Source organism: uncultured Dokdonia sp. (genome assembly GCF_947492815.1).
Classification (GTDB): Bacteria; Bacteroidota; Bacteroidia; order Flavobacteriales; family Flavobacteriaceae; genus Dokdonia.
This window is the reverse complement of the sequence record NZ_CANLOB010000009.1, coordinates 1-57,671: the sequence shown is the minus strand read 5'-3', so window position 1 is coordinate 57,671 and position 57,671 is coordinate 1. Positions and strand designations below refer to the sequence as shown.

Below are 57,671 nucleotides of genomic sequence, written 5' to 3'. Positions count from 1 at the left end.
TTTAAAAATGGGATGAAAAATGCAGGTTTTGACATCATTGATGGTGATTCGGCTATTGTTCCTGTGATGTTATACGATGCAAAGCTTTCACAACAAATGGCAGATGCTTTATTAGATGAAGGGATTTATGTCATAGGCTTCTTCTTCCCTGTTGTACCTAAAGATAAAGCCCGTATACGCGTGCAATTAAGCGCGGCTCACGAAGTTGAACATCTAGACAAGGCTATAGAAGCATTTACAAAAGTAGGAAAAGAATTAGGCGTTATTAATTAGCAAACTTTACACTAAAGTCAGTGCATTTTCTAAAATTTTAGTACTTTTATCTTTGTTGATTAGTTTTAACAACTTACTTTTGCTTTTAATTAACACTTAAAATTAAGAATAAACAAATGAAACATCTTAGCAGATTTTTAGTTGCTTCGCTTCTGATCATGGTAATCGGATCGGTGAATGCACAAGACAAAAATAACCCTTGGGCAATTAGTGTCGGTGCCAATGCTATTGACACTTATCCTGTTGGTGACCGTGCTCGTCAAGCTGGAACAAATCTTGAACTTAGAGGAGGCGTATTTGAAGAATTTTATAATGTAAATGATCACTGGAACATCCTTCCTTCTGTTTCTTATATTAACATTTCTAGATATGTTGGAGACGGATTTGTAGTTGGAGTAACTGGAACATTAAATAGAATTGACAAATTAGGTGACGCTAGCCCTGTAAACGAATTACAACATTATGCTGTAGATGGAGCTGTTTCATATAGTCTTAAAGAAGTTGTAGGAAGTACTTGGTTTGATCCATATGTATCTGTTGGAGCTGGTTATACTTGGTTAGATAGTCAAGTAACAGGAGGAACTCCTGGATTTGGAACTGCTAACGGAGGTGCTGGAGTACGTTTCTGGTTATCTGAAAACTTTAATGTAGGTCTTCAGTCTTTATACAAGCATGTATTTGAAGAAGAATCAGGACCTAAGCACTTTCAACATTCTGCTTCTTTAGGATTCTCTTTTGGAGGTAAAGATACAGATGGTGATGGTATATATGACAAAGATGATGCTTGTCCAGAAGTTGCTGGTATTCCTGAATTTGACGGATGTCCTGACTCTGACGGAGATGGTATCCAAGATTCTAAAGATGCTTGTCCTACTGTAGCTGGTTCAGCTGAATTTGAAGGATGTCCTGATACTGACGGTGACGGAATTCCTGATCCTAAGGATGCTTGTCCTACTGTAGCAGGAGTTGCTGCTTTAGGTGGATGTCCAGATGCTGATAGCGATGGAATTAAAGATGCTGACGATGGTTGTCCAAACGAAGCTGGTCCACGTGCTAACAACGGATGTCCTTACCAAGATAAAGATGGTGATAGCGTATTAGATAAAGATGATGAGTGTCCAGACGTTGCAGGTACTGTAGCAAACAATGGATGTCCTGAAGTATCTGTAGAAGTTCTTAACGAGCTTAACGTACAGTTCAAATCAGTTCTTTTTGATTACAACGCTGCTAGTATTCGTGCAGAATCTAATGCTACTTTAGATAACGTTGCTAAAATCATGAATGAATATCCTAAGACTCGTTTCTTAATTGAAGGACATACTGACGATAGAGGACGTGATGCTTATAACCTAAATCTTTCTAACGAAAGAGCTGCTTCAGTAAGAAATTACTTAACTAGCCATGGAATTGCTGCTTCTCGTTTAGAGTCTAAAGGTTTTGGTGAAGCTAGACCAATCGCTTCTAACAAAACTGCTGCAGGTCGTCAAGAAAACAGACGTGTAGAGCTTTCTATTATCAAATAATTAGAAAACAAAATATACATATTGAAAAAGCCTTGCTCACGCAAGGCTTTTTTATTTTCTATAAATTGCTTCAAAGTTCTTAAAGAAGTACCTATTTTAGATATATGCAATCATTTATAGAAGATATCATTACTAAATGTATAGAAGAGTTAGATGACATCTCTTCTGTAGCTTTTATTGTTCCTAGTAGACGAGCTGGAAGCTTTCTTCGTAATCGCATTGCACTACACCTAGAAAAATCTATTTTCTCTCCTGAAATATATAGTATTGAAGAGTTTATAGAATACCTCTCTGGCTTAAAACAAGCCTCTCAAACTGATCAAGTATTTGCATTATATCAAGCCTATTTAAAAATAACACCTCCAGAAGAAAAAGAATCTTTTTCAGTATTTTATGGTTGGGCACAAACTATTTTAAGTGACTTTAATGAGATAGATCGTTATCTTGTAGATCACACTTCATTTTTCGATTATTTAAGTGCTATACAAGATCTAAATCATTGGTCTAAAGAAAAAGACACCACTACTCTTATAAAAAACTATTTAAAATTTTGGAAACTCCTTCCTGAATACTATACTCATTTCACCTCCATACTCCTTGATGCTAATACAGCACATCAGGGACTTATCTACAGAAAAGCAGCAGAAGATATTGAGTATTATATTAATAACAACGAACATAAAAGACATGTATTCTTAGGCTTTAATGCATTAAACACTTCGGAACAACATCTTATCCAAGCTTTATTAGCGACTGGAAATAGTAAGATATACTGGGATGCAGAAGCTCATTTTATGAACAACAAAGCTCATGAAGCTTCTCTTTTTATGAGAGAACATATAAAAAACTGGCCTTATTTTAAATCAAATCCTTTTGAGACAATTCACACCCATTATAATGAACAAAAGGAAATTACTATTACCGAAGTTACACAAGGCTTACAACTCGCAAAATATATTGGGAATCACCTTGCCACATATTCAAAAGAAAAATTAAATGAAACAGTATTAGTATTAGGAGATGAGTCTCTTTTACTTCCTATCATTAATGCACTTCCTAAAAATATCAAGAATATTAATGTCACCATGGGTATTCCATTAAGGCAAACTCCTTTGGCTTCTCTAGTTGAACATTTTTTTACGCTTAAAAAAGAATACAATAAAAAAGGTTTTTACTATAAAAATGTAATTACACTATTACAACAACCTATTATACATAAACTCCTTTTAGATCAGTCAGAACTAATTATTACAGCTATTCAGCAATCGAATATTATTTATGTAAATACTAGTGATCTTGAAGAAATGCTACATACAGAAAAACTTCCAGAAGCTATTTTAATACTATTCGATCTTTGGGAAGACACTCCTGCAAAGGCAATTAAAAACTGTCTTGAGCTTATACAAATACTTAAAAACACTTTAGACCCAGCTGAAGACGCACTTAATTTAGAGTACTTATTTGGTTTTTATAAAACGTTCAATAAGCTATCTACACTTAACAACACACATACATACATAGAAGATATCCCTACGTTTATACGATTTTATAGGGATACCATTTCTTCTGAAACGATAGATCTTCAAGGAGATCCACATCAAGGACTTCAAATCATGGGAATGCTAGAATCTAGATTATTAGATTTTAAAAATGTCATTATTACTTCTATAAACGAAGGGATTTTACCTGCTGGAAAAAGTAGTAATTCTTACATTCCATACGATCTAAAATACGCACATAAACTACCTACATATCAAGAAAAAGATGCTGTTTATGCATATCATTTTTATCGCTTACTACATAGATCTGAAGCTATTCATTTAGTCTATACTTCGGCGACTGAAGGTGTTGGTACTACAGAAAAAAGTCGCTTTATACTCCAATTAGAACTAGAAGGAATTCATCCTATACAGCATGAAGTAGCTACTCCTCCAGTAACAATGACTACTGTACCCACACAAAGCATTACAAAAACAGATGCTGTTATTGAAAGGCTTAGGGGATTATTTGCGTCTGGTTTATCTCCATCGGCATTAGGGACTTATTTACGTAATCCTCTAGACTTCTATTACAAATATGTATTAGGCATCAAAGAATTGGAGGAAGTAGAAGAGATTGTGGCTGCTAATACGATGGGAACCATCATTCATAATGCTCTCGAATTTTTATATAAACCTTATGTAAATGCCTTACTCACTGTAGCGCATATTGATACCATGCTTTCTAAAATAACTCCTGTTATTAAGGCTCAATTTGACCTTATTTTTAAAAGCATGAACCTGTCTAAAGGAAAGAACTTAATTATATATGAGGTCATACAGCGCTATCTAGTAAACTTTCTAGCCTTTGAAAAGCAGTCTATTCAAAAAGGAGATGAGATACGTATTATTCAATTAGAACAACAATTACAGACTCCTTTACAACAATCTCAGCTACCTTTTACTACTGTCTTAAAAGGAACTGCAGATCGTATTGAAATACGAAATGGTGAAGTTCGTATTATAGATTATAAATCTGGTAGTGTCGAACCCAAAGATCTTACTATAAAAGAATGGCAAGATCTGCTAGCTCCAGAAGGTAAATATGAAAAAGCATTTCAGATATTATTATATACCTATATGCTTTATAAATCTGGCAATATTTCCTTTCCTGCAAAGGCAGGAATTATCTCTTTTAAAAGGCTTAAAAACGGTTTTATGCCGTTTAAATTCGGAAAAGACAATCTTATTACAGAAGAGACTTTACTAGAATTTGAAAAAGTATTGACACAATTGATTACTGAGATTGGAAGTGAAGAGTGTGTTTTTGAGGAGTATACAGTTAAATGATACGTATTTAAAGTTACTCATCTTAAAAATCATATTATTCTTAATCATTTGTAAAGAAGATGGGATTAACTTCGTTAGGTCCATAAACACCGCTCCTGCAAACAGGGGATTTTAGCCTTTGGCTTTTATTTTCTCTAAACACCAAATCTTAGATTCGTTTTTCGTGAAAACAAAAATTCAAACTTCCGTGTGGATTTCCTAAGTGATGTGGAGAAGATGGGACTCGAACCCACGACCTCTTGACTGCCAGTCAAGCGCTCTAGCCAGCTGAGCTACATCCCCAAAATACAAAAAGGTGATTGAGTGATTTCTGAAAGAAATTGTATCGAAATTACCTTTATGCTATTAATCTTCCTGTACGCGTAAAATAAGTAGTGGTTTTGTCGTATAAAAATCTTTCTTTAACACAACATTTGCTTCCCATAGTTTCTTAAAGAATCCACGCTTTCTACGTACCACACAGATCATATCTGGTTCAATAGATTGGTAATGCTCTAACACCCCTTGATAGGTTGTTGCATTTTTTGTTTGTAAATAAGAAGCACTTATTTTCTTAAGCTTTCCACTTATTTCTAGCATCTCTGGAGTACTCTCAGCAGTTTCAACATGCAGAAGATGTACTGTACTTTCAAAATGCTTTTGCATCTTATAAAGAGGTTCCAATAATTTTTTCTTAGAAAATCTTCCGTTTTTAAATGCCATCAATATTTTTTCTGGTGTTTTAAAAACTTCATTTTCTGGAATAACAAGCACAGGAATATTGGTCTCCTTTACCAGTTTTCCAGAAGTTTTACCAAGATATACCTCATCTCTTTGAGAGTTACTACGCGGAGAAAGCACCATTAAATCTACAGGCACGTGTTTATTAAAACGTGTTACCCCTTCTAAGATGTCGCCTTTGATGGGGTGTGCAATAACAGATACGTCTTTTTTATCTACCGTACTAAGCACTTGAGTAATTCGATTTTCAGATTCTTCTTTAAGTAAGGTATTTACTTTAGACATACCACCTACTCTAGAAAATTCCTGAAATACAGAAATCACATATACATTGGCATCAATCTTTTGTGCTAGATCAATCGCATATTGTAAGGTAGTAATGGCACCATTTGACGAACCTATAGGAACTAGTATATTTTTCATAGAATAAGGCTTATTTTAGCTATATATAAAGCAAAAATACTTCATATCTGTGATTGAACACGCAAAAATTTCGGAAATCACTGAAATTCTATCGCTTACTAAGGCTTGTGCTGCCTTTATGATCTCTAAAGGAATTTATCAATGGAACGAGCATTACCCTTCAAAAGAAGCTTTTGAAAAGGATATAGAACGCAATGAACTCTATGTTTTAAAATTAGAAAATAAGATTGTGGGTACCATTGTGATCTCTACCTATATGGACGATGAATACACAGAAGTTGATTGGCTTTCACCAAATAAAAACAATATATATATTCATAGGCTAGCTGTACATCCATCATTTCAAAAGCAAGGATATGCTGTTCAATTAATGGAGTATGCAGAAGCTTTCGCGAAAGCTAATAAATTCACCTCCGTACGCTTAGACACCTTTAGCCAGAACGCTAGAAATCAAAAGTTTTATGAACAAAGAGGATATAAACGTCTTGGGAATATTTATTTTCCGAAACAAAGTAAATATCCCTTTTATTGTTATGAACTCCTTTTAAAATAGACTTACTAAAAAATCTAAACTCTTTAAAACGAAACCTATCAGCATAACTACTAAAATAGATATTTCATTTAAACGTATTCAGCAACTAGCAATTCCTGCTATTATTGCTGGGATTGCAGAGCCTGTACTATCAAGTACTGATGCTGCGGTGGTTGGAAACATGGAATTGTATAGTACAGAGTCGCTTGCTGCTGTAGGTATTGTAGGAGCGTTTTTATCTGCACTTATCTGGGTTTTAGGACAAACTCGAAGTGCCATCTCTGCGGTTATTTCTCAAAATCTAGGAGCTGGAAAGTTAGACGACATTAAAGTCTTACCCGCACAGGCTGTGTATTTTAATATCATCTTAAGCTTTGTTGTTTTAGGAGCAACTTATTTTCTTGCTGAAGAAATATTTATCCTATTTAAAGCCAAAGGAATGATATTGGATTTGAGCTTAGAATACTACACAATCAGAGTATGGGGGTTCCCACTCACCTTATTTACTTTTGCTCTTTTTGGAATTTTTAGAGGTTTGCAAAATACATTTTGGCCTATGATTGTAGCCATGTCTGGAGCAGGTATTAATATAGGACTCGACTTTGCACTTGTATATGGTATTGAAGATATTATAATGCCTATGGGTATTAAAGGTGCCGCCTGGGCAAGTCTTATATCGCAGCTATTTATGGCAATTATGGCACTTATTTTTGTACTCATAAAAACAGATGTTTCGTTGCGTTTACGTTTTCCGCTGCATAAAGAGATTGATAGACTTGTTGGAATGAGTCTTAATTTATTTGTGCGTTCATTATCTTTAAATATCGCCATTATAATTGCAGTAAAAGAAGCCACTGAATTAGGAAAAGAAACGATTGCTGCACATACTATTGCTGCTAATATCTGGTTATTCACCGCATTTTTTATTGATGGTTATGGTGCCGCTGGCAATGTATTAGGAGGAAGGCTACTAGGCGCAAAAAGCTATAAAGATCTTTGGACATTAACAAAACGACTCAATCTATACAATCTAGTGGTTGCAGGCTTATTAATGATTGCAGCATTTATATTTTATGAATCCTCAGGTCTTTTATTTAGTAAAGACGAAAGTGTACTTCAAATTTTTTATACAGTCTTTTTTATTGTAATTCTCATGCAACCTCTTAATTCTATTACATTTACACTAGACGCCATCTTTAAAGGTTTAGGAGAAACTGCTTATTTACGCAACACCCTACTTGGTGCTACTTTTTTAGGATTTGTTCCTATGATATACCTTAGTAAATATATGGAATGGGGTCTTACAGGAATCTGGATTGCTTTTGGAGTATGGATGTTTATTAGAACTGGCGCTCTAATCATTAAATATCATAACACATATTATAAACTAGCCAAAAGAAGCTAAATAACTATTCGTTTGCAGCTTTATCAAGTTCGTTAATCATTGGTTTTCCTAGATATACAACATTACATCCTTCAAAAGATTTTGATTCTGTATCTTCTATACGAGAACTTATAATATCAATATACCCATCTTTCTCTTTAATAAATAGAGGTATCATTTCCTTTTCCTGTAATAATACTTCCGTTACAGATGTAAACTCTTCTTGAGAATTTACAGGCACTTCCTGAATAGTTGGATATTTTCTAGCGACTTCTATAAGATTAATATAATCGTCTGTTGTAGAAAAAAGACCTTCTTTAGGAATATTATTTGGATCGTCCATTTCTCTTTTTGAGATAAGTCTAAAAGCCCCATTCTCACCAAACTGTTTTCTAAATCGGTTTATTGCGTAGTTATTAACTTCACTACTCCCTGTAAGTGACATTAAATATCCTATGTGACTAAGCTCTACATTATCTGTAACATCATCAGAATATATGTTAGCTTCAATAGCATCTAATTCTGCTTCTTTTGCCATACGAACGTTTGCACCATTACTATCTAAAAGTACTACATGTCTATCATTTTTTTGTAAGTATTTAGCAATTAATCGCGATACTTCTGAAGCTCCTACAATCAGGATTCCATCAGATTTTTTAAGAAAAACACCTATTAATTTGGCAAAGATCCGTGCGGTAGTTGCATTTAACAATACCGTTCCTAATACAATCATAAAAACCAAAGGTGTAATAAACTTTGCATCTGGCACTTCATCTACTCCTTCTAACAATAAAAGCTTGGAACCAAACAGAGAAGCAATACCAGCAGCTACGATCCCTCGCGGGCCTACCCAACTTATAAAAACACGCTCATTCATTTTGAGATCTGACCCATGCGTACTTAAAAATACTCCTAATGGTCTTACAACAAAAACTACTACAAGAAATAGCGCTACAGTTTCCCACCTATATAATAATTCTAAATCCTCAATATTAATATTTGCAGATAGAAGTATAAAAAGAATAGAAATCAACAATACACTCAACGACTCTTTAAAGTACAGCAATTCTTTAAGATTCGGAAGGTTAATATTTCCTAATACCATTCCCATTACTACCACAGCAAGTAACCCTGACTCGTGAGCAAAAGTATCAGACATTACAAAAACACCTAATACGGCAGAGAGTGTAGCAACATTCAGTAGATAATGCGGTATCAAATGTTTTTTTGTTGCAAATGCTAGTGCGTGTGCAAAAGAAAATCCAAAGGTGGTTCCAAAAAGTACAATACTACCAAACTCTTTAAATGCGGTAATCGTAAATTCTCCACCACCTCCTGCAGAAATAAATTCATATACTAATACAGCAACTAATGCACCTATAGGGTCAATTAATATTCCTTCCCATTTTAATACAGAAGACACATCTTTTTTAAGTGGAATATTTCTAAGAATAGGTGAAATCACTGTAGGTCCTGTTACGATAATAAGTCCAGAAAACAAGAATGAAACCTTGAGGCTTAAGCCAAAAATAAAATAGGCAGCAACGCCTGCTCCTATAAAAGTAACAAGACTCCCTATTGTAATTAATTTTGTGATTACAGGGCCTATATTACGAAGCTCAGACCGTTTAAGCGTAAGTCCGCCTTCAAAGAGAATAATACTTATGGCTAATGACACAAAATAATAAAGACTTTCTCCAGGGAAAAACCCTTCTACTCCATTCCATACGGGTTCTATCCATTTTGTACCATCATCAGAAAATAATGTAGAAAAAGGCCCGACTAAAAGACCTATCAATATAAGTGGAAGAATTGCAGGTAGTTTTAATCTCCAAGCTACCCACTGCGCAATAATTCCTAGAATAATGATTCCTGCTAACTCTAACATATATCCTTTTTATTTTAATTTAAAACTACTTCACAAATAAGGAATATACAATTCTTTGTTAAAAAGGCATTGAGAAATCTTTGTAAAAATGCCTTTTTCGTTATTTTGCAAAGATTTTAGATATAAGAAGGGGGGTGATTTTATACGCTTTCGCGAAAGCGTATACATCAAAATACCCGTTATAACTACTTTCTTCCAAAATATACGAATAGATCTTATGAAAATATATCCCATAGAAGCTGGTAATTTTAAACTAGATGGTGGCGCTATGTTTGGCGTAGTTCCTAAAACATTATGGACACGCACCAATCCAGCCGATGCCCATAATATGATTGATATTGCTGCCCGCTGTATGCTTATAGAGGATGGAGATCGCCTTATTCTGATAGATACAGGAATGGGAGATAAACAGTCTGAAAAGTTTTATAGTTATTATCACTTATGGGGAGATTATACTATAGATGCTTCTTTAGCCAAATATGGTTTTCATCGAGATGACATCACTGATGTGTTTATGACACATCTTCACTTTGACCATTGTGGAGGCTCCGTACAATGGAATAAAGATAGAACAGGATATGAGCCAGCTTTTAAAAATGCTACATTCTGGAGTAATGAAGATCACTGGAAATGGGCAACACAACCCAACCGAAGAGAGCGTGCTTCTTTCTTAAAAGAAAATATTCTTCCGATGGAAGAAAGCGGTCAATTAAAATTCATTTCAAGATCAGGAAATACATTTCAGGAATCTTCCGAGCTTGGGTTTGGTATCTTTTTTGCAGATGGCCATACAGACAAACAAATGATCCCTCATATTACCTATCAAGATAAAACCATAGTGTTTATGGCAGATTTGTTGCCTACAGCTGGTCATTTACCATTGCCCTTTGTGATGGGATATGATACACGACCATTAATAACACTAGATGAAAAAGAGCTATTTTTAAGCACTGCTGCAGATAAAGGATATTATTTGTGGTTAGAACATGATGCTCATAATCCAATCATTACCGTACAGCATACAGAAAAAGGTATACGCCTTAAAGATACCTTCTCTCTAAACGAAATTCTTTAAATTTATTACCTATTAAAATGCATACTATTTATAAAAAAATCACACTTATTATTACGATTGCTTCTTTTACAATAGGATGTGATACCCCAGCTCCATTGGTGCGTGTTGTAGAAGCAAATATAGATAGCAACCCTTTAAAAATCACTCCCCTTTCAGAAGCTCAAGAAAAGTCATGGGGTGCTAAAGACCTGATACATGACACCATACCCGGTATGAGTGTTGAAAAGACATATGCAGAAGTGCTTCCTGGAAAATCAGGTGTACAAACCATTGTTGCTGTTATTGATAGTGGGATAGATATTAATCACGAAGATCTTAAAAATGCCATTTGGACAAACCCTAAAGAAATTGCAGGTAATGGTAAAGATGATGACAATAATGGATATGTAGATGATATTCACGGATGGAATTTTTTAGGCAATACTGAAACAGAGCAATTAGAACTTGCTAGGATTATAGATCGTTATGACGATGAATTTCAAGGAAAAACAATCTCTCAAGTCCCAGCAAATAAGAGAACTGCTTTTAATACTTATCAAAAAGCAAGAGCTGAGCGCAATAAGAAGTATTCAGAATTACAGTACTTTAAACAAGATCGTACTCAAATACTTAAGGATCTAAAAACACCACATGAGGTGATCTCAAAAAAATTAGGAAAAGAAGATTATAGTCTTAAAGAGTTACGTGCTATACAGAGCCCTAATGAACAAACACAAAATTATATTGCATTTTTATCACAGATTTTTCAGTATGAAGATACCGTTGCAGCTTTTATAAAAAATATAGAGGGTGACTTAGAACAGATAGAAGGTCAATTAAACAATTATGGATTAGGGGTTAATTACAGAAGTGTCGTAGGTGATAATCCTTATGATATTACTGATACTTCATATGGTGATAATAATGTAACTGGGCCCAAAGTTGAAGGTGCATCTCATGGTACACACGTAGGTGGTATTATTGCAGCACAGCGAAATAATGGTATTGGTATGAATGGTGTTGCAAACAATAATATCAAACTAATGGTATTGCGTGCTGTTCCCGATGGAGATGAGTATGATAAAGATATTGCATTGGCAATACGTTATGCAGTAGATAATGGCGCCAAAGTAATTAATACTTCTTTTGGAAAGTATTATGCACAATATCCTGAATGGGTATACGAAGCGATAGAGTATGCAGCAAAAAAAGATGTTCTTATTGTAAATGCAGCAGGAAATGAAGGTCTTAATCTTGACGATGCTTCTAATAGAGTGTATCCTAATGATCAGTTAGACAATACTACAGAAATGAGTGACACTTTTATGACTATTGGTGCTTTAGATGACACTTATGGTAGTCAAATGGTTGCTTCTTTTTCTAATTATGGGAAATCTAATGTTGATATATTTGCTCCTGGCGAACATATCTGGTCAACCACTCCAAATAACAACTATGAGTTTAAAGGAGGGACTTCTATGGCCGCACCCAATGTTGCAGGTATCGCAGCGATGTTACGTAGTTATTATCCTAAACTCAAAGCAAGTAGAATAAAACAAATTATTATAAATAGTGGTTTAGCCGCAACTACATCTGTTATTGTAGCTGGCGACCCTACAAAGAGAGCTCGATTTAATGAACTTTCTAAATCAGGCAAAATAGCTAATATGTACAACGCCTTTAAATTAGCAGAACTAAATAAATAATTACTGATGATCAAACCTATCCTAAAATGCATTCTTTTTGTGGGCATATGTGCCTTTTTTATATCAAATAGTACTGCACAAAATACATCGTATTGGCAACAGCATGTTGATTACAAAATGGAAATTGACATGAATGTAAACAACTATCAGTATGATGGTAAACAAGAACTTACATATACCAACAATTCTCCTGATACGTTAACACAGGTATTTTACCACTTATACTTCAATGCGTTTCAACCTGGAAGTGAGATGGATATACGATCACGTACTATCGCCGATCCAGATTCTCGCGTAGGAGATAGGATAAGCAAATTAGCTCCTGATGAAATAGGATTTATGAAAGTAAATAGCCTTCGTCAAGATGGAAAAAATATATCTTATACAGTAGCAGGAACCATACTAGAAGTAACCTTAGCTAAACCTATTCTACCAGGTGAAAAAACTACGTTTGATATGGATTTTACAGGACAAGTCCCTGTTCAAATACGTCGTAGTGGTCGTAATAATAAAGAAGGTGTTGCCTTATCTATGACACAATGGTATCCAAAACTTGCCGAGTATGATTTTGAAGGATGGCATGCAGATCCGTACATTGGACGTGAATTTCATGGAGTATGGGGAGATTTTGATGTAAAGATTACTATAGATGCAGATTTTACATTAGGAGGTACTGGTTATGTTCAAAATGGAAATAAAGTAGGACATGGCTATCAAGATAAAGGAGCCTCTGCTACTCCTAAATCAAAAAAAGGAAAATATACGTGGCACTTTGTAGCACCTAACGTACACGATTTCACATGGGCTGCAGATCCAAATTATAGACATGATACTATTATTGGTGAAAATGGAGTAGAATTACATTTCTTATACAAGAATAATCCTGAAATCATAGAAAACTGGAAAAAACTACAGTCTAAAACCGCTGCTATTCTTTCATATCTTAATAAGCATGTAGGTAAGTATCCATACAAACAATACTCTGTAATACAAGGAGGCGATGGCGGTATGGAGTATGCGATGTGTACACTAATTACTGGAGAACGTAGTTTTGGAAGCCTTGTAGGGGTAACGGCACATGAATTTGCACACACATGGTTTCAATTTTTGTTAGCTACCAACGAGGCAAAACACGAATGGATGGATGAAGGATTTACCTCTTATATTTCTGCAAAAGCAATGAATGAAGTGATGGAGCAAAATAAAGAAAACCCCGTTTCTGGATCTTATGGTGGATATTATAGATTGGTAGAAAGTGGATATGAACAACCACAATCAACTCATGCAGATCGTTATAATAGAAACTTTGCTTATGGAGTTGCAGCCTATAGCAAAGGCGCTATTTTTCTATCACAACTAGGCTACATTATTGGAGAAGAAAATCTGGCAAAAACTTTAAAAAGATATTTTAATGACTTTGCATTTAAACACCCTACTCCAAATGATATTAAGCGTACCGCAGAAAAAGTATCTGGCATACAATTAGATTGGTATCTTACTGACTGGACGCAGACTACAAACACCATAGATTACGCAATTACAGAGGTTGTTGAAGAGGGTAATAAAACAAAGATTACGCTTTCGCGAAAAGGTGAGATGCCTATGCCTATAGATCTACAGGTAACCACGAATAAAGGAGAAACAACATATTATGTCCCTTTACGAATGATGCGTGGAGAAAAGCCAAATACTACTAATTATACACAATTAGAAGACTGGCCTTGGACAAACCCTACCTATACATTTACTATTGATATTCCTATGTCAAAAATAAAGTCTATGATCATTGACCCAAGTACATTAATGGCAGATGTAAATAGAGAAAATAATGATTGGAAAAAATAACTTCCTTCTATTTAAAACAAAAAACCCGCTTAAAAGCGGGTTTTTTGTTGTGTTTCCTTTTTTTTTTATCTCTTAATAAATCGTGTAGTAACACGTTCATTATTCTGAGTTATTGCACGTATAAAATAAACTCCATTCGTATACTCGCTTACATTTATTGTACCTTGAGAAAGATTATCTATAGCACCTTTGTCAAGAATTCTCCCTGTGTAATCTATAATTTCATATCCAGCAATACTATTGGTTCCTGAAGTTCTGAAGTTTAACACATCGGTTGTGGGGTTAGGAAATACACGTAGTATATTCTCCGTACTGTTTTCAGTAAAATCATCTATAGAAAGTACCGTAGCTTCTGTGTCAAACATACCATTACCATGTGTCCCTATAAGCAATCTATTATCTGATGGACGATATACAAGACCACTTACAATTGCCATTCCTATTTGATCACTAGCCTCCAAAGACCAATCTGTATTTGTAGGATCTGGACTGCTAAATAATCCTCTCGCAGTACCTACATAATAACCTGGCTGACCATTTACTTCTGTAATCGCAGCAGAACGAATAGAATGCGCTGATAAGTTACGTTCAACTACTTCCCATGTTGGATTATCACTCGTCGCATTTGTAGTTAAGAAAATATTTGTAATATTATAATTTCCATAAACAGCTAGTGCGATATCTGGATTTGTAGGATGAATTGCAAAACCCGTTACCACAGTTCCGTTTGTGGTAGAAGCTCCTGGAGGTGTTATATCAATTGCTTCAGATAAATCTGCTGCATTTTGAGGGTCATTAAGCTTAAAAACACCACCACTTTGTCCTCCAATTAACAAATAACTCGTAGCAGGGTTATACGCTCCTCTAGTCGTAGCAAATTGCCTTAAATTTTGATTAATTGCTAGATTCCCCATGTCTTCCCATGTAGTAGGGATTACACCTGCAGCATTAGTCGTTCTAAACATTCTTGTTCCATCTGCATAATACAATGCATCTGTATTATCAGGATCCAAATAAAAATAGGTTACAAAAATACTACTATCTGCACCTGTTGGAGTAATATCTCTAGGATTAGGAAGGTTTGTAATAATTTGTCCACCTTGTGATCCTAAATATAGTTGTACATCATTATCTGCTCCTCTTCTTGCAATGCCTACCGACACTCCGTCACCACCAAAAAGACTAAACATATCTGAATTATTAGGAGGCGTAGGTACGGTTGGAACAAATATCCCTGCAACACCAGCGGCATCTGTACCTCCTATTGTAGTTGCATTATCTTGAGCACCTCCTAATACAATATTCGAACCTTCTACTTGATCAAGTGCCACGTGATAGTATTGATACGTTTGATAATCATTATTAAGGTTCTCCCATCCGATGACAGTAGCATTTATATTATCAGTTCTATGCACACCTCCATCTGTACCTGTAAAAAATACATCTGTATTATTTGGATCAAAAACAAGGCTATGAACATCAGGGTGATGCGTATCTCCTCCTCCTTGATTATATAAATTTGTACTAGCTCCATTGTAACCTCCTATAATTCCAAACTCATCATCGGTTTCAATATTTTCAATACGATATGCACTTGTTCCAGCAATAATGACAAAGTTTTCATCATCTGGTTTTACAGTTACATCTAGGTCGTATCCTCCTTGAACAGCAAAAGGATCTACACCTCGAATAGGTCCTCCTGGTAAATCTGGTAATTTAGAAGAAAAATCTGTCCACGTATCACTACTTGCATCATAACGCCATAAATCTGCTTCTATATTTCCTACGCCACTATCTGCACCGTTTGTATATAAAGCATATAATAAGTTTTCATTAGAAGGCACTGTACTTAAAACAATACGTCCAGAAGAAGCGTTTGCATTCCAACCTGTAGGCGTTCCATTTTCAGCGATACGTACCCAAGTTCCATTTCCAGTTTCAGAAGTATATACTCCGTTATTATTCGATCCTGATGTTCCTCGTAAAGTGGCATAAACCCTACCGCTACTATCTATGACTACATCTGTAAATCCTCCATTATTTCCTGGCTCTTGTAATTCTATAGTAAGTGTTGCTCCATCATATCTATATATTCTTCCAAAGTTTGCTATAAATAAATCTCCATTCAACGGACTTACTGCTAATGCATGATTAAAGTCAAAGAAAGAATCAAAATTTTCGAAACTAGAATCTGTTTCTGGTATTTGCTCCCAGTTTAAACCTCCATCTTCAGACCTCCAAATTCCTTGTCCTAAAAACTGACCTGCTCCAATTGCTGCTGAATTTCCGAAAAATTCTCCTGTTGCATAATACCAGATATTTTGAAAACCATCTCTGGGATCTTGAGCAATCGCAGTTACATTATGTATTTCACTATTTGGCGACACTTTAGACCAACTCTGCCCTCCATCTGTAGTTCTAAAAACACCACCACTTACAGCACCTGCAAGCATTGTATTACTTGTAGGGTCACTTAAATCTATAGCTAATGTTCTTGTACGACCTCCGAGATTTGAAGGTCCTCTATTGGTATATACGTTTTGAGAAGTTCTAGAAATATCCTGATTACGCAACTGCGTTATAGACGTTTGAAACTCTAATTCCTTTTGATCTCTCGGAATGATTCCTGTTTGCGGATCTCTTTGAAACTGTAATTCATATTCTAAACGCTCCTGAGCAAATTGATGTTTTTTTGCTATGGGTGTTTTTCCCTTTTTAGAAAGTTCAGAAGTAATTTGTGAAGTTGTTTCAGATACTGCTTCATTTGTGCCTTTATTTACTAGGAAATAAGATAGTACTCCTGCAGAAAGAAGCGCCAAAGCATAGGTAATTTTTTTCATTTTCAATAACAATTTTAAAATTCTTAGTATGTAGGGATTGACTAGGAAATCCTTCAGTCGTTATTTACTAGGATTCATTTCATGCATTCTCCGTTTTAGGAAATACTTTTTTATTAAAAACAAGAAGCATTCCAACACCTGTACTTATTGCCATATCTGCTATATTAAAAATGGCATTAAAAAAAGTAAATGTTTTTCCTCCTAAAAATGGAATCCATGAAGGAAATGTAGCATCTTTTATAAATGGGAAGTAGAGCATATCTACTACTTTTCCATATAAAGGAGATTCGTACCCTCCTCCGCCAGGAAGAAAACTTGCTATATTCCCATTATCACTAGACTCAAAAAACACTCCGTACAATAACGAGTCTATAATATTACCTACAGCGCCAGCAAATATTAAAGACACTGATATTATGAGGAGTTTTGGCGCGTTTTCTTTTACAGATTTATACAACCAATATCCTATTAATGGTGCAATGATTAAGCGAAACAATGAAAGTGCAATTTTACCATATTCCCCAGGTAATTTTGTACCCCAAGCAGCTCCTTCATTTTCAACAAAATAAATTTGAAACCAGTCCAGCCCAAAGACCTGAATGGATTCATTTAAGTGAAAATGTGTTTTTATATAAATCTTGGTGCATTGATCTACAAGAAGTATTAAAAACACTATAAGCCCTGCTTTTTTAAGTGACATACAATTTATTTAGGATGGTAAAAATACATCTTTTTACTGTGAATTTATAACTGTTATATCACCATCAATACTCTGTAAGCGCACTATTTTGATTCCAGTCATCCCTTTAGGTATAACGATAGTTCCGTTGCGAGATTGTGCTTGTATCGTTGCTTTTTTTGTTTCTAGCTCAATATTTCCAGATATTGTGTTAATATATACGCTTTCGCGAAAGCGTATACCAGATAAATAGCAGCCTCCACTGCCTAAATTAGCACGTATCTTATTGTAATTTCCTTGCGCCTCTACACTTGCCAATGTGGAGTAAATGTCAATGGTGAATCCTTCAGGAAGGGTAATTTCTAACACAATAGATAAAATTTTATGTGCCGATAACTTGTCATTAAAAGGAATAAAATCAGGTGTACGACCTGTTGTGACTTTTAAAACACCATCTACAATTTCGGTATGAAGTAAAGTGCTTTCATAGGTTTCTCCATCTATCTGAGTATAAATAGCTATTTTATCTGTCTGAGAAGTAGTAAGTTTAATTTTAAAGATAGCATCACTCTCAATATATAATGAGTGCGTATCGCTTACATCATATTCTTTAAATAGCTTTTTTTGCGCACATAGACTTTTCGGAAATGTGACAAGTAGTAGACAAAAGAAGAAGAAAAAATAGTTCATAAAAAAGCGCCCCTAAGGGCGCTATTATAGTGTTAACTCTGCATATTTTTTGCTTCAATACTAAGCGTTGCATGCGGTACTAGCTTTAATCTTTCTGGATTAATAAGTTTCTTTGTTACACGACAAATACCATATGTTTTGTTATTAATACGGGTTATCGCATTTTTAAGATCCCTAATAAATTTTTCTTGTCTAATAGCCAATGCGCTATTTGCTTCTTTACTCATGGTAGCACTTCCTTCTTCAAAAGATTTAAACTGTGGAGAAGTATCATCTGTACCATTAGTCCCATCATTTAGATATGCGCTTTTAATAAGATCTAAATCACGTTGCGCCTTATCTATTTTTTCTTGAATAATTACGCGAAACTCTTCTAATTCAGCATCGCTATACCTTTGTCCTTTTGTTGTATCTGCCATACGTACTTATTTTGATATGGTTAAATATGTTGTTATATTATCAAAGCTTATTTCAAGCCCATCTGTTACTTTTTCTACTATTTCAAGAGAATCTGCTAGTGTTTCTGTTTTTATATACGCCGCATTATCTTTTACAGTTTGCTCAATAAGCGATTCTTTCTGTAATACGATATGAATACGATCTGTCACTTCATAGCCAGAATCTTTACGTAAATTCTGAATACGATTCACCAATTCTCGTGCCACACCTTCTTTACGAAGCTCTTCTGTGATAGTAATATCTAGTGCTACAGTCATTCCATTCTGACTTGCCACTAACCAACCATCTATATCTTGAGAAGAAATTTCTACATCACCCGATTCTAATGTAGTCATTTTTCCATTAATTTCTATCTCTATTTTGCCGTCACGCTCAACTTTTGCAATTTCATCAGCTCCAAAATCTCGTATAGCACTAGCTATCAGTTTCATATCTTTTCCAAATCGAGGGCCTAAAACTTTAAAATTAGGCTTAATTTGTTTAACTAAAATACCAGAATCATCACTTATAAGCTCAATTTCTTTAACATTTACCTCCGATTTTATAAGATCTGCAACTGCTAAAATTTCTTCTTTATCAGTTTCAGATAATACAGGAATCATAATACGCTGTAATGGTTGACGTACTTTAATTTTCTCTTTAGCACGAAGTGATAACACTAATGAACTGGCTGTTTGAGCCTTTTCCATCTTGTGCTCTAACGCGCTATCTACGTAATTAGTATCACTTTTTGGAAAATGTGACAGATGTATACTATCAAATTTTTCTTTTCCTGTGATTGCATTCAAATCTTTATACAGTCTTTCCATAAAAAATGGCGCTACAGGTGCTGCAAGTTTTGCTACTTCAATAAGACATGTATACAGTGTTTGATAAGCACTTATTTTATCTGTACCATAAGATCCCTTCCAAAATCTTCTACGACTTAGTCGTACAAACCAATTAGATAAATTTTCTTGTACAAACGTATCTATAGCCCTTGTGGCTTTTGTAGGTTCATACTCTGCATAAAATACATCTACTTTTGCAATAAGCGTATGTAATTCTGAAAGTACCCAACGGTCTATTTCTGGGCGATCAGTGAGTGGTATTTCTGCTTCTGCGTAGGTAAAGTTATCAAGGTTTGCATACAATGCAAAGAAGCCATAGGTATTATATAATGTTCCAAAGAACTTACGCTTTACTTCCTCTATTCCCGGAGAAAATTCTTCAAAATCTTCACCTTTATCTACATCAGGTTTTTCCCAAGAAAATTTTAAATTATCCCAAGGGTTTGCATTACTTATCATGTACCAACGCGTTGCATCGGGACCATATTTTGAAAGTGTTGTAAATGGGTCTACAGCATTTCCAAGACGTTTAGACATCTTTTGTCCATTCTTATCAAGAACAAGGCCATTTGATACTACATTTTTATAAGCTACATCGTCAAAAATCATGGTAGATATAGCTAATAGTGTATAAAACCATCCTCTGGTTTGATCAACACCTTCTGCTATAAAATCTGCTTTACGCCATGTTTCTTCTACCAATTCTTTATTTTCAAATGGATAATGCCATTGCGCATATGGCATAGATCCTGAATCAAACCAAACATCAATAAGATCGCTCTCACGATTCATTGCTTGTCCAGAAGGAGATACTAATACAATACGATCTACAACATTCTTATGAAGATCAACCAACTCATAATTGGCCTCACTCATATCGTCGACAACAAATCCTTCAAAAGGATCGTTTTGCATCACTCCAGCATCAATCGCTTTTTTGATTTCCTCCTTAAGTTCTTTTACGGAACCTATGATCATCTCTTCTTTCCCATCTTCAGTACGCCAAATAGGAAGTGGTATTCCCCAAAAACGACTACGAGATAAGTTCCAGTCATTGGCATTGGCTAGCCAATTTCCAAAACGCCCTTCTCCCGTAGATTTTGGTTTCCAGTTGATACCGAGATTAAGCTCGTGCATTCGATCTTTAAAATCATTTACTCTAATAAACCAGGAATCTAATGGGTAATATAAAACAGGTTTGTCTGTACGCCAACAGTGTGGGTAACTGTGAACATATTTTTCTACCTTAAAGGCTTTATTCTCTTCTTTCAAACGGATAGCCAGTTCTACATCCATAGATTTTTCTGGAGCTTCACCGTCTGTATAATATTCATTTTTGATATACTTATTTCCAAATTCCTTCATTTCAGGACGGAATCTTCCTTGTAAATCTACAAGTGGAACTAAATTATCATTTTCATCTTTGATTAATAACGGCGGAACTTCTGGAGATGCTTGTTTTGCAACCATAGCATCATCGGCTCCAAAAGTAGGTGCTGTATGTACAATACCAGTACCGTCTTCGGTTGTTACAAAGTCTCCTGCAATGACTCTAAAAGCATCTTGAGGATTGTCATGTGGTTGTACAAAATCAAATAATTGCTCGTATCGTAATTCTAAAAGATCTGTTCCTTTAAATTCGCGAGTTACGGCATAAGGTATCTTTTTATCGCCTGCTTTATAGGTTTCTAAATCCGCTTTCGCGAAAGCGGTATCACCTCCCACTTCATAGAATTTACCAGAAAACTGCTTCCCAACGAGTGCTTTTGCTAAAATAACTTTAACAGGCTCAAACGTATATTGATTATACGTCTCAACAAGTACATACGCTATCTTCTTCCCTACAGTCAATGCTGTATTTGAAGGAAGGGTCCAAGGAGTAGTCGTCCAAGCCAAGAAATAGGTTTGTCCATCGGCTAATTCTTTTGCCAGTGAATTGTCTCCTTCGTAAGTTATTTTAAATTGCGCAACAACAGTGGTGTCAGTAACATCTCTATAACAGCCTGGTTGATTCAGTTCATTGGCACTCAAACCTGTTCCTGCTTTAGGAGAATAAGGTTGAATAGAGTACCCCTTGTATAATAGGTTTTTATTATAGACTTGTTTAAGTAACCACCAAACAGTCTCCATATATTTAGACTTATAGGTGATATAAGGGTCTTCTGTGTCTACCCAGTATCCCATTTTTTCGGTAAGGTCATTCCAGATGTCTGTGTAACGCATCACCGCTTTTTTACAAGCTTCGTTATACTCCTCTACAGTAATTTTCTTACCGATATCTTCTTTGGTAATCCCAAGTTCTTTCTCTACACCGAGCTCTACGGGAAGACCATGTGTATCCCATCCTGCTTTACGTTTTACTTGAAAACCTTTCATGGTTTTATACCTTGGAAAGATATCTTTGATAGCACGTGCTAGTACGTGGTGTACTCCCGGCAATCCATTGGCAGATGGTGGTCCTTCAAAAAAGACATAAGGGGTTGCTCCTTCACGCGTAGTGACACTCTTTTCAAACACGTTATTTTCTTTCCAAAAAGCAAGAACCTCATCGGCTACTTTTGGAAGGTTTAATCCTTTATATTCAGTGAACTTAGCGCTCATGGTAATTTCTTTTTAATAAGGGTGCGAAATTACGGAATTTGAAGGAGAAATAATATACCGAATGAAGTTAAGAATACTAATAGTAAATAGTGACATATTCTTTTAAAAAACAAATCCTCTTTGAATTGAAATTCAAAGAGGATTTGTAGCGCCCAAGAGATGCTATTTTAGAATAGAAAGATTTATTACTTATAACCTTGTAAAGCCTTTTTAAAGCCTTGTATTGTTTCTATTGATCTTGTGGGTGGTACCATAAATGCATCATCATCAAATGCAATCGTTCCTGAACGACCGTTCCATTCCCAGACGCCTTGTACTCCAAAAGAAACATAACAACCAATTGCTGGATTTGCGCCCGTAAGATCAACATTAAAAAGACCTACTGTTTCTCCGTTAGCATCACTTACCATGGTGCTTACACCTATAGAGTAAGAAGCATTTGTATCTCCAATAGCAAGTGTTTGGCCTTGAGCCCAAAATTCATTTCCAGATAGCGGATTATTTGGGTCTCCAAATCTGGCAAAGATGGGCGTAAATGTCTGAACAGAACCTACAAAACAACTCCAATCAAAAGGTTCCATCGTCATATCTGTAAACATAGCTCCCGTAGGTCCTACTGTACACGTTTGCGTTAGGATAGGTAATCCAATAATAGGATCTAAGGTACCGTCAGTCATTAAATCCCATGTACCAGCAAATGTAGCATCATCAGTATCTACATAAGTCCCTAGAGCAACATCGGCTCTTTGATCACTGCGGTCTTTAACTGTTTCAATGTATCCCTCTTTTCCGTCTATTACAACAGCTGTAGCAATTGGGTTGTTATAGTCAGATACATCATAGACAAAAGAACCTCTTTCGCCAACAAATGTTATTTCAGAAAATGAATTTTTAGATAATGCTCTTCCCATATTGCCAAAAAAGGATAATTTATCATCGGTATTTGTAACGACAATTGCATTATACTTCCCATCATTTTCAAGGTTTATCCAAATTTTACCATGTATTTCAGTATCTGAAGAGACAATAATACCATGATACATTCCTTTAGCATTCGTGTTAAATCGAGATTGAGGCGTAAGGGTTACTGGATTAATAGCTCCTTTATATTCACCATTTATAGCTGTAGATGCTTGTTGGGCAATGATAGCTTCTGTAGTAATATCAACATTTGTAATTATAGTTTCTGAATCTATTTCATCATTACTACAAGAAAAGCATATTGCCAACACAAAAATTCCTAAAATTAATTTTTTCATATTCAATGGTTATGTTTAGAGTTATGTATAAATGTAACCATTGAGTATTAGTTTAACACTTATCTAGCATCTTTTCGCTATCACCCAAAACAAATACGACTACCGTAAGTAAACCTTCATTAGGTTGAAAGTTTTTTCTTACCAATATTAGTATATTATATAAAAAAACCTCCATAACAGTACTGTTATGGAGGTGTTATATTTTAGAACGTTTTATTTCTAGTTGTTTGCTCTAAGCATTTGCTTAAATGCCTCGTAATTAGCATTTTCTGAATGTCTCATTTCAACATCAAACGGATCATCAAACGTAGAAATTCCTGTACGCCCATTCCAAGTCCAGATTCCTTTTTGTCCGTCTACAGATGTACACACAGATGCAGGTGGATCTGCAAAATCATTATTATGGAATCCATGATCTGCAAATGTTGGTCCATTAATATCTACTAATCCACTACTTTGTCCTAACCAATAGTTTAAGGTTGCATTCCCTAACAGGAATGATTGATCTTGTGCCCAAAATTCGTTACGCCCATTTGGTGTTGTCATTGGGTCTTCGTGTAAGAATATAGGTGCTATACCATTAGTATCGAAAAAACAATTATAATCAAATGTTTCAAAATCTGTATCTGAATACACATTACCATTATTTGTAACTGTAATCACTACTTCTGTTAATAATGGAAAGTTAAATGCATCTGGGTTTGGTGTTCCATCAGTAATTAAATCCCAAGTTCCTGAAATAATATTCATAGGATCGTCATTTGTTGTAAAGGATCCTAATATAGCAGCAGCACGTTGTCCTGCTCTATCTTTTACAGAAGCAATATGTCCATCTTTCGAATCTATAATTACATTGGTAGCAATTGGGTTATCTATATTACTCACATCATAATCAAAAGAACCTCTGTCTCCAACAAAAGAAAGTTGAGTAGCACTTATACCAAATTGTTTTGCTGAAAATCTAAACCTATCTCCTTCGTTTGTAACAACAGTAGCATTATAATGACCATCATTATTTACATTTACCCATATTTTACCATGAATTTCTGTATCTAATGTCACAATAACTCCATGATATAGGCCATCACTAGTATCATTAAACCTGCTATCTGGCTCAGCCGTTTCTGGATTAAAATCTATTTGCTCAATAGCAACTTCAAAATCTGTAGTAGCATCATTACTAGTGATAGTTTCTTCATCACTACAAGAACCTAAAAGGCCAGCGGCAAAGACACTTAAAAGTAGGATTTGTTTTTTCATATTATACATAGTTATTTATTTCAAAAAATCTCACGTAAATATAGAATTAATGAGTCTTTTTTTTATTTAAAAAGATCATCTATCTATTTTTTAACAATCAAGTGCTTTTTAACCGATAAATATGCTTTTCAAAGACTTTTTAAATTAGATTACGTAAGAATTATACATCAAACATAAGGAAAAATTACGTTTTTACCGTAAAGAGCTTAAGGTTTTTTGCTATTCAATTATACCTTAAGCTTCTTAAAACTAACAATTAGTCATAAAAAAATGTTGCTTTTTGGTTGTATGTACCTATTAAAAATGCAAAAAAGAGGAACCAAATGTTTCCTCTTTTTTGCATATAATAGTGATTATTTGATACGTTCTTTTTCTAAACGTGTTTCCCTACTTCAAATCCATGTTTTCCTAAATATTGATTTCCGCTTTCAATAGCATCTCCTTCTAGTGTTGTTCCCATAGAATCATTCCAACGATTCAGGTATCCAAATAAAGAAATCACTCCTAACATTTCTACAATTTCTCCTTCATCCCAATATTTGTATAATTCTTCTTTAATTTTTGCATCTACAGCATTGGGTACTTGGCTTGCTGCGAGTGAAAAATCTAATGCAGCTCTTTCTGCATCAGAAAATGCTGAATGTGTTCTGTATTCCCAAATATTATCTAATTGTTCTTGTTCAGCACCATAACGTTCTGCTGCTCGTATCGCATGTGCCTGACAATAACGACATCCTGTTGCATTACTCGAAACCCATGCAATCATACGTTTTAAAGCAGAAGTGACATTTCCTTGATTTGCCATCACTGCTTTATTAAGATTTATAAAAGCACGAGAAATATCAGGACGACGCTGCATGGTAAGTACAGAATTGGGACAAAATCCTAATGTTTCATTAAAAAATTCAGCAAGTTCTCTGGTTGTTTCATCATGCTCTGGATTCAATGGTGTTACTAATGGCATAGTTTTTTTTATTAGATGTGACTATACATCAAATGTATATATCACGGTGTTATCGTTTTGTTTTTGCTTTCGCGAAAGCGTATAGTTAAATATAACTTGTTTATAAGGATTTTCATATATCATAAAAGCAGTATTTTTACGCTATATTTTATAATACACAACTATTTTTTTTCGCGAAAGCAAGATAGGCATTTCCCTATCATTTTTGTACTTTCAATTATTCAAAAAATCATAAAGCATATGGCATCACATACAGTTACTACCGTTTATAAAAAAGGAATGCAATTTGAAACTGATAGCCCAACGGGTTATAAAACACTTATAGATACATCTCCAGAAAATGGAGGTGCTAATGACGGCATGGGTCCAAAAGCACTTATGTTATCATCATTAGCAGGTTGTACTGGTCTTGATATTGTTTTTGTATTAAATAAAATGCGTGTTGCCGTTCCAGAATTTAAGATGGAAGTAAAAGGAGAACTTACTGAAGAGCACCCAAAATATTACCACAAAGTTTGGTTGGATTATCACTTTTATGGAGAGGACCTTGATGAAGCCAAAATTCAAAAAGCAGTAGACCTTTCTGAAAGCACTTATTGTGGTGTTATGGAAATGTTTAGAAGATTTGCTACATTAGAGGTTGGTGTACACTTTCACAAAAGTGACGCCTAACTAACTATAGCCCCAAAAATTATGCGTCTTTTTTATACATCCTTGTGTTTCTTATTTGGAATTTCTTTGTATGCTCAAAATAGTAAAGAGTTTACACGAGTAAATGAATTTTATATTCGAGGAAATACGCAAGTAATAGGTAATAACAATTTAAGCAAGCATAAAAGCAAGCCTATAGATGCTACCGATGAGTTTAATGATGAAACAAAAATGAAGTATGTAGATATAGACGATGCTATAACTACCTATAACTCTAGTAGTGCCAATCTTACTATTCCTGAAGGGGCTTCTATAAAATATGCTGCTTTATACTGGACTGCAACCTATCCTACAGAAAAAGGAACTAAAGTTGCTAAAGGAAATCGGTATGTATATAAACAAAATGGAGATCCTACACATGATGTTCAAGAGGTTCAATTAAAAATTCCTGGTGGATCATATATTCCCATTAGAGGAGACTTAATTTATGACGGAAAACAAGGAACTGTAAAAGGTGTTACCTCAAGTAGGCCTTATACTTGCTATAAAGATATTACGAACCTCATAAAAGATAATCAAACCATTAATGGCACCTATATTGTTGCAAATATTGCCGCTACACAAGGATATATTTCCGGAGGAAGCTCAGCAGGTTGGATGCTATATGTTATTTATGAAAATGACAAAGATCCGTTACAATATATCACTACTTATAATGGTTTTAATCATGTAAATAAAAAAGGAGTAGAAATTAATTTTGGAAACTTTAAAGCTCCCGAAAAAACAGAAACAAAAACAGCACTTACTGTAAGTGCTCTTGAAGGAGATAGTACCCTCAAAAAAGATCAAATAGCTATTTATTATCCTGAAGAGCAAAAGTATGTCACCTTAGATAATGGGGTTAGAGCTTCAGATAATTTTTTTAATAGTAGTATTACTATTGACAATACCTATTATACAGATCGTACTCCTAATAGCAAAAATACCTTAGGTTTTGATATTGCAAAGGTTACGGTGCCTAATGAAATAAATACAAGTATCGCAAACAACAATAGTGGCTTTAAATTACAGTTTAAAACCAGAGCAGATAGATACTATATTTATTTTGTAGCATTTCAAACGACACTCAACAAATCGACTACTGATACGGAAGCTATCACCTCTACAACAGAAACCAAAGAAGAGAAGGAAGAGGAAATAATTGAAGTGGTTGAAGTGGTTACTCTCGAAGAGCCTAGAGAAAAAGAAGTGACAGAAGTAGTTGAAATATCCACTCCTAAAGAAATTGAAGTCGTTGAAGAAAAAGAGGAAGTTGCTATTCCTCAAGAAAAACCAGAAGAGCCTAAAATAACCCCAAAAGAAGAAACTACCTCTATAGATGATACTTTAGTAAAAATCATTGATAAGAAACCTACAAAAGTTCCTGATGTACTAAGAGGGTATTATATCATTTCAAATGTTTTTTCTTCAAAAACAAATGCCGAAAAATGGGCCAATAAGCTTAAAGGTAAAAATATTCAATCTAACATTTTTAGAAGACCAGAAAACAACTTCTATTATGTTTCTATAGGTAATAATGAAGACCCTGTATTACTCTACGAAGTCTTAAAAAAGATGCGAAAAGATCAAGACTTAAAAGATGCTTGGATACTTAAAATAAATATCCAATAATCTATGAGATGGAACCTAAAACCTGTGCAAAATTCTGAAAATGTACACACACTTTCGCAAGCATTACATGTTGCCCCTATTATTGCGCAACTCCTAGTAGAAAGAGGTATTGATAGTTTTGATAAAGCAAAACAATTTTTCAGACCATCATTAGAAGAGCTTCATGATCCTTTCTTAATGAAGGATATGGACAAAGCTGTTACACGTATTGAACAAGCTATTGCACAAGGAGAAAACATACTCGTTTATGGAGATTATGATGTAGACGGTACAACAAGCGTCGCATTAATGTCTTCGTATTTAAAAACAATTCATCCTACCATTGCAACCTATATCCCTGATCGATATGCCGAAGGATATGGCGTTTCTTTCATGGGTATAGATTATGCATCAGATAATGATATTACCCTTATTATTGCCTTAGATTGTGGTGTAAAAGCCATAGATAAAGTAGCCTATGCAAAAGAAAAAGGCATTGATTTTATTATCTGTGACCATCACCGTCCTGGGCCTCAATTGCCAGACGCTGTGGCTGTTTTAGATCCTAAACGAGATGATTGCCAGTATCCTTATGATGAGTTATGCGGCTGTGGAGTCGGGTTTAAATTAATAAGTGCGCTTTCGCGAAAGCGTAATCAACCATTTTCAGAACTGCATCCATATCTAGATCTTGTTGCCACTGCAATAGGAGCAGATATTGTTCCCATGACTGGTGAAAATAGAATTCTTGCCTACTATGGTCTAGAAGTTATAAATACAGCTCCTCGAGCGGGTTTTAAAGCGATTATACAACAATTAAAAAAAGATATTCTTACCATTACTGATGTTGTTTTTGTTATCGCACCTCGTATCAATGCTGCTGGACGCATGAAACATGGAAATCATGCCGTAGCATTACTTGTAGAGCAAGATTATAATACCGCACAAAATTATGCTGTCGAAATAGAACAATACAATGCAGATCGTAAAGAAGCTGATAAAGCAATTACTGAAGAAGCGCTTACGCAAATTCAAAAAAATAACGAAACAGATAGAAAAACAACAGTTGTCTATCAAAAAGATTGGCATAAAGGTGTCATAGGAATTGTCGCTTCTAGGCTTACAGAAACATACTACAGACCTACATTGGTCTTTACAAAAAGTGGTGAAAAACTTGCTGCTTCTGCAAGATCTGTAAAAGGATTTGACGTGTATAATGCATTACATAAATGTGAAGAGTTCATAGAGCAATTTGGAGGTCATAAATATGCTGCTGGACTCACCTTAAAAGAAGAGAATTACGAAGCGTTTAAACAACGTTTCGAAGAAGTTGTCACCGCTTCATGTGAAGAACGATTATTGATTCCAGAAATTACCATAGACGCAAAAATCAATCTTGAAGACATTACCCCAAAGTTTTATCGCATTCTAAAACAATTTGCTCCCTTTGGTCCTGGTAATATGAAACCTACATTTATGACAGAAAATCTTGTAGATACAGGATATGGTAAAAAAGTAGGCGCTGATGAATCCCACCTTAAAGTAACTGTGACACAACACAACAAAGGAAAACGTATCGGAGGAATTGGTTTTGGTATTGGAGATGCGTATGACCTCATCAATAATAAAAAGCCTTTTAGCGCAGCCTATGTATTAGATGAAAATACGTGGAATGGCGAAGTGAGTTTGCAATTACGAATCAAAGACATTAAATAACAATGAAAGTAAAACATATCCTCGTATTATTTTTGATTGCATATATTGTTATGACCGTAGGTGCATTATTAAAGGTTATGCATTGGTCATACGGAGATGAGCTCATTACATTTTCGACAATCTTAAAAGTAATTGCTGCCTTAACCGCAATCTGGAAGGTCTTTACAATTCAAAGTTTTAAGGACTTTCTGAATAAATAGAACTTACTTGATAAATTCCAGAATCATCTGTACGATTTCTTCAGGCTTTTCTTCTTGAATAAAATGTTTTGCTTCTAGAATATGCACATCCTCGTCTTTAATTCCTAGATCCTTCTGAATAGCTTCTTGTTGAGGCGCTAGCTTTAAGAACGTATCATTCTTTCCCCAAATAATCGTCGTAGGGGTATTCATTTTTTGAATCATAGGTTGGTATTCTGGAAGTGCATTACAAGTTTGTGTGAAAAAGTAATACATTGCTTTCGTCTTCCCTTCTTTAAGAGGACGTTTATACCCTTCTATATCTGTTTTATTTAAGGTGTTTTCTGTAAGTCCTTCTTTAAAAAGACCTTTCAACATCATGTTTGTTGTAATACCATTACGATACCCCCACATAGCAGCACGCGCCATAACACCAGGTTCAAAACGAATAGGAGGATCAAACCCCTCTTCATATATAATAGTGTTTAGAACAACTAAATGATTTACTTTATCTGAAGCTTCTTCTAACAGCTCCCATGTCCATAGTCCTCCTGCGTCGTGCATTACGTGCGTCCAAGAATCTATATTCAGGTTATTTAATAATTCCAACAATCGTTGTGCATGCATTTCTTCAGAATAAATCTCATAGCCTTCTGGAGAATCACTATTCCCAAAACCTAGCATATCTGGTGCAATCACACGATAACCACTTTCTACCAAAGGGTCAATCATTTTACGATACAACCATCCTGACGTTGGTACTCCATGTAATAATACAATCACTGGACCTTCTCCTTTATCTATATATTTTATAATTCCATCGTTAGAAGTAAACGATTGCTGCTGTGCTCTGAAAGTATCATACGTTATCTGCTCTGGTCTCATAGTAGTAGACTGATAAGGTTTACAAGAAGTAAAAAATAAAACAAAAGATAAAATGGTAAGAATATATCGCATAATGCTTAATTTCTATAAATATACACCTTCATTTTTTGAAGGTTCAAATTTCTTTATCTGAAACGTCGTTCCATCAAAAACACCATAGGTATAATGATGTATCCAATCTCCTATATTAAAATAAGTAGTTTGTTCTCCTACTTTAATTTCCATAGGTAAATGACGGTGTCCAAAAACAAAGTAGTCGTAATGCTCGGTCTCAAGCTTACGTTTTGCATATGCAGCAAGCCATTCATTTTCTTCTCCTAAAAAAATATGATCGTCATTTCCAGAGATTAGTTTATTCTTTACAGAAAAATATTGTGCAATACGCATCCCAATATCGGGATGACCCCATCTAAATATCCACTGAAAAAAACGTCCTCTAAAAACTTTTTTCATACGTTTATAGCCTTTATCTCCTGGCCCTAGACCATCACCATGTCCTAAGAAAAACTTCTTGCCATTCATGGTAAAAACCTTGGGGTTATGATATACTGGAATCCCTAACTCATCTTCAAAATAGCCATTCATCCATAAATCATGGTTTCCTACAAAAAAATAGATCTCAATACCGCTATCTCTAAATTCTGCAAGTTTACCTAGTGTTCTTACAAACCCTTTTGGGACTACTGTTCTATATTCAAACCAAAAATCAAAGAGATCTCCTAATAAGAAAATAGCATGTGCATCTGGACGAATTTCATCTAGCCAACGTAAAAATTTTTGTTCTCTAGGCCTACTCTCATTATGTGTAGGAGCTCCTAAGTGGTTATCACTAGAAAAATAAACTTTCTTTCCTGCAGGAATATTCATAGGCTAATTATCGCTTGCAAACCACTCTGCGTAACTTGAACACGTTTCTTGAAGTCGTAGTGAGTGAAGTTTAATATGATCTGGAAGTAAAGGTTGAATTTTTTGAGCAAAATCAACCACCATCATTTCACTGGTAGGTTGATAATCTACCAATAATACATTGTGTCCTCTATCTGAAAGCTCTTTGGCAAGCTCAACATGAGGGGTGTTCTTATTAAAAACGGTAGCGTGATCAAACACATCTACAATTTCCTTATTTACTATCTTTTTGAGATCTCCAAAATCAATTACCATCCCGTATTTTACGTGACTAGAATCAGAAATAGGAGATCCTATAACAGTGACACTTAATTTGTAACTGTGACCGTGTACGTTTTTACATTTTCCGTCATACCCATAAAGCGCATGCCCCGTTTCAAATGTAAATTGTTTTGTAATGCGAATATTTGCCATTATATGCTTTCGCGAAAGCGTACTCTTAACGCTTTCTATTCTTAATTTTATTGTATAAAAATACGACAATTAATACGAGTGCCAGTATTAAGAATAAACCGCTTCCACTCAAAAAATTCAAAAAGTCCATATGATAAGATTATTTTTAAATATATATGCTAGTATTGAATTAATACCCTACTACTTTTCGCACTCTCGATAAAACATCGTTTGCTACCATTTTAGCTTTTTCTGCTCCAACTGCAAGGGCGTCATCTATCTCATTTAAATTTGACATATAGTGATTATAACGTGTTCGTTCTTCCGCATATTTCTCAACAATCAGTTCAAAAAAGGCTTGTTTTGCATGACCATATCCATAATTACCTCCTTCATAATTTGCACGCATCTCCTTAATTTGTTCTGGAGAAGCAATAAGTTTATATAATGCAAATAGATTACACGTATCTGGGTTTTTAGGCTCTTCTAGAGGTGTACTATCCGTTTGAATGCCCATAATTTGCTTACGCAATTTCTTATCTGGCTGAAAAATATCAATAATATTTCCTTTGGATTTACTCATTTTCCCGCCATCTGTTCCTGGAACATACATGGTATCTTCATTATGTTTTACTTCAGGAATTACAAAAACCTCTTTTTTAGTTTTCGCATGAAAACTATTTGCAGCATCTCTTGTCATTTCTAAATGTTGCGCTTGATCTTTCCCTACTGGAACAATCTCTGCATCATACAAAAGGATGTCTGCTGCCATTAAGACAGGGTATGTAAATAATCCTGCATTTACATCTTCCAGACGATCTGCTTTATCTTTAAAACTATGTGCTCGGGTTAATTTTTGATATTGGAAAAAGCAACTTAAATACCATGAAAGCTCCGTTACTTGAGGAATATCACTTTGTCTATAAAAAACAGTTTTTTCTATATCGAGTCCAAAAGCTAACCAAGTAGCTGCAGTACTATAGGTATTCTGCCTCAAAACAGCTCCATCTTTAATTTGGGTAAGTGAGTGCATATCTGCAATAAACAGAAAAGATTCATTACCAGGTGCGTTTGCCATTTGAATTGCTGGAATGATTGCTCCTAATAAATTTCCTAAGTGAGGTGTCCCTGTACTTTGTACACCTGTTAAAATTCTTGCCATACTAATAACCTACAAAAGTAGGTGCCATATTATAATTACTATTTATTCTAGACACTCTTTATAAAATTATGTCTAGTTTTTACAGCAAAGTTACTTTTTTCTAGGTATAGGCAACTACCTTTTACCTATTTTTGAACTAATGAATTTTTTTAGAAAAATCGGAATGGCGTTTTGGAGGATATGGTTTTATCTCCTTATGCTCGTTATTATACTTCTATTATTTCCTATACTTATTATAAGTATCTTAAAGGAATCTTGGTATCCTTTATTTTTTAGACTGGCTCAGATATGGGCAAGAGGTATCATGTTAGGAATGGGGTTTTATCCTAGTATTGTCAGAGAGCAAACCTTGACAAAGGGAGAAAGCTATATGTTAGTTTCTAATCATGCATCGATGCTTGATATTATGTTAATGTTACATCTGTCAAAAAATCCTTTTGTATTTGTAGGAAAAGCAGAACTGGCTAAAATTCCTTTATTTGGATTCTTTTATAAGCGCACTTGTATTCTTGTAGATCGAGGAAATGCGAGAAGTCGTAAGGCTGTATTTGATCAAGCGCAAAAAAGACTACAACAAGGTCTAAGTATCTGTATTTTTCCTGAGGGAGGTGTACCCAATGATACTTCTATTGTATTAGACAGCTTTAAAGATGGTGCATTTCGACTTGCTATAGATCATCAAATAGCCATTGTACCTATGGTTTTTTATGATAACAAAAAGCTTTTTCCATATCAATTTTATGAAGGAGGCCCTGGAAAAATGAGAGCAAAAGTATTTTCTTTTATTCCTACAAAGGGAATGGCTCAGGATCAAAAAAAAGAATTAAGAGAACAAACACGCACTGTTATATTAAATGCATTATTACTAGAAGATCAAAAAGTATAAAAAAGGAAAGGCGCCGTAACCAGCGACGCCTTTTGTAATTATTGCATTGTTTTGCAACAACTAACCTAACCAACTAAAAAACTAACCTAACGGCAAGTGTTCTTTTTTAGAAGCGATAATTCACTCCTGTATATAATCCAACATAATATGGCTTAAATTCACCTACAGAATTACTGTAAGCATTGAGCTGATATTTTAATGATGGTTCTATATTTATTTTTACTTTTTCTGTTACTTTATAATTAAGACCTAATCCTAAGTTTGTAGTAAAACTTATATCATTTAATGCATTTGAAGTTCCTAAACTAGTTCGTAAGCCATTTGACTCTAAGAATACTTCATTATTATTGAGTACTAAAGTACTTAGACCCCCTATAAGCTCTACTCCTAATCGTTTATCTGAAAGTACATAAATAGCCTCTAAAGGGATTTCTATATACCCAACATTTTGCTGAATCTCTCCATTAGAAAACGTATTCCCTCCTTGCCCCAAACCATCTTCTGTAGGGCTTGCTAACGCAGTTGATGGGTTTACTCGATCTGTTATATCTAAAAAGCTAGCGTTTTGAGAAAAATCAACACCTCTCAATGTTCGTGCGCTATTGCTAGGTGTAAATGAGATATCTTGTGTGTTATAATTAAGATCAACATTACTTACCCCTGTACGTACTTTAAATTTTGAAGTAACAGCATAACTCACTTGTACCCCATAACTCAAATTTAAATCACTGGTTTTGTTATTATCTTTAAATTGAGGATCAATTCCTGAACCCCCAAAGTCACCATAATATACGGGTGCTGCTACAGCACCTACATCCCATCTACGTGCAATAGCATCTTTTTCTTGTAAATCTTCTTCTGTGTTAGCTTTTGCGATACGTGCTGCTTCATCAACTAGAGATTTCTTATTCTCTTCTACAGTTTCTTCTTTTACCGTTCCTTCTGTTTCATTTTGAGATGCATCTGTACCTGTTGTTTTTTCTGAAACTGCCACGGCTGTATCATCTACACTATTATCTATGGTGATATCAGGATTTATAAGATCTGATCTTTTTTGTGGAATATTTTCCTGTTTCTCCTTTAGTGTAGTTACATCACCTGTAGAAGACTGTTCTGTCTGTATTGTAGTTGTATTATCTATATATGATGGATTTAATTTTTCTTTATTATTTTTTTGGTCACTAGTAATTGCATTCTCTTGACTGGCAACAGCTCCTTGCGTATCACTTACACCAAAGAGCGTATTATCTTCTCCTTTTAATGTTTTATCTTCAGAAAAGGGTGTATTAGGAGTTGTTTCGTTTTCGATAGCTAATCCAGATACTGTCTCTTTGGAAATCGATGGATCTGTTGTTAGATCATCTTTAGTTACATCACCTTTATTAGATAACGCATTGGTACCTGAAGTTCCGTCTGTGTTTGTGTTTTGATCAGATTGGACAAGCTCAGGTGTTGTGTTTTTTAATTCTGAAGTATTATTCCATAAGGCAATACCTGTTGTGATAAGAATCAATGCTATTGCAGCTACGCCTCCTAATCGCCACCATATAGGTATGATTTTACGATCTTCTTTTTTCTTTTTTGCGGCAACAATATTCTTCCACACCTGATCACTCGGGTGTACTTCAAAATCTTTAAATTTCTCCTGAAAAAGCCTATCTATATTCTTTTTCTCTTTCATTGGTTTTGAGATTGATTTAAGGTATAGTCTTGACTTACCTCAATTTTATTCTTTAATATTTTGCGAGCACGCGCTAAATTAGATTTAGACGTACCCTCTGAAATTTCTAATAAATCAGAAATCTCTTTATGTGAATATCCATCTAATACATACAGATTAAATACCATTCTGTATCTATCGGGTAATTCTTGGATAATTCTAAGTAAATAGTCTAGAGGCACACTTTCTTCTTCTACCTCTACATCTACTTCACTAACATTTTCTTCATTTATCAAATTCAGAACTCCAGCTTTCCGGTATCGCTGTAGTGCTGTATTGATTGCTATTCTTTTTAACCAACCCTCAAAAGAGCCTTGGTTTTTATATTGAGATACTTTGTCAAAAATGATTATAAAAGTGTCCTGCAGTATGTCTTCGGCATCTGCATAACTAGAAGCATACTTTAAGCAAACCGAAAAAAGCGAACTAGCATAACGCTTGTATAACTCTTCTTGGGCTTTTGCATGTTTCTTTTTACAATTATCAATGAGTCGTTCTAAACTCAAAATATCTTTATTGGTTAGTTTTCTTAATCTTATTCTATAATAGGCACATTAAATGTTACAAATGTAGGATCACCTATTTCATTATTTCCTGTAAAAAAACTTAAATTTAATTGTCCCGCTTCTTCTGGGGTAATAACCAGAGGAGCTGTTCTTAAATCATTTTCTAAGTCAGAACAGGTAGCTCTTCCTTGAACTACTTTTGTAATTACTGCAATCTCTCTTACTTCTCCATCATTTGTGATATCAAATCCATTAAATGCATGGCATGTAGAAGGTCTTCTATAGGTAACCTGTATGGTATCAGTCTGACCGACAACAAAAACTTCTGGTATGTCACTTACTGTGTTTACAGGCGTCACTTCAAAAAAGAAGAAGGGCGCATCGTCTGTACTACATCCTATAAGTAGTAAGAGAAAGATAGATAATATGCTTACTTTTTTCATATACAACGGGGGACATTATATACTATAGATACAAAATAGTTTAAAAGGTTGCGTCTACTCATAAAAAAACCTCCTGAAATTAGGAGGTTTTTAGTATATCTATTCGTTTGAAACTTTAATGGCTTCGTGAATTTTAGTTTCTAATTCTTCCATTAAATCAGGGTTATCCAATAGTAATGCTTTTACAGCATCTCGCCCTTGCCCCAGTTTGGTGTCTTGATAACTAAACCAAGAACCACTCTTTTTGACAATTTCATAATTAACACCTATATCTATAATCTCACCTACTTTAGAAACTCCTTCTCCATACATAATATCAAACTCAGCCATTCTAAATGGAGGCGCTACTTTGTTTTTGACAACTTTAACGCGGGTTTTATTACCCTTTACATTTGCATTACTATCTTTAATTTGAGTAGATCTTCTTATATCTAAACGTACAGAAGCATAAAACTTTAAAGCATTTCCTCCAGTAGTAGTTTCTGGATTACCAAACATAACGCCTATTTTCTCACGTAATTGATTAATAAATATAACGGTACAATTTGTTTTGCTTATAGATCCTGTAAGTTTACGTAATGCTTGTGACATTAATCGAGCGTGTAATCCCATTTTAGAATCTCCCATCTCTCCTTCTATCTCACTTTTAGGAGTCAAAGCAGCAACAGAATCTATTACAATAATATCTATAGCTCCAGAACGTATTAGATTATCTGCAATTTCTAATGCTTGCTCTCCATTATCTGGTTGTGATATGATAAGGTTTTCTATATCTACATTCAATTTTTCTGCATAAAAACGATCAAATGCATGTTCTGCATCAATAAAGGCTGCAATCCCACCTGCTTTTTGAGCTTCGGCAATAGCGTGTAGTGTTAAGGTTGTTTTTCCAGAAGATTCTGGGCCGTATATTTCAATGATACGTCCTCGAGGGTATCCACCTACTCCTAATGCAACATCAAGCCCTAAAGAACCTGTAGGAATAGAATCTACATCTACAATAGCTTGATCTCCCATCTTCATTACAGCTCCTTTTCCGTAGGTTTTATCAAGTTTATCTAGGGTAAGTTGTAATGCTTTTAGTTTTGCTTCTTTTTCTTTATCACTACTCATTTCTTCTCTGTTTTGAATTCTAAAAATTGGATAGTAAAAGTAGGGTTTCTATTTGAAGGGGGCAAGGCACGCTTTCGCGAAAGCAAAAAAATTTTTAACAAAAAAAATACGCAACCCTTTTCTTTTTTGAAGTCTACTTCATGAGAAGTAATATTAAAAATGAGTTTACAACGAATTAAATACTATAAAATCCAACTTAAAGCGGCGCGTTATTTGATGCTAATGCGTTGTCGAAAGTTGGAAGGTGGCTAGTTAGTAACCTATTTCTGTGCTTGTAACACAAATAGAAATAAGTCTAACAAATGAATTAGCCGTTCAAAAAAATGCCCGCAGGATCGACCTCCGGGCATTTTTTGTGGTAGGAACTCTTCCATTTTTTAAAATTGTCTATTTTTGCAAAAAATTAATTCTTTTAAACTTAAAAAGGTATAGCATGCAACTGTACAATAAATTAAGTGCAAAAGAGAGAGCAGCTCTTATTGATGAGGCTGGAGACGAGCGTTTCACACTCTCTTTTTACCAATATGCACACATCGGTAATCCCGAACTTTTTAGAAATCATTTATTTATAGCATGGGACGAGATGAACGTCTTAGGTCGTATTTATGTAGCTAAAGAAGGTATTAATGCACAACTTTCGGTGCCTGCAACAAACTTTAATACATTCAAAACGTTTCTGGACGGTATTCATTTTCTACATAATGTACGTCTTAATATTGCTATAGAACAGGACAATAAATCTTTTCTAAAACTCAAAGTAAAAGTGCGTAATAAAATTGTAGCAGATGGCCTTAATGATACTTCTTTTGATGTCACCGACAAAGGAATTCATGTAGACGCACAAACATTTAACGAACTTATAGAGGATCAAGACACGGTTTTGGTAGATATGCGTAATCATTACGAAAGTGAGATTGGTCATTTTAAAAATGCTGTAACACCAGATGTAGACACATTTAGAGACTCGTTAGATATTATAGAAGATGATTTAAAAGATCATAAAGAAGATAAAAAACTTGTGATGTATTGCACAGGAGGTATACGTTGTGAAAAAGCCAGTGCTTATTTTAAGCATAAAGGATTCAAAAATGTATTTCAACTCGAAGGTGGTATCATAGAGTATGCTCGACAAATTGAGCAACAAAACCTTGAAAATAAATTTAAGGGTAAAAACTTTGTGTTTGATCACAGAAGAGGGGAACGTATCTCTGAAGATATTATCTCAAATTGCCACCAGTGTGGTAATCCTTCTGATACACATGTAAATTGTGCTAATGAAGCTTGTCATCTTTTATTTATACAATGTGAGTCTTGTGCTACGCAAATGGAAAATTGCTGTTCTCAAGAATGTATAGAAATAACACACTTGTCTTATGAGGAACAAAAAAGGCTTCGTAGCGGCAAAGGAAATAGCAATAAAATATTTAAAAAAGGACGTTCAGAAAAACTTAAGTTTCAAAATAAAGCCTAGTTTTTCTGTTGTACCATTTAATTTTAAAATGGCATTACTTTTTAAGAACTCTTATTAATGTTTGTGCATCAGAATCTAGTGCTTCTGCTGTTACAAAATAAACCCCCGTTCTTAAATACGAAAAATTCATTTCTACACTAATTCTATTTAGATCACGATACTCAAGAACTGTTCTTCCTACAGCATCTCTCACCGTGATTTGTTTAAATGGAACAGGAGCTCCTATAGTAACAATACCACTTGTAGGGTTTGGAAATAATTTAAGTTCATCAAATACTTCATCTTCTACAGAAAGTTGTCCCACATTAAAGGTGTGGGTATCACTTTCTCCATTATACGTAACCACGTAGGTCCACGTTCCTGTTTGATCATTTATAGTTATTTGTTGTGCCCACCATGAGGCTACAAAATCATCATTAAAATTTGTATTCCAGCTTGAAAACAAATCTCCATTAGGATCATATATTTCGTTAAGAGCTGATGTCCCTGTAATTTGGTCTTTAAAATACCCTATAAACCATACGGTATCTCCTGGGTCAAATTGATTACTCTCAAAAGTTTCTTCTATTTCTGGACACGTTCCGAAATTAGGAAGATCTGTATGAGTGAGTGCTGCATTTACGCCAGAGTTAAGGTATTCTTTTTGTTCTGCCCACCAGCTTGTATCATTTAAATCATTACACGGTCCTGCATAAGGATCTATCAAGTTATTATTTTCATCATACACTTCAAAATGCAAATGAGGTCCTGTAGAGTTTCCTGAACTGGCAACAATTCCTAAATACTCTCCTTGTGTTACAGTATCACCAACATTTTTTGAAGTAAGGCTTCCATTTTTCATATGTCCATACCATGCAATACTACCATCTGAATGCTCTACAAAAACAGCATTCCATTGATCATTATTAAAAGAACAGTTTTGATCAGAACTTCCATCATTTTTGTATATGATCTGACCCGAAGATGCAGCAATGATCTCTGTTTGTTCTTCATCAACTTGTTTCCAAGTAAATGGCCATAAGAAAATATCTACTCCTTGATGATTGTATCCGCTAGAAGTATCATAGGTACGTGTACCGCAATTCCAATCTTGTAATCCGCCTGTAGTTTGGTCATGATCAAAGTATACAGAAATTGCCCAAGTACTATTGTAATCAAAACCATCTGCTTGCTTTACAGGCCATATAAATGAAACTTGTTGTTCAGAACGACTTGCATTATCTTGATATAAGCGTAATCCTTCTCGAGAAAGATATTCTTGATTTGTAGCAACTGCATTATGATATACCTGATATTCTTCTTCAGAGACACAATTAATTCCTTCTGGATTAAAAACTCTTTCTCCACCAGCAGTTTGTGCAGTACTTATACCAAATGCGAGAAACATGCATAATAAAAAGGATACACGTAGAATTAGTTTCATAAGGTGAACTTTAAGTCTTAAATTTGTTCGGTAACTTTTTTCTAAATGCTAATCAAGTAGTAAAGAACTTTAATAAATTGGTATCTTTAAACTTTAGCTAGTTATCAAATCTAAATAATAATAACGAGTAAAACACATAAATATATTAATTATATATTGATTTTTAAGTGTTTTACCTTAAGATATATACTATATGGCGTGTGGAAATTGCGGAACAGGAGCTGATGGACAACCAAAAGGTTGTAAAAATAATGGCACCTGCGGTACGGACGGATGTAATAAACTTACTGTTTTTGATTGGCTTTCCAACATGACAATTCCAGAAGGTCAAGAAGCATTTAATTATATAGAGGTACGTTTTAAAAACGGACGTAAAAACTATTATAAAAACACTGAAAATGCAACATTAAGCATTGGTGATATTGTTGCTACTCAGGCAGCTTCGGGACATGACATAGGAATGGTTACACTTACAGGTGAACTTGTCCGTGTACAAATGAAGCGCAAAAAAGTAAAACAAGACACAGAAGACACCTTAAAAATATACCGTAAAGCCACTCAAAAAGATATTGATATTTGGACAAAAGCTAGAGATCGTGAAGAACCTATGAAGGTAAAAGCACGACAAATAGCTATCCGACTAGATTTACAAATGAAAATTTCTGATATCGAGTTTCAAGGAGATGGTTCAAAAGCTACATTTTATTATACTGCCGAAGATCGTGTAGATTTCAGACAACTTATTAAGGAGTTTGCGCAGGAATTCAGAACACGTATTGAGATGCGACAAATTGGTCTTCGTCAAGAAGCTTCTAGATTAGGAGGTATAGGGTCTTGTGGGCGTGAGTTATGTTGTTCTACCTGGCTTACAGACTTTAGATCTGTTACCACAGGAGCAGCTCGATACCAACAACTATCCCTTAATCCACAAAAACTAGCAGGTCAATGTGGGAAACTTAAATGTTGCCTTAACTATGAATTAGACGCCTATATGGATGCTTTAAAAGAGTTTCCAAAAACAGAAGTCAAATTACACACAGAAAAAGGAACCGCAGTATGTCAAAAAATAGATATTTTTCAAGGATTTTTGTGGTATGCATATGAAGGAGAATGGATGAATTGGCATAAGCTTACCGCAGCTCAAGCCAATGAAATCATCACGTCAAACAAAGCAAAAGAACCTGTTGCGAGTCTTGAAGAATTCTCTTCAGAACACATTGAAGACACTAAAATAGACTTTGGAAACGTTGTAGGACAAGATAGTCTTACGCGTTTCGACAAACCAAAATCAACTAACAAACGTCGCAACAATCGAAACCGAAATAAAAAACGCGCAACAGCTAACGCAACCAACAAAAAACCAGATCAGAAAAAAGCAGGTCAGAAGCCTAATCAAAAGAAGAAAGACCCTAACAAACCAGCACAAAAACAAAACCCAAACGCCAAACGTTCTAATAACAGACGTAACAGATCTAAAAAGAAACCAGACAACAATGCATAAAGTAGGCATAGTTATTCTTCTTGTCATCACTATGATCTCATGTGATACAAATCGGGTATATGACAATTACCAAACGGTAACTAATGGATGGAATATAAATGAATCGATCCAATTTGAGATTTCTGACGTAGATAGTATAACACCACATAATGTATTTATTACATTACGAAACACCAACGAGTATAAGTACAGTAATTTATTCCTGATCACAAAAATGGATTTTCCTAATGGCAAACAACTCACAGATACCCTTGAGTATCCTATGGCGACTCCAGAAGGAAAATGGTTAGGCACTGGATTTAATGACGTAAAAGAAAATAAATTATGGTATAAAGAAGGGGTACGCTTTCGCGAAAGCGGCACCTATAATTTTTCCATAAAGCATGCCGTACGTAAAAACGGAAGCATCACTGGAGACGAACGATTAGAAGGAATTACAGAAGTAGGATTGCGTATAGAACGCCCTCAAAATCAATAACAATGGCAAAGAAGCAAATCAAAAAAAAGCAAGCTACCACCACTCAAAATAATTTTACAAAAATCCTGAAATGGTTTTGGGGATTATTTGCTGGAGGACTTTTAGCAGTCGTCTTATTGTTCTTATTGGCAAGTTGGAATGTATTTGGAAAACTCCCTACGTTTGAAGAATTAGAAAATCCAGAAAGTAATCTTGCTACCAAGATTCTCTCTGCAGATGGAAAACAATTAGGTACATATTATAATGAAAATCGTACGCCTATTAAGTACGAAGACCTTCCTCAACATCTTGTAGATGCCTTAGTATCTACAGAAGACGAACGTTATTTTGATCATTCTGGCATTGATTTTAAAGGAACCGCAAGAGCTTTTGCATATCTAGGTCAAAATGGAGGAGCTAGTACCGTAACACAGCAGTTATCTAAACTGTTATTTTCAAACCCTCCAAAGTCTACAGTAGAACGTTTAATCCAAAAAGTAAAAGAATACGTCATTGCTACACGCTTAGAACGTCAATATACTAAAGAAGAGATCATAACCATGTATCTCAACAAACAAGGATTTTTATTTAATGCCATTGGAATAAGCTCTGCTTCTCGTATTTATTTTAATAAAAATGTAAGTGATTTATCTATCGAAGAATCTGCTGTTTTTGTAGCCATGCTTAAAAATCCTAGGCAGTATAACCCACATCGTAAAATTTCAAGAGAAAAATCTAAAAAGCGTCGTAATCAGGTGTTTAAGCAAATGGAGAAAAATGGTTTTCTCACTACCGCCGAAAAAGATTCATTGCAGGCATTACCTATGGTCGTAAGGTTTACGCCAGAAGGTCATAGAGATGGCATCGCAACGTATTTCAGAGAAAATCTAAAAAAATTCTTAGCAGATTGGATTGAAAAAAATCCTAAAGGAGAAGATGCAGATGGAAACTTAGAATACTATAATATTTATAGAGATGGATTAACCATTACAACTACTATTGATTCTAGAATGCAACGCATAGCAGAAGCAGCTGTTCAAAAACACATGCCTAGATTACAAGCAGAGTTTGACCATCAAAACAAAAAAAATAAAACAGCCCCTTTTAGAGATATCGAAGAAAGTGAAATAGAAACTATTTTTAATAATGCTATGAAAAGCTCTGAGCGTTGGCGCAAAATGAAGGCCGCAGGAAAGAGCGAAAACGACATTCGAAAATCTTTTGATATAAAAACAGACATGTCTATTTTCTCGTGGCAAGGAAATATTGATACTATAATGACACCTCGTGATTCCATACGCTATTATAAAAAATTCTTACGTACAGGTATGATGTCTATGGTTCCGCAAACTGGTGAAGTACGTGCTTGGGTAGGAGGTATTAATATGTCACATTTTCAATATGACCATGTACAAACAGGAAAGCGTCAAGTAGGGTCTACATTTAAGCCTTTCTTATATGCAACTGCTGTAGATCAATTACATATTTCACCATGTGATACACTTCCAAATACATTGTTTTGTATTGCTGAAGGAAAAATGGGAAACACCAAAGAGTGGTGTCCTAAAAATTCTGATGGAAAATATGGCGGTATGATGACCATGAAAGATGCGCTTGCAGGATCTGTAAATACCATCTCTGCTAGGTTGATGAATGAAGTAGGACCACAACCCGTTATTGATCTTGTAGAAAAATTAGGCGTAGACGTACGTAATATTCCTCCTGTTCCATCTATCGCATTAGGAACAGCAGATTTAAGTTTATATGAAATGGTATCTGCCTATAGTGCTTTTGCAAATCAAGGTGTATATATACAACCACAGATAGTAAGCACCATTCAAGATAAAAATGGCACTATTTTATATCAACACGTTCCAGAAACAAAAGACGTATTAAGTGAAGAAGCAGCCTATGTAACGCTAAAATTAATGGAAGGAGTTACACAATCTGGATCAGGACGAAGATTACGTACTGGAAAATCAAATCGTGCCGATTATAAAGAGGTAATGACGGGTCACCCTTATTCTTTTACAAACCCTATTGCAGGAAAAACAGGAACCACACAGAATCAAAGTGATGGTTGGTTTATGGGTATTGTTCCTAATCTAGTGACAGGTGTCTGGGTAGGTGGAGATGATAGAGCAACGCACTTTAGAACTACACGATATGGTCAAGGAGCAACCATGGCACTTCCTATTTGGGGACTCTATATGAAAGATGTATATAGTAACAAAGACTTAGGAATCTCTGACGGAAGCTTTACAAAACCTAAAGATCTATCTATCGAAGTAGACTGTGAAAAATATAAATCTGAAAATACAGACGAAGGAGGTTTTGAAGAATTGGATTTCTAAAACACTCTTTTTATAAGAAGAAAAATAGCCCTGTCATTTTTGATGGGGTTTTTTATGCTTTCGCGAAAGTGTACTCATGCCTAATTTTCGTATTTTTATTTCAAATTAGATAACGATGATCACAAAGAAAGTTAACGGCGTCCAAAATGCCTTAGAAGGTGTAAAAAATGGAATGACGATGATGTTAGGAGGATTTGGATTAAGTGGCATTCCTGAAAATGCCATTGCCGAACTGGTACGCCTTAATGTAAATGAACTTACCTGTATCTCTAATAATGCCGGTGTAGATGATTTTGGACTGGGTTTATTACTCCAAAAACACCAAATAAAAAAGATGATTTCTTCCTATGTAGGAGAAAATGCTGAGTTTGAACGACAGATGCTTAGTGGAGAACTAGATGTAGAGCTCATTCCTCAAGGTACACTTGCAGAACGCTGTAGAGCCGCACAAGGTGGCTTTCCTGCGTTTTATACACCTGCCGGCTATGGTACTGAAGTAGCCGAAGGAAAAGAAACACGAGAATTTAATGGTAAAATGCATGTATTAGAATATGCCTTTGATGCCGATTTTGCTTTTGTAAAAGCATGGAAAGGAGATGCTGCTGGAAATCTTATCTTTAAAGGAACTGCCCGTAACTTTAACCCTAATATGTGTGGTAGTGCCAAAATTACTGTAGCAGAAGTGGAAGAACTTGTGCCTGTAGGAACATTAGATCCAAATCAAATTCATATTCCAGGCATCTTTGTACAACGTATTTTTCAAGGAGAACATTATGAAAAACGAATTGAGCAAAGAACCGTAAGACAAAAACAATAATATAGTAATTGATTATACCATTAACTCATTGTACATATGGCATTAGATAAAAACCAAATCGCACAACGCATTGCTCAAGAAGTAAAAAATGGATATTACGTAAACTTAGGTATTGGTATCCCAACACTGGTGGCAAATTATGTACGTAATGATATAGAAGTAGAATTTCAAAGTGAAAACGGCGTATTAGGTATGGGTCCCTTTCCTTTTGAAGGAGAAGAAGATGCAGATATCATTAATGCAGGAAAACAAACCATAACCACCTTACCTGGTGCTAGTTTTTTTGATAGTGCTACAAGTTTTAGTATGATTCGCGGAAAACATGTAGACCTCACTATTTTAGGTGCTATGGAAGTGGCCGATAATGGAGATATCGCAAACTGGAAAATACCTGGTAAAATGGTGAAAGGAATGGGAGGAGCCATGGATTTAGTGGCTAGTGCAGAAAACATTATTGTTGCTATGATGCATACAAATAAAGCAGGAAAATCTAAACTATTACCTACATGTAGTTTGCCGCTTACTGGTGTAGGTTGTGTAAAAAAGATTGTAACCAACTTAGCAGTACTAGAAGTCACTTCAAACGGATTTGTCCTTTTAGAAAGAGCCCCTGGTGTTTCTATAGAAGATATAAAAAATGCCACCGAAGGAAAACTAACAATTCCTGAAAATGTTCCAGAAATGAATTTGTAATCTATGACTATTTACGATCTTCAAAACAATCCGCATCGATATATATATAGAGAGGATCGTAATTACAATGCTATTTCTGATAGATTCTTACGAAATAGTTATAAAGCATTAGATCATCTTCATAAAACAAATGCACTTACAATTACCTATGAAGATGATGGCGTAATGGAAACTGTAGATATTATTGATATCCTAATCGCTGACACTGAAAATGATATTAAGCTTATCTACTCTGAAGGTAAAAACTTTTATAGCCCTGCAAATAATACTGTAGGCTTTTACGATACACATGGCGTAGTATTTAGAAAAAATCATAAAAAAAAGTGGTTTACTAAAAACAAAGGATATAATTCTCCTATGGCAGTATTAGCCCATGAATTAATACACTGCTATAACGAACTCTACGAGACAGAAGAATATCTTAAACGTAAAAAAGATCACTCCCCTAGAGGAAAAAAATTAGATCATATTGGCCGTGATCTTTCTTTCCCCAATAAAGAAGAAGAATTTGTTATTAGAATGACAAATCAAGTAGCAAAGCGTCTTCAAGAAGATAAGCGTTCTAATTATGGCAGATCTTATTACAAAGTCGCTGATGTTTGTGATGTACGAAAACACGGAAAAAGAAAAAAAGGAAGAATTTCACAAATTTTCAAATAACTTTATCTTTAGAAATCACTATTTTCTACAAGCATTTTTTTTGAAAAATTAGATTTCAACGATTAAAAACTCATTAAAATCGATGAAATACACAAAACTTTAACATTTAAATGAAAAATTTAAGAATAAAGTTTGCACAAGTGAAAAATTATACTACTTTAGCAGTCCCCAAATACAATAATTGATACCGATAAAGTGTATGAAAAATCAGATTAATGACCAACTAGACTTTATCACAACCATATAGCTTTAAAACTCACACGAGTGTTTAATGTTATGATTTGTTAGAAATCCGCAGGGGGAGCCCTGCGGATTTTGTTTTATCCCTAAATTAACTAACATGCCAAAAAAGTACTCTTTACAACCGCTTAAATCTTTTTTTAACAGTATTAAAGAAGCATTTACATTTATGGTTAACTGCTTATATCTAGCCAAAAAGGTATTCCTTTTTATGATTTAAGCTCCCTTAGGTATAGCATCAATAAGATTCTTAGTATATGGTTTCTGAGGATTTTTATAAATATGGTCTGCCTCGCCTATCTCCTCTATTTTCCCTTTATTCATAACCACAAGCTGATCTGCCATATATTTAACCACAGCTAAATCATGTGAAATAAATATATAGGTAAACTTAAAATCTTGTTTAAGTTCGTTAAGTAGATTTAACACTTGTGCTTGTACCGAAATATCTAATGCACTCACAGACTCATCACAGATAATTAACTTAGGTTGTACTGCTATAGTACGTGCAATTCCTATACGTTGCCGTTGCCCCCCACTAAATTCATGAGGATATCGATTAAAATGAGAACTATCTAGACCTACTCTCTTCATAATAGCTAGCGCTTTTTCTTTACGAGCTTCTTTACTTGAAAAAAGTTTATGAACTTCCATAGGTTCTATAATAGCTTGTCCTACGGTAAGTCTAGGATTTAATGAAGCATATGGATCTTGAAATATAATTTGTATCTCTTTACGCAATGCTCTTAATGCTTTACCTCTAAGATGAGTTATATCTTCTCCTTTATATAGTATGGCACCTTCAGAAGCTCTATCTAATTGTAAAATAGCATTTCCCAATGTTGATTTCCCACAACCTGATTCCCCTACAAGTCCTAATGTTTCTCCTTCATAAAGAGAAAAAGAAACATCATCTACTGCTTTTACAATTCTAGAGGTTCCAAATAAACCTGTTTTGGATATATATGTTTTGGCCACATTATGTACTTCTAAAAGAGGTTTTGTGTCATATAATTCTTTTAATCGTTGTATACGCTCTTCTGGAATTTCAATTTCTGTTTGTAAGGTATCTGATAAATAGTCTTTAATAGTAGGTAACGTAACAAGTCTATTTTCAAGAGAGGGTCTCGCGTTTAGTAATGCTTTAGTGTAAGTATTTTGAGGAGATCTAAAAAGTATTTCAGCTGGAGCTTCTTCTACAATATCTCCTTTATACATCACAAGAACCCGATCTGCAATCTCTTTTACCAGCGATAAATCATGTGAAATAAAAATAATACTCATTCCTGTTTCTTTCTGAATATCTTTCAGAAGTTGTATGATTTCTTTTTGAACCGTAACATCTAAAGCCGTTGTTGGTTCATCAGCGATAAGAATTTCTGGATTACAAGCAATAGCCATTGCAATCATAACACGTTGTTTTTGCCCTCCACTTATTTGATGTGGATATGCATTAAACAAAGCTTCGGGTTCTGGTAGTTTTACTTTTTCAAAAAGCAATAATGTCTTCTCTTTTGCTTCTTTATTAGAAAGTGAGGTATGCTGTTTTAAAATTTCTACTACCTGATAACCACAAGTAAGTGATGGATTTAAAGAGCTCATAGGTTCCTGAAAAATCATAGAGATAACACGCCCACGTATATTTCTATAATCAGGTTCCGAAAAGGAGAGTAATTCTTGATCTTTAAAATGAATTGCTCCTTTTACAATGGCTTTCTTATCTAATAACCCTAAAGTAGCAAGTGTTGTAATAGATTTTCCAGATCCTGATTCTCCTACAACAGCTAGGATCTCATTCTTATATAACTCAAAAGATATTTGATGTATAATTTCTTCTATCTTTTTTCCTTGAGGAAATGATATTGAAAGGTTCTTAATAGAAAGTAGTGTTTCCTGATCCATATACTTCAAAATTACACATTAATTTATGGTATTCTGTCGATAAAAACAGTTCCGCTTTCTTTATTTTTAAAAAATATCTCACATATCTTAAGACAATAGTATCTTTTTTAAGCATAAAACAATCCATATCCCTGTATATGCTTTCGCGAAAGCGTAATTTTCACACTAAAATTCTTTAAAAAAATAGTTTTCACCATAAGAATTACTTTTCGTACTGCATAATTACCATAAGAAAAAATTATAGCTCATAAGAAATATAGATATTTCCTTTTTAATGCTTTTTTTTTCCTTTTTAACCCTCATTTATTTTTTTGTTTTTCTAGTGATTCCGCTTTAAACACAGTTTTTCCTCTTCATTTAGTTTGTTTTAGAAGCAAGCATTTTCTTGCCATAATATTGCAGTATCAAAATAATCGAACACGATTACAACTCGATTATCAAAAACTTGAATTAGAAAAAAACAATAGAAAAAAATTAGAAATGAAAAAGACAATTTTATCGGCATTTGCCTTATTAACGATACTCGCAGCATGTGAGTCTGATGACAACGATATATTCGTTGAAGAACAACAAGAGGAACAACAACAAGAAGAACAGCAGGAAGAAGCAAACTTAGTTACTTTTGATATTACCGTAACAAACGCTGCAAATTATTTTGAAGCAGTACCATTTTCAGAACGTTTAAGAGATGGTGATGCTCCTACCACGGGACCTCTTACTCAAAATGGAGATCAATATCAAATTTCTTTCCAAGCAGTACCAGGTACAAAATTCAGTCCTGTAACTATGATGGGTAATAGTAATGATTGGTTTTTAGCACCCGAAGATTTTGGAGGAATTGATTTATGGCAAAACGGCGCTCCGCTTACAGGAGATATTGCTAGTGAACTGATCTTATTTGATGCAGGAACAGAAGCAGATAATCTTCCAGAGTTTTTTCCGCCAGCAGGAGCAAATGTAGGCCCTGAAGATCCAAATACAGCAACACGTATTGTAGACAGAGGTGGTCTTCGTGGAGACACATATATCACAGCTGTGCTTGATTATGAAGCTGGAACAGCAAACAGTGCAGGGATATTTACTTTTACAATAACTGCTATTATGACTCCAGATCCTGATCAAGCGCCTAGCTCACAAAATGGATTTGTAGTAACACCTGGTATTACTGTATTACACGCATTAGAAAATCCATTATTTACATTAGGAGAAGAAGATAGAGGTGTTGGTCTTGAAGCTATTGCTGAAGATGGAATGCCAACTACATTAAATAACTGGTTTCATGAAGAAGGACCTAATGGAGATCCTATTCGTTTAACATCTACCTATAGTGTGCTTTCTGGTGGTGTAGCATATGCATTTACTCAAGATAGTGATCCTTGGTTCTCTCAAGGAAGTGTTTTAAACCCCAATAGTGGTGTAGAAGAAATCGCTGAAGATGGAAATAGAACTGTAGCTGTAGCCTACCTAAATACATTAGAAGGTGTAACGGCTGTTGCAAATAATGAAAGTGCAAATGTACGTCCTGGAGAGAGTTTAACTTTCGAGTTAACGGTTCCTGTAGGCGCTGCGTATAAATTTGGATATGGAACCATGTTAGTAAATACTAACGACTGGTTTATTGCATATAACAATGAAGGGTTTCCATTATTTGGAGAAGATGGAGAAACTCCGTACTCAGGATTTGGAGCTACTACAAAATCATACTTATATGATGCTGGAACAGAAATAGATCAGGCTGTAGGCTTTGGTGTAGATCAAGCACCTAGACAAGTAGGTCCTAATACAGGAGCCCCAGACGCTAACACAACGATACGTCGTGTAAGCAATCTTGAAGATGTACAATATGGTAAAGGAGTATATAACAGCGGTCCAGGAGTTGTTGCTATAGGTGATGGCCGAGGAGGTTATAATCTTGTAACTGTTGAGATTCGACCAAGAAACTAAAAATATAAAGTGTTCATAATTGATTGGTTTGTTTTTGTTGAAGGGCTGTAATTTTAGATTACAGCTCTTCTTTTTTATGAGATATTCTTCTCTTTTTGAGGGAATCCCTCAATTTAAGTTGTTGGTTTTCATCAAAACACACAATTTCAAATGTTAAAATTGTGTCTTTCATCGATAAAAATTCACCACTATTTACAGGTAAAAGATTTTTTTGTGCATTTTGTCGAAAAATTTTTTTCTTTCTGTTTTTTTGAATGACTTTCGCCGCCGAAGTAAAACAATTGTATTGTAGTTACTTACCCCGAACCATAAACAACAATCATGAAAAAAAACTACCTAAGAGGATTATCTCTAGGATTGGCATTATGCGCAACACAAGTATATGCACAAACGCCAAGCCAAATCTCGCAAATCACCAAAGAAAACAATCAGGAAAGACTAGCTCAATTAGAACAGCAGTTTTCACAAGTAAACGCTCAACAACGCCAGTTTGCAAAGCAGCAAGCGACTCAGAAAGGAATCCCTACTCAAATCAATTTAGACAACGGAGGAATTGCAGAGTTACAGCGTATACTTCCTGACGGAACGCCTATTTACTATAGCACTTTTAATGCAGACGCTGCTATTTCTACTAGAACAACACACATTAATGCTGGTGGTTCATTAGGATTAAATCTAATGGGGCAAAATATGACCGCATATGTATGGGATGGTGGTCACGCAAGAGCATCTCACCAAGAGTATGATGGTGCAGGAGGAACAAATCGTTATACGGTACAAGACGAAGCTAGTGAAGGTATTCAACTTAACTTTCATGCTGCTCACGTAACAGGAACAGTAATGGCTTCTGGTGTTCAAGCAAATGCACAAGGAATGGCTCCTCATGCAAAAGTTAACGGATACCGTTGGAATGATGATGTTGCTGAAGCAACTAATGCTGCTGCAAATGGAATGCTTATCTCTAATCATTCGTATGGATTACTAGGAACTAGTATACCAGACCAGTGGTTTGGATCGTATTCTAGTGAATCTCAAAGTTGGGATGAAATTATGTATAACGCACCATTTTATCTTATGGTTGCTGCTGCTGGTAATGAAGGAAATATAAATACATATAATGGTGCTCCACTTGGTGGAAATGCTGCATATGATAAACTTACTGGAAAAGCAATTACAAAAAACAATCTAGTTGTTGCAAATGCTCAAGATGCTACTATAGCAGCCGATGGGTCTTTAATAAGTGTAAATATAAATAGTGGAAGTAGTGAAGGTCCTACCGATGACTTCCGTATTAAGCCGGATATTGCAGGTAATGGAACAGAAGTATATTCTACATACCAAAATAGTGATACTGCTTATAACTCTATCACTGGAACGTCTATGGCTTCTCCAAATGTAATGGGATCATTATTATTATTACAACAACATTACAATGATGTTAATGGCGCTTTCGCGAAAGCTGCCACACTAAAAGGTCTTGCATTACACACTGCTGATGATGCTGGAGCAATTGGTCCTGATGCTATCTTCGGATGGGGATTATTAAATGCAAAAAGAATGGCAGAAACAATTACTGCCAATGGAACAACAAGTACAATCGATGAGCGTACATTAACAGATGGTGCTTCATACCAAACACAAGTTACTGTACCAGCTGGTAAAATTTTACAAGCATCTATCTCTTGGACAGATGCTCCAGGAACTCCTGTAACAGGAACAAATGATCCTACACCAGTACTTATTAATGACCTTGACTTACGTATTACTAAAGATGCAGATACCTTCATGCCATGGAGATTAACAGGCGTGGACTCAAATGCAAAAGAAGATAATCTTGTGGATCCATATGAGCGTGTAGATGTTGCTGATGCAGATGGAACATATACAGTTACTGTATCTCATAAAGGAACTTTATTTTCTGGAAGTCAAAATTACTCACTTATTATAACTGTAATAGATACACCAGTAGAGCCAGATAATAGCTGTGTAGCAGAAGTAACTGCTTTCCCTTATAGTCAAGGATTTAACAACACTCTTGGACAATGGTCTCAAGATACTAATGATGATTTTAACTGGACAATAAATAGCGGAACTACTCCTTCTGATAGTACAGGGCCTTCAGGAGCTATAGAAGGGTCTCATTATATTTATATGGAGACTTCAAATCCTAATAACCCTGCAAAAGTAGCTATCTTAAACTCTCCTTGTTTTGACTTTATGGGAATGACAGAAGCACATGCTACCTTTCAATACCAAATGACAGGAAACGCAGTAGGTACTATTCGTTTAGAAGCAAGTACTAATAGTGGGATTTCTTGGACAGAAATATGGTCAAAATCAGGAGATCAAGGAGCTAGCTGGCAAAATGCTATCGTAAACTTAGATGCTTATACAGGAGGTACTCTTACATTGAGATTTAATGGAACGTCAGGAAACTCATGGCAAGGTGATATTGCTATAGATGACCTAAAAATTGCTGAAGGAGCATTTGTAGATACGGTAGCACCTTCTACTCCTATTAATTTGATAGCATCAAACATAACAGAGACTACAGTTGATTTGTCTTGGGATGCTTCTACAGATAACGTAGGAGTGACTGAATATGATATATATGTAGACGGATTAATTTCTACAACTGCCGTTGGAACATCATCACAAATACAAGGTCTTGTTCTTGATACTACTTATGATTTTCAGGTTCGTGCAAAAGATGCAGCAGGTAATGCTTCTACATTAAGTAATACACTTACTATAACCACAGCTGGTGGAATACCTACTGGATGTGTAGGAGGAGAAGCTATTCCTTACGCAGAAGGATTTGAAACAAGTATTGGTTTATGGACTCAATCTACTAATGATGATATTAATTGGACTAGAGATGCAAACGGAACACCTTCAAGAAGTACAGGTCCATCAGGTGCGTCTGAAGGAGCTTACTATATGTATGTAGAAGCATCAGGTAACGGAACTGGATTTCCAAATAAACAAGCAATTATCAATTCTCCGTGTCTTGACTTAACAGGGTCTTCTACAATCAATTTCTCTTTTGATTATCACATGTATGGGTCTTCTAATGGAGGAAGTATTGCCTTAGAGATTAGCGATGATGATGGTGCTAATTGGACGGCTATATGGACACAAACTGGAAATCAAGGCAACCAATGGAATACTGTATCACTAGATTTATCTTCATACGCTGGTCTAGGAATCCAACTTAGATTTAATCGTATCACTGGAGGAACTTGGCAATCAGATGTCGCTATTGATAATATTTCTCTTGATTCAAGTGCTACGAACGTAACAAATTCTTATGGAGAACAGATTTTGACTTCTGCAACAACAGAAGAAAACATATCAATTGAAGAATCATTTGACTTTACTGTATTCCCTAATCCAGTAACAAGAGGACAACTTTCAATTCAAGTTGTAGGAGCAGATGTAGAAAAATACACAATCTATAATATGCTAGGTCAAATTGTAAAATCAGGGTCATTTAATAACACATTAGATGTGTCTGAACTTAAAGCTGGGATGTATATTATAGAAGTTGCTACAGGTATTGAAACGCATACCAAGCGATTTGTTAAAAAGTAATACTACTACTTGAACACACACTCTTAATTTAGTGTATAAAAACCCGATGCTATTTGCATCGGGTTTTTTGTATATATATGGACAAATTATTCAGCTAATGAACTTATACTTTTTTCATTTTATAATGATCAAAACACAGTTTTAAAAATTGCAATATCCTCAATAATTAGCTCATAAATTGTTCAAAAATTCCTTTTTTGTTTAAGTTTTTGGCAAAACTCTTATTTTTTTTGATAATTCTTTATCTTTTTTATGTATTTCATCGAAAAAGTTTTAGCAGTTGTCAATAATTCCTTTTTTTTGCGAAAATGTTTAATTCTTTCCCATGAATTAACATAAAAACACTAACCAAAATTAAACAAATCATGAAAAAAATGTATTTAAAAGGATTTTTCCTTTTAGCAGTGCTTTTTGGATCAATGCAGGTTTTTGCACAAACCTCTACACAGATTCAGGAAATCACTAAAGACTACAATCAATCTCGACTCTTACAGTTAGAGCAAAAATTTTCCCAAATCAATCAACAACAAAAACAACTAGCACAACAGCAAGCTGCACAGCGAGGATTGGCTTTAAAAGTAACACTAGATGATGGAGGTTTTGCAGAATTACAACGCGTCTTACCGGATGGTACTCCAATCTACTTCCGAACTTTTAATGTAGATGCTGCGAGATCTACACGTACCAATCATTTAAATACAGGAGGCTCATTAGGACTTAATCTAATGGGGCAAAATATGACTGCTCACGTTTGGGATGGAGGTCATGGCCGTGTAACACATCAAGAATACGATGGTCCAGGAGGAAATAATCGTTTAACAATACGAGATATTGCTTCTGAAGGAGGTACACAATTAAATTTTCACGCAGCACACGTATCTGGAACTATTATGGCTTCAGGAGTACAGGCTGATGCTAAAGGAATGGCACCATATACTAAAGTAGATGGGTATATGTGGAATAACGATGTAGCTGAAGCTACTACTGCTGCTGCAAACGGAATGTTAATATCAAATCATTCTTATGGTTTTAGAGGAGATCTTGTTCCTGATCAATATTTTGGAGCTTATATCGATGAATCTCGTAATTGGGATGAGGTAATGTACAATGCACCAAATTACCTTATGGTTGTTGCTGCTGGTAATGATGGAAATCAAAACAGTTATAATGGAGCTCCTTTAGATGGCAACTCTTCCTATGACAAACTAACAGGGCACTCTACTTCAAAAAACAACCTTGTTGTAGCAAATGCACAAGATGCAAATATTGCCTCAGACGGAACTTTAATAAGTGTTTCTATCAACAGTAGTAGTAGTGAAGGACCTACTGATGATTATAGAATTAAACCTGATATTACAGGTAACGGAACAAATGTGTATTCAACATATCAAAATAGTGATACTGCATATAATTCTATTACTGGAACATCAATGGCTTCTCCTAATGTAGCAGGATCTTTATTATTACTTCAAGAACATTATAATAACACAAATGGTTCATTTGCAAGAGCTGCTACCATTAAAGGATTAGCACTCCATACTGCAGACGATGCAGGATCAACAGGACCTGATGCTATTTATGGTTGGGGATTATTAAATGCTAAAAAAGCAGCAGAAACAATTTCTAGTAATGGTACTTCATCTATTGTAGATGAATTAACACTTGCCAATGGAGGATCATATCAAATACAAGTAGATGCCAATGGAGGACCTCTTTTAGCTTCTATTTCATGGACAGATCTTCCAGGAACTGCAACTACAGCAACAAATTCTTCTACGTCTAGATTAGTAAATGACTTAGATATACGTGTTACGAAAAATGGAACCACATCTACGCCTTGGAGACTTACAGGTGTTACTACAAATGGAAAAGGTGATAACACTGTAGATCCTTATGAGCGTGTAGATATCGCAAATGCAACAGGAACCTACACTATTACTGTAACACATAAAGGATCTCTTTCTGGAGGAAACCAAGCCTTTACTTTAATAGTAACTGGAACTGGAACAGCTACTCCTCCTCCTCCAATAACTTGTAATACGACTATTTCAAGTTTTCCATATAGTCAAGGTTTTGAAAATACCTTAGGAAATTGGACTCAAGATGCTGGAAATGATTTTGATTGGGCATTAAGAACAGGAGGAACACCTTCAAACAGTACAGGACCTTCTGGAGCATTTGAAGGAACTCATTATATATATGTAGAAGCTTCTGATCCTAATTTTGGAGGAAAAACAACAATTCTTAACTCTCCGTGTTTCAACCTTACTGGTGTAAATGCCCCTACGGCTAACTTCCATTATCAAATGACGGGTAATTCAGTAGGAACTATTAGACTTGAAGCTAGATTAGATGGAGAAAATACTTGGACTGAAATATGGTCGCAAGCTGGTGATCAAGGTGCTAACTGGTTAGAAGCTAATGTAAATTTAGCAGCTTATAGTGGTAATACAGTACAACTTCGTCTTAGAGGAACGACAAACACTTCATGGCAAGGAGATATTGCTATTGATGGATTTGGTATTGAAGGTGCTCAAGCTGGAGACACACAAGCTCCGTCTGTTCCAACAAATCTTGCTGTAACTGGAGTAACAACTAGCTCTGTTGCACTTTCTTGGAACGCTTCTACTGATAATGTAGGTGTAAC

43 protein-coding genes and 1 tRNA gene (1 of these 44 running past the window's edge) are annotated in these 57,671 nt (G+C 35.0%); 23 read left to right on the top strand and 21 right to left on the bottom strand.

Going from position 1 to position 57,671, the window contains the following annotated elements; all coding sequences use genetic code 11:
• From kbl to Q1A01_RS10675, 3 genes are all read left to right on the top strand, one after another.
• Positions 1-273 carry the final stretch of a glycine C-acetyltransferase gene (kbl, locus tag Q1A01_RS10685; protein WP_299680153.1) on the top strand. Its footprint begins 924 nt before the window's first position, so 273 of the gene's 1,197 nt are visible here — the last part of the coding sequence; the start codon falls outside the window, past its left edge; the stop codon is at positions 271-273.
• 116 nt (positions 274-389) lie between these two features.
• Positions 390-1,796, top strand: a complete 1,407-nt coding sequence (locus Q1A01_RS10680; protein ID WP_299680150.1) for an OmpA family protein — start codon at positions 390-392, stop codon at positions 1,794-1,796.
• 104 nt (positions 1,797-1,900) lie between these two features.
• Positions 1,901-4,624 carry a PD-(D/E)XK nuclease family protein gene (locus Q1A01_RS10675; RefSeq protein WP_299680147.1) on the top strand — a complete coding sequence of 908 codons (2,724 nt, stop codon included), beginning with the start codon at positions 1,901-1,903 and terminating at the stop codon, positions 4,622-4,624.
• Between the two features lie 208 nt (positions 4,625-4,832).
• On the opposite strand, the gene Q1A01_RS10670 is transcribed toward Q1A01_RS10675, so the two are convergent.
• Both Q1A01_RS10670 and Q1A01_RS10665 read right to left on the bottom strand, forming a co-directional pair.
• A tRNA-Ala gene (locus Q1A01_RS10670) sits at positions 4,833-4,906 on the bottom strand.
• 63 nt (positions 4,907-4,969) lie between these two features.
• On the bottom strand, positions 4,970-5,767 hold the full coding sequence (locus Q1A01_RS10665; protein ID WP_299680144.1) for a universal stress protein: 798 nt from the start codon (positions 5,765-5,767) through the stop codon (positions 4,970-4,972).
• Positions 5,768-5,816: 49 nt separating this feature from the next.
• On the opposite strand from Q1A01_RS10665, the gene Q1A01_RS10660 reads away from it, so the two are divergent.
• Both Q1A01_RS10660 and Q1A01_RS10655 read left to right on the top strand, forming a co-directional pair.
• Positions 5,817-6,320, top strand: a complete 504-nt coding sequence (locus tag Q1A01_RS10660; RefSeq protein ID WP_299680141.1) for a GNAT family N-acetyltransferase — start codon at positions 5,817-5,819, stop codon at positions 6,318-6,320.
• A gap of 43 nt (positions 6,321-6,363) precedes the next feature.
• Positions 6,364-7,704 carry an MATE family efflux transporter gene (locus tag Q1A01_RS10655; RefSeq protein ID WP_299680334.1) on the top strand — a complete coding sequence of 447 codons (1,341 nt, stop codon included), beginning with the start codon at positions 6,364-6,366 and terminating at the stop codon, positions 7,702-7,704.
• Between the two features lie 4 nt (positions 7,705-7,708).
• On the opposite strand, the gene Q1A01_RS10650 is transcribed toward Q1A01_RS10655, so the two are convergent.
• Positions 7,709-9,571, bottom strand: a complete 1,863-nt coding sequence (locus Q1A01_RS10650) for a sodium:proton antiporter (protein WP_299680138.1) — start codon at positions 9,569-9,571, stop codon at positions 7,709-7,711.
• Positions 9,572-9,788: 217 nt separating this feature from the next.
• On the opposite strand from Q1A01_RS10650, the gene Q1A01_RS10645 reads away from it, so the two are divergent.
• From Q1A01_RS10645 to Q1A01_RS10635, 3 genes are read left to right on the top strand one after another with little or no spacing between them, the layout of a single operon-like run.
• Positions 9,789-10,646, top strand: a complete 858-nt coding sequence (locus tag Q1A01_RS10645) for an MBL fold metallo-hydrolase (protein ID WP_299680135.1) — start codon at positions 9,789-9,791, stop codon at positions 10,644-10,646.
• Between the two features lie 17 nt (positions 10,647-10,663).
• A complete protein-coding gene (locus Q1A01_RS10640) occupies positions 10,664-12,331 on the top strand; it encodes a S8 family peptidase (RefSeq protein WP_299680133.1) in 1,668 nt (555 codons plus the stop codon).
• Between the two features lie 6 nt (positions 12,332-12,337).
• On the top strand, positions 12,338-14,176 hold the full coding sequence (locus Q1A01_RS10635; protein WP_299680131.1) for a M1 family metallopeptidase: 1,839 nt from the start codon (positions 12,338-12,340) through the stop codon (positions 14,174-14,176).
• A 65-nt stretch (positions 14,177-14,241) separates the two neighbouring features.
• Here the strand turns inward: Q1A01_RS10635 and Q1A01_RS10630 are convergent, their stop codons facing one another.
• From Q1A01_RS10630 to Q1A01_RS10595, 8 genes are all read right to left on the bottom strand, one after another.
• On the bottom strand, positions 14,242-17,016 hold the full coding sequence (locus tag Q1A01_RS10630) for a T9SS type A sorting domain-containing protein (protein ID WP_299680129.1): 2,775 nt from the start codon (positions 17,014-17,016) through the stop codon (positions 14,242-14,244).
• 79 nt (positions 17,017-17,095) lie between these two features.
• Positions 17,096-17,716, bottom strand: a complete 621-nt coding sequence (locus Q1A01_RS10625) for a lipoprotein signal peptidase (protein WP_299680126.1) — start codon at positions 17,714-17,716, stop codon at positions 17,096-17,098.
• A 33-nt stretch (positions 17,717-17,749) separates the two neighbouring features.
• Positions 17,750-18,385 (bottom strand): hypothetical protein, encoded by a 636-nt coding sequence (locus Q1A01_RS10620; protein ID WP_299680123.1) that lies wholly within the window; start codon positions 18,383-18,385, stop codon positions 17,750-17,752.
• A 32-nt stretch (positions 18,386-18,417) separates the two neighbouring features.
• Positions 18,418-18,804, bottom strand: a complete 387-nt coding sequence (locus Q1A01_RS10615; protein ID WP_299680120.1) for a TraR/DksA C4-type zinc finger protein — start codon at positions 18,802-18,804, stop codon at positions 18,418-18,420.
• Positions 18,805-18,810: 6 nt separating this feature from the next.
• Complete coding sequence (gene ileS / locus Q1A01_RS10610; protein ID WP_299680116.1) at positions 18,811-22,275, bottom strand: isoleucine--tRNA ligase; 3,465 nt, start codon at positions 22,273-22,275, stop codon at positions 18,811-18,813.
• Between the two features lie 185 nt (positions 22,276-22,460).
• Positions 22,461-23,534: a hypothetical protein gene (locus Q1A01_RS10605; RefSeq protein ID WP_299680113.1), complete on the bottom strand. Its 1,074-nt coding sequence runs from the start codon at positions 23,532-23,534 to the stop codon at positions 22,461-22,463.
• Positions 23,535-23,753: 219 nt separating this feature from the next.
• Complete coding sequence (locus Q1A01_RS10600; RefSeq protein WP_299680111.1) at positions 23,754-24,794, bottom strand: hypothetical protein; 1,041 nt, start codon at positions 24,792-24,794, stop codon at positions 23,754-23,756.
• A gap of 373 nt (positions 24,795-25,167) precedes the next feature.
• Positions 25,168-25,758: a carboxymuconolactone decarboxylase family protein gene (locus tag Q1A01_RS10595; RefSeq protein WP_299680108.1), complete on the bottom strand. Its 591-nt coding sequence runs from the start codon at positions 25,756-25,758 to the stop codon at positions 25,168-25,170.
• Between the two features lie 240 nt (positions 25,759-25,998).
• Between Q1A01_RS10595 and Q1A01_RS10590 the strand changes: the two genes are divergently transcribed.
• Genes Q1A01_RS10590 through Q1A01_RS10575 form a run of 4 tightly spaced genes read left to right on the top strand, consistent with a single transcriptional unit; the run spans position 25,999 to position 29,975 of the window.
• Positions 25,999-26,430 carry an OsmC family protein gene (locus Q1A01_RS10590; protein WP_299680105.1) on the top strand — a complete coding sequence of 144 codons (432 nt, stop codon included), beginning with the start codon at positions 25,999-26,001 and terminating at the stop codon, positions 26,428-26,430.
• A 21-nt stretch (positions 26,431-26,451) separates the two neighbouring features.
• Positions 26,452-28,080, top strand: coding sequence for an SPOR domain-containing protein (locus Q1A01_RS10585; RefSeq protein WP_299680102.1), 1,629 nt, complete (start codon positions 26,452-26,454; stop codon positions 28,078-28,080).
• A gap of 3 nt (positions 28,081-28,083) precedes the next feature.
• Positions 28,084-29,775: a single-stranded-DNA-specific exonuclease RecJ gene (recJ, locus tag Q1A01_RS10580; protein WP_299680099.1), complete on the top strand. Its 1,692-nt coding sequence runs from the start codon at positions 28,084-28,086 to the stop codon at positions 29,773-29,775.
• 2 nt (positions 29,776-29,777) lie between these two features.
• Positions 29,778-29,975, top strand: coding sequence for a gliding motility protein GldL (locus Q1A01_RS10575; protein WP_299680096.1), 198 nt, complete (start codon positions 29,778-29,780; stop codon positions 29,973-29,975).
• Between the two features lie 3 nt (positions 29,976-29,978).
• Here Q1A01_RS10575 and Q1A01_RS10570 read toward each other — a convergent pair whose 3' ends face one another.
• The 4 genes from Q1A01_RS10570 to trpS all read right to left on the bottom strand — a co-directional run bounded on the left by Q1A01_RS10570 (position 29,979) and on the right by trpS (position 33,300).
• Complete coding sequence (locus Q1A01_RS10570; RefSeq protein ID WP_299680094.1) at positions 29,979-30,839, bottom strand: alpha/beta fold hydrolase; 861 nt, start codon at positions 30,837-30,839, stop codon at positions 29,979-29,981.
• Positions 30,840-30,923: 84 nt separating this feature from the next.
• Positions 30,924-31,706 (bottom strand): UDP-2,3-diacylglucosamine diphosphatase, encoded by a 783-nt coding sequence (locus Q1A01_RS10565; RefSeq protein WP_299680092.1) that lies wholly within the window; start codon positions 31,704-31,706, stop codon positions 30,924-30,926.
• A gap of 3 nt (positions 31,707-31,709) precedes the next feature.
• Positions 31,710-32,159, bottom strand: a complete 450-nt coding sequence (locus Q1A01_RS10560; protein ID WP_299680089.1) for a 6-carboxytetrahydropterin synthase — start codon at positions 32,157-32,159, stop codon at positions 31,710-31,712.
• Positions 32,160-32,328: 169 nt separating this feature from the next.
• Positions 32,329-33,300 carry a tryptophan--tRNA ligase gene (trpS, locus tag Q1A01_RS10555; RefSeq protein WP_299680086.1) on the bottom strand — a complete coding sequence of 324 codons (972 nt, stop codon included), beginning with the start codon at positions 33,298-33,300 and terminating at the stop codon, positions 32,329-32,331.
• Between the two features lie 139 nt (positions 33,301-33,439).
• On the opposite strand from trpS, the gene Q1A01_RS10550 reads away from it, so the two are divergent.
• Positions 33,440-34,186, top strand: coding sequence for a lysophospholipid acyltransferase family protein (locus Q1A01_RS10550; protein ID WP_299680083.1), 747 nt, complete (start codon positions 33,440-33,442; stop codon positions 34,184-34,186).
• Positions 34,187-34,292: 106 nt separating this feature from the next.
• Here the strand turns inward: Q1A01_RS10550 and Q1A01_RS10545 are convergent, their stop codons facing one another.
• From Q1A01_RS10545 to recA, 4 genes are all read right to left on the bottom strand, one after another.
• Positions 34,293-35,867 (bottom strand): outer membrane beta-barrel protein, encoded by a 1,575-nt coding sequence (locus tag Q1A01_RS10545; protein ID WP_299680080.1) that lies wholly within the window; start codon positions 35,865-35,867, stop codon positions 34,293-34,295.
• Complete coding sequence (locus Q1A01_RS10540; RefSeq protein ID WP_299680077.1) at positions 35,864-36,412, bottom strand: RNA polymerase sigma factor; 549 nt, start codon at positions 36,410-36,412, stop codon at positions 35,864-35,866. Before Q1A01_RS10540 ends, Q1A01_RS10545 begins: the two co-directional genes overlap by 4 nt.
• 29 nt (positions 36,413-36,441) lie before the next feature.
• Positions 36,442-36,855 carry a hypothetical protein gene (locus Q1A01_RS10535; protein ID WP_299680074.1) on the bottom strand — a complete coding sequence of 138 codons (414 nt, stop codon included), beginning with the start codon at positions 36,853-36,855 and terminating at the stop codon, positions 36,442-36,444.
• A gap of 99 nt (positions 36,856-36,954) precedes the next feature.
• Positions 36,955-37,968: a recombinase RecA gene (recA, locus tag Q1A01_RS10530; protein ID WP_299680071.1), complete on the bottom strand. Its 1,014-nt coding sequence runs from the start codon at positions 37,966-37,968 to the stop codon at positions 36,955-36,957.
• Positions 37,969-38,401: 433 nt separating this feature from the next.
• Between recA and Q1A01_RS10525 the strand changes: the two genes are divergently transcribed.
• A complete protein-coding gene (locus Q1A01_RS10525; protein WP_299680068.1) occupies positions 38,402-39,439 on the top strand; it encodes a rhodanese-related sulfurtransferase in 1,038 nt (345 codons plus the stop codon).
• A gap of 34 nt (positions 39,440-39,473) precedes the next feature.
• Here Q1A01_RS10525 and Q1A01_RS10520 read toward each other — a convergent pair whose 3' ends face one another.
• Entirely contained in the window at positions 39,474-40,862 is a 1,389-nt protein-coding gene (locus Q1A01_RS10520; protein ID WP_299680066.1) for a peptidoglycan DD-metalloendopeptidase family protein, read from the bottom strand.
• A gap of 193 nt (positions 40,863-41,055) precedes the next feature.
• On the opposite strand from Q1A01_RS10520, the gene ricT reads away from it, so the two are divergent.
• The 6 genes from ricT (at position 41,056) to Q1A01_RS10490 (ending at position 47,344) form a co-directional block, all read left to right on the top strand.
• Complete coding sequence (gene ricT, locus Q1A01_RS10515; RefSeq protein WP_299680063.1) at positions 41,056-42,363, top strand: regulatory iron-sulfur-containing complex subunit RicT; 1,308 nt, start codon at positions 41,056-41,058, stop codon at positions 42,361-42,363.
• Entirely contained in the window at positions 42,356-42,841 is a 486-nt protein-coding gene (locus Q1A01_RS10510) for a gliding motility lipoprotein GldH (protein WP_299680060.1), read from the top strand. The genes ricT and Q1A01_RS10510 overlap by 8 nt, the downstream gene beginning before the upstream one ends.
• Before the next feature lie 2 nt (positions 42,842-42,843).
• Positions 42,844-45,174 (top strand): transglycosylase domain-containing protein, encoded by a 2,331-nt coding sequence (locus Q1A01_RS10505; RefSeq protein ID WP_299680057.1) that lies wholly within the window; start codon positions 42,844-42,846, stop codon positions 45,172-45,174.
• A 115-nt stretch (positions 45,175-45,289) separates the two neighbouring features.
• Positions 45,290-45,991: a CoA transferase subunit A gene (locus Q1A01_RS10500; protein ID WP_299680054.1), complete on the top strand. Its 702-nt coding sequence runs from the start codon at positions 45,290-45,292 to the stop codon at positions 45,989-45,991.
• Positions 45,992-46,027: 36 nt separating this feature from the next.
• A complete protein-coding gene (locus Q1A01_RS10495) occupies positions 46,028-46,684 on the top strand; it encodes a CoA transferase subunit B (RefSeq protein WP_299680051.1) in 657 nt (218 codons plus the stop codon).
• Between the two features lie 3 nt (positions 46,685-46,687).
• Positions 46,688-47,344, top strand: coding sequence for a hypothetical protein (locus Q1A01_RS10490; RefSeq protein ID WP_299680048.1), 657 nt, complete (start codon positions 46,688-46,690; stop codon positions 47,342-47,344).
• Between the two features lie 456 nt (positions 47,345-47,800).
• On the opposite strand, the gene Q1A01_RS10485 is transcribed toward Q1A01_RS10490, so the two are convergent.
• Positions 47,801-49,486: an ABC transporter ATP-binding protein gene (locus Q1A01_RS10485; RefSeq protein ID WP_299680045.1), complete on the bottom strand. Its 1,686-nt coding sequence runs from the start codon at positions 49,484-49,486 to the stop codon at positions 47,801-47,803.
• 480 nt (positions 49,487-49,966) lie between these two features.
• On the opposite strand from Q1A01_RS10485, the gene Q1A01_RS10480 reads away from it, so the two are divergent.
• The 3 genes from Q1A01_RS10480 to Q1A01_RS10470 all read left to right on the top strand — a co-directional run.
• Positions 49,967-51,430 carry a spondin domain-containing protein gene (locus Q1A01_RS10480; protein ID WP_299680042.1) on the top strand — a complete coding sequence of 488 codons (1,464 nt, stop codon included), beginning with the start codon at positions 49,967-49,969 and terminating at the stop codon, positions 51,428-51,430.
• Between the two features lie 321 nt (positions 51,431-51,751).
• Positions 51,752-55,024 (top strand): S8 family serine peptidase, encoded by a 3,273-nt coding sequence (locus Q1A01_RS10475; RefSeq protein WP_299680039.1) that lies wholly within the window; start codon positions 51,752-51,754, stop codon positions 55,022-55,024.
• 365 nt (positions 55,025-55,389) lie between these two features.
• Positions 55,390-57,671, top strand: a 2,282-nt coding sequence (locus Q1A01_RS10470) for a S8 family serine peptidase (protein WP_299680036.1), incomplete at its 3' end; no start/stop codon positions are given.

What these genes read in the sequence shown, in the direction of transcription:
- Q1A01_RS10680 (WP_299680150.1), top strand. Translation starts at nt 390, where the DNA reads ATGAAACATCTTAGCAGATTTTTAGTTGCTTCGCTTCTGATCATGGTA.
- Q1A01_RS10675 (WP_299680147.1), top strand. Translation starts at nt 1,901, where the DNA reads ATGCAATCATTTATAGAAGATATCATTACTAAATGTATAGAAGAGTTA.
- Q1A01_RS10665 (WP_299680144.1), bottom strand. Translation starts at nt 5,767, where the DNA reads ATGAAAAATATACTAGTTCCTATAGGTTCGTCAAATGGTGCCATTACT.
- Q1A01_RS10650 (WP_299680138.1), bottom strand. Translation starts at nt 9,571, where the DNA reads ATGTTAGAGTTAGCAGGAATCATTATTCTAGGAATTATTGCGCAGTGG.
- Q1A01_RS10645 (WP_299680135.1), top strand. Translation starts at nt 9,789, where the DNA reads ATGAAAATATATCCCATAGAAGCTGGTAATTTTAAACTAGATGGTGGC.
- Q1A01_RS10640 (WP_299680133.1), top strand. Translation starts at nt 10,664, where the DNA reads ATGCATACTATTTATAAAAAAATCACACTTATTATTACGATTGCTTCT.
- Q1A01_RS10635 (WP_299680131.1), top strand. Translation starts at nt 12,338, where the DNA reads ATGATCAAACCTATCCTAAAATGCATTCTTTTTGTGGGCATATGTGCC.
- Q1A01_RS10630 (WP_299680129.1), bottom strand. Translation starts at nt 17,016, where the DNA reads ATGAAAAAAATTACCTATGCTTTGGCGCTTCTTTCTGCAGGAGTACTA.
- Q1A01_RS10625 (WP_299680126.1), bottom strand. Translation starts at nt 17,716, where the DNA reads ATGTCACTTAAAAAAGCAGGGCTTATAGTGTTTTTAATACTTCTTGTA.
- Q1A01_RS10620 (WP_299680123.1), bottom strand. Translation starts at nt 18,385, where the DNA reads ATGAACTATTTTTTCTTCTTCTTTTGTCTACTACTTGTCACATTTCCG.
- Q1A01_RS10615 (WP_299680120.1), bottom strand. Translation starts at nt 18,804, where the DNA reads ATGGCAGATACAACAAAAGGACAAAGGTATAGCGATGCTGAATTAGAA.
- ileS (WP_299680116.1), bottom strand. Translation starts at nt 22,275, where the DNA reads ATGAGCGCTAAGTTCACTGAATATAAAGGATTAAACCTTCCAAAAGTA.
- Q1A01_RS10605 (WP_299680113.1), bottom strand. Translation starts at nt 23,534, where the DNA reads ATGAAAAAATTAATTTTAGGAATTTTTGTGTTGGCAATATGCTTTTCT.
- Q1A01_RS10600 (WP_299680111.1), bottom strand. Translation starts at nt 24,794, where the DNA reads ATGAAAAAACAAATCCTACTTTTAAGTGTCTTTGCCGCTGGCCTTTTA.
- Q1A01_RS10595 (WP_299680108.1), bottom strand. Translation starts at nt 25,758, where the DNA reads ATGCCATTAGTAACACCATTGAATCCAGAGCATGATGAAACAACCAGA.
- Q1A01_RS10590 (WP_299680105.1), top strand. Translation starts at nt 25,999, where the DNA reads ATGGCATCACATACAGTTACTACCGTTTATAAAAAAGGAATGCAATTT.
- Q1A01_RS10585 (WP_299680102.1), top strand. Translation starts at nt 26,452, where the DNA reads ATGCGTCTTTTTTATACATCCTTGTGTTTCTTATTTGGAATTTCTTTG.
- recJ (WP_299680099.1), top strand. Translation starts at nt 28,084, where the DNA reads ATGAGATGGAACCTAAAACCTGTGCAAAATTCTGAAAATGTACACACA.
- Q1A01_RS10575 (WP_299680096.1), top strand. Translation starts at nt 29,778, where the DNA reads ATGAAAGTAAAACATATCCTCGTATTATTTTTGATTGCATATATTGTT.
- Q1A01_RS10570 (WP_299680094.1), bottom strand. Translation starts at nt 30,839, where the DNA reads ATGAGACCAGAGCAGATAACGTATGATACTTTCAGAGCACAGCAGCAA.
- Q1A01_RS10565 (WP_299680092.1), bottom strand. Translation starts at nt 31,706, where the DNA reads ATGAATATTCCTGCAGGAAAGAAAGTTTATTTTTCTAGTGATAACCAC.
- Q1A01_RS10560 (WP_299680089.1), bottom strand. Translation starts at nt 32,159, where the DNA reads ATGGCAAATATTCGCATTACAAAACAATTTACATTTGAAACGGGGCAT.
- trpS (WP_299680086.1), bottom strand. Translation starts at nt 33,300, where the DNA reads ATGGCAAGAATTTTAACAGGTGTACAAAGTACAGGGACACCTCACTTA.
- Q1A01_RS10550 (WP_299680083.1), top strand. Translation starts at nt 33,440, where the DNA reads ATGAATTTTTTTAGAAAAATCGGAATGGCGTTTTGGAGGATATGGTTT.
- Q1A01_RS10545 (WP_299680080.1), bottom strand. Translation starts at nt 35,867, where the DNA reads ATGAAAGAGAAAAAGAATATAGATAGGCTTTTTCAGGAGAAATTTAAA.
- Q1A01_RS10535 (WP_299680074.1), bottom strand. Translation starts at nt 36,855, where the DNA reads ATGAAAAAAGTAAGCATATTATCTATCTTTCTCTTACTACTTATAGGA.
- recA (WP_299680071.1), bottom strand. Translation starts at nt 37,968, where the DNA reads ATGAGTAGTGATAAAGAAAAAGAAGCAAAACTAAAAGCATTACAACTT.
- Q1A01_RS10525 (WP_299680068.1), top strand. Translation starts at nt 38,402, where the DNA reads ATGCAACTGTACAATAAATTAAGTGCAAAAGAGAGAGCAGCTCTTATT.
- Q1A01_RS10520 (WP_299680066.1), bottom strand. Translation starts at nt 40,862, where the DNA reads ATGAAACTAATTCTACGTGTATCCTTTTTATTATGCATGTTTCTCGCA.
- ricT (WP_299680063.1), top strand. Translation starts at nt 41,056, where the DNA reads ATGGCGTGTGGAAATTGCGGAACAGGAGCTGATGGACAACCAAAAGGT.
- Q1A01_RS10510 (WP_299680060.1), top strand. Translation starts at nt 42,356, where the DNA reads ATGCATAAAGTAGGCATAGTTATTCTTCTTGTCATCACTATGATCTCA.
- Q1A01_RS10505 (WP_299680057.1), top strand. Translation starts at nt 42,844, where the DNA reads ATGGCAAAGAAGCAAATCAAAAAAAAGCAAGCTACCACCACTCAAAAT.
- Q1A01_RS10500 (WP_299680054.1), top strand. Translation starts at nt 45,290, where the DNA reads ATGATCACAAAGAAAGTTAACGGCGTCCAAAATGCCTTAGAAGGTGTA.
- Q1A01_RS10495 (WP_299680051.1), top strand. Translation starts at nt 46,028, where the DNA reads ATGGCATTAGATAAAAACCAAATCGCACAACGCATTGCTCAAGAAGTA.
- Q1A01_RS10490 (WP_299680048.1), top strand. Translation starts at nt 46,688, where the DNA reads ATGACTATTTACGATCTTCAAAACAATCCGCATCGATATATATATAGA.
- Q1A01_RS10485 (WP_299680045.1), bottom strand. Translation starts at nt 49,486, where the DNA reads ATGGATCAGGAAACACTACTTTCTATTAAGAACCTTTCAATATCATTT.
- Q1A01_RS10480 (WP_299680042.1), top strand. Translation starts at nt 49,967, where the DNA reads ATGAAAAAGACAATTTTATCGGCATTTGCCTTATTAACGATACTCGCA.
- Q1A01_RS10475 (WP_299680039.1), top strand. Translation starts at nt 51,752, where the DNA reads ATGAAAAAAAACTACCTAAGAGGATTATCTCTAGGATTGGCATTATGC.